This window comes from Amycolatopsis jiangsuensis (assembly GCF_014204865.1).
In the GTDB taxonomy this organism is placed as follows: domain Bacteria; phylum Actinomycetota; class Actinomycetes; order Mycobacteriales; family Pseudonocardiaceae; genus Amycolatopsis; species Amycolatopsis jiangsuensis.
This window is the reverse complement of sequence record NZ_JACHMG010000001.1, coordinates 3,403,341-3,461,011: the sequence shown is the minus strand read 5'-3', so window position 1 is coordinate 3,461,011 and position 57,671 is coordinate 3,403,341. Positions and strand designations below refer to the sequence as shown.

Sequence of the window (57,671 nt, the reverse complement as noted above, 5' to 3'; positions counted from 1 at the left end):
GGTCTCCTGGCCGAACATCGTGGTGACGGAGCCGACCCAGTCCTCGGGGCCGAACTTCGAATCGGAGCCGGACACGCCACGCAGCCGCGCGATCGCGTCACCACCGCGGTAGAACTGCGGTGGCTGGTTGGCCGGGAGCCGGATCGGCTCGAGGGGCTCGGTCACGGGGCGACCTCACCGGAACCGCGGGGAACGAGACGCACAGGAAGAATCACCTTTCTTGGCGGGGATTGCTCACCCTGGATCCGGGCGAACAGCAGTTCGGCCGCCGCGTGCCCGAGGGCGCTGACGTCGTGTGCGACCACGGTGACCGGCGGATCCAGCAGGTCCGCCAGCTCGAAGTCGTCGAAACTCACCAGCGCAGGGCGCTGCTCGGCGTGGGCGAGCGCGCGCAGCAGATGCACTGCCACGCGGTTGTTGCCGGCGATCACCGCGGTCGCGGCGTCCGGCCCGGACACCAGCGTGCGCACGGCGTGGCCGATGGTGTCCGGCGTCGGCGTGTGCATCGAGACGAGGCTCTCGTCGTAGGAGATCCCGTTGCGGACACAGCCTTCCCGGAAGCCGCGCAGGCGTTCGGCGGCGGTGAAGATGTCCGGGCTGTCGCCGAGGAAGGCGATCCTCCGGTGTCCCTGCCCGGCGAGGTGGGTGACCGCCTCGACGGTGCCGCCGATGTTGTCCACCAGCACTGTGTCGGCCACGATGTCGCCGGCCGGGCGGTCGAGGAACACCACCGGCGTGCCCGCGCGCATCTCCGGCACCAGGTACCCGTGCTGCAGACCGGCCGGAACGACCAGGATGCCGTCCACCCGCCGCGCGCAGAACTCCAGCGCCAGCTCCCGCTCCCGGTCGGAGTTCTCCTCCGAGGACCCGGTGAGCACGTGCCTGCCGAACGAGGTGGCGATGCGCTCGACCGCGCGGTTCAGCTCCGAGTAGAACGGGTTGCCGACGTCCTCCACGATCAGCCCGATGGTGCCCGTGGTCGAACCGCGGCGCAGGTTGCGGGCACCGAGGTTGCGCCGGAAGCCGAGCTGCTCGATCGCGGCCACCACGCGCTCGGCGGTGTCCGGATGCACCGCGGGCTCGTCGTTGACCACCCGCGACACCGTCTTGATGCTGACGCCGGCCAGCCGGGCCACGTCGCTCATCGTGGCCCGCCGGCTTGCCGGGCGGGGGAGCCCATCGGCTTCCCGGCCGTGCGGAGACAACGTTGTCATAGTGTGCGGAATTGGACACCACGGCGGTATCCGCTGTCAATGCCCTGGTACCCGGCGCCCGGATTCAGCCTGCGAAAGTCGTGCGTCGGATGGCTGAACCCGTTGTCCGGAACGAGACAGGTACCGCTCGCACTCTTGACGGCCGTTCGCCCGGCCGCACAAGGTGACCGGCATCTGGAGGAGCGCGACAAGGTTGTCATCCATGCGGTGATCCGGTGGCCGGCGGCGGGTTCGCGCCGACAACTGGAGAGGCGATGGCGATGGCGCGAGCGCGCTGGCGAGCCGGACTGGTCCTACTGGCCACCGCGGTGGTGGCGGCGGTGGCGCCTGCCGCCCCGGCGGTGGCCGCGGGCACGACTGTCGGCAAGGCTGCGGACCCCGACCCGGCGAAGTGGGTGAACCCGTTCATCGGCACCCGCCCCGGCGGTGAGGACCACGGCACCGGCGGTGGGGCCGGCAACACCTTCCCCGGCGCGGTGGCGCCGTTCGGCATGGTGCAGTGGAGCCCGGACACGCAGAAATCCCAGCCCGGCGGGTACTTCTACGACGACGACACGCTGACCGGCTTCAGTCTCACGCACCTTTCCGGCGCGGGCTGCACCACGTACCAGGACCTTCCGTTCATGCCCTACGTCGGCGAGGTCTCCACGTCACCGGCGACCGATCCGGGGCACTACACCTCGAAGTTCTCCCACGACAACGAGCACGCCACGGCCGGCGCGTACGACGTCACGCTGGACAGCGGCGCGAAGGTCGAGCTGAGCGCGACCCAGCGCACCGGCTCCGCGCGGCTGAGCTACCCGGCCGGCGCTGCCTCCACGCTGCTGGTCAACACGTCCGGTTCGATCAACGGAACGGACGACGCGTCGATCACCATCGGCAAGGACAGCATCAGCGGGTGGGCCAGCAGCGGCCGGTTCTGCGGCGCGAAGAACAGCTACCGGGTCTATTTCTCGGCGAAGTTCGACCAGCCCTTCGCCTCCGTCGGCACGTGGAAGAACGGCGCCGTCACGCCGGGCAAGACCGCGGAAAGCGGTGGTGCCAAGGCGAAGATCGCGCAGCCGAACGGGACCGAAGCCTCGCTGGCGCGCCCGGCGAAGGCCAAGACCCAGAACACCACCGTCAGCGGCCCTGGCAGCGGCGGATACGTCACCTTCCCGAACCTCAACGGCGCACAGGTCAACGTCCGGGTAGGACTGTCCTTTGTGTCCGAGGACGGCGCGAAGGCCAACCTCAAGGCCGAGAACAACGGCAAGAAGTCGTTCGACCAGGTCGCCGCGGCAGCCCGCGGAGCGTGGAACGAGCAGCTCGGCAAGATCGCGGTGACCGGTGGTCCGGACGCCGACCGCACGACGTTCTACTCCTCGCTCTACCACTCGCTGGTGCAGCCCAACGTGTTCTCCGATGTCGACGGCAGCTACCCCGGCTTCGACGGGCGCGTGCACAAGGCCGACAAGGGCCACGCCATGTACACGAACTTCTCCGGCTGGGACATCTACCGTTCGGAGATCCCGTTGCTGGCCACGATCGATCCGAAGCAGACCTCGGACATCGTGCGCTCGATGATGGCCTACGCCGAACAAGGTGGTTCGTGGGACCGCTGGACCGTGGCCAACGACTACACCGGCGTGATGAACGGCGATCCCTACCACATCATCGTCTCCAGCGCGTACGCCTTCGGCGCCCGTGATTTCGACGCGCGGAAGGCGTTGCTGCTGATGATCAAGGGTGCGACCCAGCCGACGCAGGGCTACACCGAGCGGCCGGGCCTTGCGGACTACCAGAAGCTGGGTTACGTGCCCGGCGCCGGTGCGGACACCCTGGAGTACAGCAGCGCCGACTTCGCCATCGCCGAATTCGCCAAGCGGCTCGGCGACGGCGCCACCTACACCACGTTCATGAAGCGGGCGCAGTACTGGCAGAACCTCTACAACCCGGGCACCGGACACCTGCAGCCGCGCAACGCGGACGGTTCGTTCTCCGGCACCTACGACCCGGCGAGCTCGCAGGGCTGGGTCGAGGGCAACGGCGCGCAGTACGACTGGATGGTGCCCTACAACCTCGGCGGGCTGGTGTCCGCGTTCGGCGGCAACGACGCCGTGCAGTCGCGGCTGGACGAGTTCTTCAGCAAGCTGAACGCGGGCACGCAGGAGCCGTACGCGTTCATGGGCAACGAGCCGAACTCCAACGCTCCGTTCGTCTACTCCTACGCCGGTGCTCCGGCGAAGACGCAGGCGATCGTGCACCGGTCGATGGACGAGCTGTACAACCCGCGTCCGGAAGGCCTGATCGGCAACGACGACCTCGGGCAGATGTCCTCCTGGTACGTCTGGTCCGCGCTCGGCATCTACCCGGAGATCCCGGGCCGCGCCGAGACGCTGCTGACCACGCCGCGGTTCGAGAGCGCCACGCTGAGCACCGGTGCGGGCAAGAAGATCACCATCAACGCACCCGGAACCGGTGACTACGTCGGCGGCCTGAAGGTCAACGGCACCGCGGCGACCAAGGCGTGGCTGCCCGAGGCGCTGATCTCGAACGGCGGCACGCTCGACTTCACCCGTTCCTCGGAGGCCACTCAGTGGGGCTCGGCGGCGGCCGACGTGCCGCCCTCGTTCCGCGAGCAGGAAAAGCCGAGTCTGTCCTTTGCGGACCCGGCGCGAGTGGTGACCCCGGCCGGTTCCACGGCGACCGCGACGGTCGGCGTGCAGGACCTGTCCGGCAAGGCGACGACCTGGTCCTACACCGGGGGCAGCGCGGACGGCGTCACGCTTTCCCCGCAGACCGGCGAGGTGGCTGTCCCGGCCTCGGGCAAGGCACAGGCCACGGTGAAGGTGACCGTGCCGGCCGGCACGTCCGACGGTCCGCGACGGATCCCGGTGACCTTCTCCGCGCCGGGCCTGCCGGACACCGAGGCCGTGCTCACCGTGCTGGTGGCGGAGCCGAACAGCTGGCTGGCCACTGTGGACAACGCGGGCATCTCGCCGGATTCCGATCCGTCGGCCGGCAACTTCGACGGCGGCGGCTGGAGCTACTCGGCGGACGCGTTGGCCGAGGCCGGCGCGAAGCCGGGTGGCACGGTGACCAGTGACGGCATCGACTTCACCTGGCCGTCCTATCCGGCCGGCGATCCGGACAACGTGGTGGCCGCCGGGCAGACGGTGAACGTGACCGGCTCCGGCAAGCTCGCGTTGCTCGGCTCGTCGAGCAACGGCAACGCGGAGGGCACGCTCACCGTCACCTACACCGACGGCAGCACGTCCACCGCCACCGTGGGCCTTTCCGACTGGACGCTCGGCGGAGGCGACGCAGAACCCGCGTACGGCAACAAGAGCGTACTGTCCACTTCGTACCGCAACTCCTCCGGCGGGGATCCGCAGGAGATCAGCACCGTCGTGTTCGCCACCACGCCGATCACGCTCGATGCAGGCAAGACCGTGGCGAGCGTGACGCTGCCGGACGACGTCGACGGCGGTGCGATGCACGTGTTCGCCCTCGGCCTCGGCTGACCCCATCCACACCGTGCAGGCCCCCTTGAGGAACCTCTCGAGGGGGCCTGCACGGACTCGACCCCTCGGAGAAGCTCGATGAGAAGCAGATCCCTGGCGGGCGCGGTCGCGCTCGCCGTCGCCGCGGCCGGGCTGACCCCGGTGGCCGCACAGGCCCGTCCTGCCGATCCGCTGGACTCGGTGAACACGTTCATCGGCACGCAGGACGAGGGCAACACCTTCCCCGGCGCCTCGGCACCGTTCGGCATGACCCAGGTCAGCCCGATCACCACGCACTACGCGGGCTACCTCTACACCGACACCGCGATCCGCGGCTTCGGCCACTTCTTCCTCTCCGGGGCAGGCTGCTGGGAGCAGGGCGGGCTCGTCTCGACCCTGCCGACCACCGGCGAGGTCGGCCCGGGCGCGGCGTTCGACACGACCAAGCCCGCGACGTTCGACCAGGCCGCCTACGCCGCGCCCTACACCCACGACGGCGAGGTCGGAAAACCCGGCTACTACAAGGTGCACCTGACCGGGTATGGCGGGGTCGACGTGGAGACGACCGCCAGTACGCGAGCCGGGGTGGAGCGGTACCGCTTCGACAAATCCGGCCCTGCCAACGTGTTCGTGAACGTCGGCCAAGCCGACGCGAAGGAACCGGTGACCGGCAGCAGCGTCCGGATCGTCGACGACCACACCATCGCCGGCACGGTCGAATCGCAGGCCTTCTGCGGGGGCAAGGCCTACACCACCTACTTCACCACGAAGTTCGACAAGCCGTTCGGCACCTACGGCACCTGGTCGCCTGACGGCGGTACGCCCGGGAGCCGTTCCTCCTCTGGTGGGGCCGGCCTGCGCGGTGCGTGGCTGACCTTCCCGGAGGGTGGCGAAGTCTCTGCCACCACGTCGATTTCCCAAGTGGACGCCCGTGGTGCGGACATCAACCTCGCCGCGTCCGGAAGGCTGCCCTTCGACCTGGTCAAGGCACAGGCCCAGCGCAGCTGGCGACATGAACTGTCCAGTGTGGACATATCGGGTGGCGCACCGGACGACCGGACGGTGTTCTACACCTCGCTCTACCACGCCTTCCTCCAGCCGCTGACCGCCAACGACGCGGACGGCCGGTACTTCGGCTTCGACAAGAAGATCCACCGGGCGATCGGCTGGACCTACTACGACTTCTTCTCGCTCTGGGACACCTACCGTTCGCAGAACCAGTTGCTCGCCCTGCTGAAACCGGACCGCGCGCGGGACATCGCGAAGAGCATCCTCGCCATCCACGACCAGGGCGGCTGGCTGCCGCGGTGGGCGTACGCGAGCCAGGAGACGAACACGATGTCCGGCGATCCGGTCACGCCGTTCCTGGTCGACCTCTGGCGTTTCGGTGCGCTGCGCGGTGATGAGGTGCGCGCTTACCAGGCGCTGCTGCAGAATTCCCGGGAGATCCCGCCGGAGTCCTCACCGTTCCAGGGGCGTTCGGGCAACGCGAGCTACCAGGCCGACGGATATGTGGCCTACGACCCGGACTTCCCGGTGAAGGGGCAGGACAGCGACCCGAGGCACGGCGCGTCCGCGACGCTCGAGTACGCACTGGCGGACTGTTCGCTGTCGGTGATGGCGTCCGCGCTGGGGCACAAGAAGGACGCGAAGGACCTGGCGGCCAAGGGCCGTACGTATTCCACGTTGTGGGACCCGTCGGTGAGCGACCGCGGGTTCAGCGGCTTCTTCCGGCCGAAGGTGGGCGGCGGTGACTGGTTCACCCCGGCCGACGGTCCGTACACGCCGCAGAGCCAGGACGGTTTCCAGGAGGGCACGGCCTGGCAGTACCAGTGGCTGGTGCAGCAGGACGTGCCAGGACTCGTGCAGCGGATGGGCGGCCCGGCCGGGACGGGCAAGCGGCTCGACGACTTCTTCGCCTACGACGACCTGGTCCGGGACCCGGCGGCGACGGTCCGCGACAAGTGGGTGATCGGCCCGTACGACTACGACAACCAGTACCGCTACAACCCCAACAACGAGCCCGATCTGCACGCGCCGTGGATGTACACGCTCGCCGGGCAGCCGTGGAAGACCTCCGCGGTGGTCCGGGCCGCGCACACGCTGTTCACCGACGCTCCGAACGGCGTGACCGGCAACGACGACCTCGGCACCATGTCCGCCTGGTACGTGTTCAGCGCGCTGGGCCTGTACCCGGCGGTGCCGGGCACCGGGAACTTCGTGCTCAACGCGCCGCGGTTCGCCAAGTCCGTGCTGCACCTGCCGGGCGGGCGTGACGTGACCATCAAGGCACCCGGTGCGGACGGTTCGAAGCTCCAGTACGTGTCCGGGCTCACCGTCGGCCACGGGCAGCCTTCGGACCGGACGTACGTGAGCGTGGAGCAATTGCGCCGCGGCACGACTCTCGGTTTCTCGCTGACGAGTGACGCGAAGAAGGCCACGTGGGGAACGTCACCCGCGTCCGTGCCGGCTTCGCCGTGTGCCGGTTAGTGCCCGGCTGAAAGCAGTTGGTGAGGGTTTCCTCCCGGATCGTGGGATCGGGGAGGAAACCCTCTTCCGTTTCGGGCGTTTCCGCGGATTTCCGCCGGTGGTTCAGACCAATCGCCGTCGCCGCCCGTGATGGTGGTCACCAGGCCCCGGTGTTCCGGTGAGCGCGCTCACGTCGCACACTGTTCTCATACGTCCGACAGTGCTGTTGAGGCCAAGCGGTTCCGTCCGCCTTGGACAGTGCGCCGGACGTCTTTTCGTGTGTGCAGGCAGCACGCACCGGGTGACGCACAGGAGGATGTCGTGTCCAGCAAGGCCGCTATCGTGTTCCGCGTGGCCGCAGTCGCCGAGGCCCTGTCCTGGCTCGGTTTGCTGATCGGGATGTTTCTCAAGTACGTCGTCGGCTCCACCGGCGAGGGCGGCGTTCCCGTCCTCGGCATGGTGCACGGCGTCGTCTTCGTCCTGTACGTGATCACCTCCCTGTCCGTGGCGAAGCCGCTCGGCTGGCGCCCGAAGACCCTGGTGCTCGCGCTGCTGGCCAGCATCCCGCCGCTGTTCACCTGGCTGTTCGAGAAGTGGGCGCTGCGCAACGGCCGGCTCGACGGCCCGCAACGGCTCACGCACGGCGGCGTCAGCCTCTTCGAGCGCGTGGCGGAGCCGGTGAACGCCTGACCCCCAGCACAGCTACAGCCGCAGCGGGCCCGCGCGAAGTCCTTTCGCGCGGGCCCGCCTGCATGCTGCCGGGACTATTCGGTGAAGTCGCCCGCGGACTTGCGGACCTTGGTGAGCAGGTCGGTCAGCTGCCCGACCTGCCGTTCGGTGAGGCCGGTGAGACCGAAGTCGATACCGGTCACCGCCGCGGTGGCCGATTCCCGGCGGCTGCGGCCGTCGTCGGTGATCTCCACCAGCGTGGTGCGCCGGTCGGTCGGATGCGGCACGCGCTTGACGAGACCGTCGCGTTCGAGCCGGTCGACTATGTTGGTGACACTGGTGGGGTGCAGCTGCAGCCGTTCACCCATCACCCGCATCGGCAGCCGTGCGTTGCGGGCGAAGGTGAGCAGCACGAGCGCCTCGTAGCGGGCGAAGGTGAGGCCGTGCGGCTTCAGCGCACCGTCGACCGCCGACTGGATGATCTGCTGTACGCGCATCACACCGGTGACCGCGGCCATGGTTCCGGCCGGGCCGATCCGGTCCTCCCAGAGCCCGGCCGCGCGGGCGATCGGGTCGAACGGCAGCGGACGGTTCATGACACGCGAAGCTACCAGCGGGTACCACGCACCGGGTGATCGCCCACCGCGTAATCCCTCCGGCGAAAGGACCTCAACCATGATCGTCGCCTTCAGCGTGACCCCGTCCGGCGCGGACTCCGACGGCGGGGTGAGCGAGGCCGTCGCCCGCGCCGTGCGGGTGGTGCGCGACAGCGGCCTGCCGAACTCGACCGACGCCATGTTCACCAACGTGGAAGGCGACTGGGACGAGGTGATGGACGTGGTGAAGCGGGCCGTCGAAGCCGCGGGGGAGGGCTCCTCGCGGATCGGGCTGGTGCTCAAGGCGGACATCCGCCCCGGGTACGAGGGCCAGCTGACCGTGAAAGTGGACCGGGTCGAGGCGCACCTGCGGGAGGAACGTCCGTGAAGACCCGTCCACGGCCGTAAGCCCTGCCGGTGAGGGGCACGTCACGGAAGCGGCGGCGTGAAGCTCACCGTCCACCGGCCCTTCGCGCTGGTCACGGCCAGCTGGTAGGTGAAGCGGGTGCCGGGTCCGCTGATCCCGGTCACCACCGCGGTGGCCGGGGCCCGCTCGTCCGGAGCGAGCCGCACGGTCAGGTCGCGCACCCGGTCGCCGGCGAGGACCCGGACGTAGTCGCCGGCCAGTTCGGCCGGATCGGCACCGGGCACGTCGAGCAGCCCGGCGAGCGCGTCCGCGTCGCGGCCGGAAAGTGCCGACGCGAGCTGGTCGCGCAGCTCGGGGGCGGACGGGGCGCCCGGGTCGTCCTCGTGCGCGACGAGGACCGTGACGGTCACGATCCACGCCACCGCCGCGCCGACGGCGGCCATCACCGTCACGTCGCGCCGGCTCGGCATCCGGTGCCTCCCGTGGTTGTCCCTGGGGCGTCCCGCGCAGAGCATGCCCCAGCGGGGCCGCCGGGCGCCAACGCGAAACGGCGGGCTCCTGCTGAACCGCACCGGCGCGACGTGCCAGGATGGAGGAGTGACGAACCCACGCGGATCTGCAGCGAACTCGGCGGCCCTGTCCGCCGCCATGTCCCGCGCGGTCGACCTGTCCGCGCTCAAGGCCCGGGCGGAGGCGCCGCCGAACCGTCCCGCGGCCCCGCCGGTGGACGGCGAACCGCCCGCCGGGGGTTCCGCGCCGCCGCCGGGCGCCGTGTTCGAGGTGACCGAGGAGACCTTCCAGGCCGACGTCGTCGAGCGGTCGCTGAACCAGCTCGTGATCGTGGACCTGTGGGCCGAATGGTGCGGCCCCTGCAAACAGTTGAGCCCGGTACTGGAGCGGCTGGCCGAGGAGGCAGGCGGCGCCTGGGTGCTCGCCAAGGTCGACGTGGACGCGAACCCGCGCATCGCGCAGCTGTTCGGCGCGCAGTCGATCCCCACCGTGGTGGCGATCGGCGCGGGCCAGCCGGTCGACGCGTTCTCCGGCGCACTGCCCGAACCGGAGATCCGCAAGTGGCTCGGCGCCCTGCTCGACGCCCTGCGTGACCGGCTGCCCGGCATCCAGGCCGCCGAGGAGGCCCGCGGCCCGGTGGAGGAGCCGGAGGACCCGCGCTTCACCGAGGCGGAGGAAGCCTTCGAGCAGGGTGATTTCGCCGCCGCCCAGGCCGCCTACGAGCGCATCCTGGACGCGGAGCCCGCCAACGAGCTGGCCAAGAGCGCGCTCGCGCAGGTGAAGTTCACCGCACGTGCCGAAGCGGCCGACCCGGATGCCCGGACGAAGGCCGACGCCGACCCGGCGGATCTGGACGCCCAGCTCGCCGCGGCGGACCTGGAGATCGCCGAGCAGGACCCGGAAGCCGCTTTCCGCCGCCTGATCGGCACGGTCCGCCGTACCACGGGCGAGGACCGCAACCGCGTACGCGAGCACCTGGTGGCCCTGTTCGACCTGTTCGACCCGGCCGACGAGCGGGTGGGCAAGGCCCGCCGGGAGCTGGCCAGCGCGCTGTTCTAGCCGGCCGCATCCAGCGCCGACGTACGGCGAAGGCCCTGTCCCCGGCCGAGGACAGGGCCTTCTCCGTACCCGTCAAGCGTATCGCTTCGAGCAGACCGAGGACCCCTCCAGATAGCCGCGGCGCAGGGCCTCGACCCGGTCGAAGCCGCTGTCCGGGCGATCGCCGCGGACGTCGGCCGACACCAGGCCGTCCGGCCGGAGCAGGTCGGCGATCGCTTCGTCCAGGTCTCCCGCGGACAGCCGAAGCCCGGACGTGCCCGGTTCGCCGGGACGGTTGGTGAACGCGGCCCACGCGCCGACCAGGCACGCCGTCCGGAGTCCCGCGTCGGCGTTGTCGATCGAGGCGCCCACGCCCTTCTGGATGCCGACCGCGTAGCGCGAGGCGATTTCCGAGAACGCCGCGAAGTCACCGAGCCCGGTGCCCTCGCGGCCGGCCTGTTCGGCCTCCTGGTCCACCGGCTGCGCCAGCGCCTCCAGCCGGTCGAGGTCGAGCCGCACGGTGTTGTCGTCCGGACAGTAGGAAGCGGGCGGCGTGCTCGGCCCGCCGCCCGGACAGGAGCCACTGCCGGGCGTGAACTGCGGCGCGGCCACTCCCGCGCCCCGGAACGCCTCGTCCAGGCTGCTCTTGAGCAGCTGCAGTGCCTGCTCGTCCAGCCGCGTGTCGCCCTTGCCGGTGTCCTGGCTGTCGAACGGCCGCTCGGTGAGCCGCGCGCGCACGTTCTCCGCGTTCATCCCGGCGCATTCCTTCGGGCCCTTGGCGAAGCCGGACTGGAACGCGAACGTGCGGTCGAAAGCGGTGCCGTGCGCCTGCCGGTCGGTCCCGCTCGTCCCGGCCTGGTCGCGGATGAAGAACATCGCGGCCAGCACCTGGTCGAGGCCCTCGGCGGTGGACACCTGGTAGTACTTGCTGTGGCCCGCGGCGACCCAGCGGAAGTAACCGCCCGCGAAGCAGTCCGCCTGCTGTTCCTTGACCACCGTCGGAGTGGCCTTGGTGATCCCGGCGCGGTCGCCGAGCCGGTACTGGATGGCGTGCCCGAACTCGTGCGCCAGCACTGTCACCACCGACATCGGCCCGAACCGCTGGCGCAGCATCGGCAGCAGCACGCCGCGGTCCCAGGCCACCGAATCGTCACTGGCGCAGTAGAACGCGTTCACCAGCTCCTCGACGCTGCCGCAGCCGGTCTTCTCGGTGTCGCTGCGGGCGTCGTAGGACAACAGCGACGTCACCGGCTTGAACTGCTGCCCGTCGAACTCCTCGGGAAGGGCGCCGGCCCAGTACGCCTGCACGTCGGCGATGGCCGCGGTGGCGAGCTGGTCGTCGGTACCACCGCCGGCGCCCCGCACCCGCAGGTCCGGCTCCGGCGCGTCCGGTTTGAGGCCGCTCTCGAAATGGGTCACCGGCAGCCCGGCCACGTTGCCCGCTCCCGGCCTCACCGGACCGGCGCTCGTTCCGCTGCACGCCGTGGTGCCGAGCAGCCCGGCCACCACGAGCACGGCGAGCGTGCGTCCCCCTCGGCTCATGTTCCCTCGCTCCATTCCCGAATACGGCATCCGGAGACTACCGAGCGTGCACGGCCGGGGTGCGCACAATGCCCGAAGTGGGGCACGAGCGCCGCGGGTCCTGGCCCGATATGGTCGCTGACCATGCGTGCAGTCCGCCGGTTCACCGTTCGCGCCAGCCTGCCCGAGCCGCTCGCCGGCCTCGGCGCGCTCGCCACCAATCTCCGCTGGACGTGGCATCCGCCGACGCGTGACCTGTTCGCCTCGATGGACGCCGAGCTGTTCAACCGGATCCGGGACCCGCTGCGGATGCTCACCGCGTTGCCGGCGGAGCGGCTCGAAGAGCTGGCCGTGGACGAGGATTTCCTGCAGCGCACCCACGAGGCCGCCGCCGGGCTGGAGCGTTACCTCACCGAACCGCGGTGGTACCAGCGGCGCAGCGACGAGGGCCTGCCCGAGGCGGTCGCGTACTTCTCCATGGAGTTCGGGGTGACCGAGGCGCTGCCGAACTACTCCGGCGGACTGGGCGTGCTCGCCGGCGACCACCTCAAGGCCGCCTCCGATCTGGGCGTGCCGATGGTCGGCGTCGGCCTGCTCTACCGGTCCGGCTACTTCCGCCAGGGCCTGTCCCTGGACGGCTGGCAGGTCGAGCACTATCCGGTGATCGACCCGAACGCCTTCCCACTGGAGCTGGTGACCGACCGGGGCCGCCCGGTGCTCGTGGAGGTCGCCATGCCGGGCGGGCGCGACCTGTCCGCGCAGATCTGGCGGGCCCGGGTCGGCCGGATCCCGTTGCTGTTGCTGGACACCGACATCGAGGCCAACGCCGAGGACCTGCGCCCGGTGACCGACCGGCTCTACGGCGGCGACGCCGACCACCGCATCCGGCAGGAGATCCTGGCCGGGATCGGCGGGTTCCGGGCGGTGCGGAAGTTCTGCGAGCTGACCGGGCATCCGCAGCCGAAGGTGTTCCACACCAACGAGGGGCACGCCGGGTTCCTCGGACTGGAGCGCGCGCGGGAGATCGTGCAGGCCGACGGGCTGGGTTTCGACGAGGCCCTGCCCGCGGTGCGCGCGGGCACGGTCTTCACCACGCACACGCCGGTGAGCGCGGGCATCGACCGGTTCCCGGTGGATCTCGTGCAGCGCTACTTCGCCGACGGCAGGCTTGTGCCGGATGTGGACGTGCGCCGCGTGCTCCAGCTCGGCGCGGAGGACAACCCCGGCCTGTTCAACATGGCGCACATGGGTTTGCGGCTGGCCCAGCGCGCCAACGGCGTCTCCGAACTGCACGGCCGGGTCACCCGCCGGATGTTCTCCCGGCTGTGGCCCGGATTCGACGACGACGAGGTGCCGATCTCGTCCATCACCAACGGCGTGCACGGGCCCACCTGGGTCGCGCGGGAGCTGAGCGCGCTGCTGGGCGGCAACCATGACGAGTTCGGCCACGAGGGCCGCGCGCCGGGCAGTTCGCTGCGGGACGGCGTCAGCGACGAGCAGCTGTGGGCGTTGCGCCGGGAACTGCGTGAGAAGCTCGTGGCCGAGGTCCGCCGCCGGGTGCGGGCCGCCTGGATGCAGCGCGGCGCCTCGGCGCTGGAACTCGGCTGGACCGACCGGGTCTTCGACCCCGACGTGCTCACCGTCGGATTCGCGCGCCGGGTTCCGACGTACAAGCGCCTGACGCTGATGCTGCGTGACCCGGAGCGGCTGCGCGCGCTGCTGCTGGACGACCGGCGGCCGATCCAGATCGTCGTCGGCGGCAAATCGCATCCGGCGGACGAGAATGGCAAGCAGCTCATCCAGCAGATCGTGCGGTTCGTCGACGATCCGGCGGTGCGCCACCGCATCGTGTTCCTGCCCGACTACGACATGTCCATGGCCCGCTACCTCTACCGGGGCTGCGACGTGTGGCTGAACAACCCGGTGCGGCCGCTGGAGGCGTGCGGCACGTCGGGGATGAAGTCGGCGCTCAACGGCGGGCTCAACCTGTCCATCCGGGACGGCTGGTGGGACGAGTGCTACGACGGTTCCAACGGCTGGGCCATCCCGAACGCGGACGGCATCACCGATCCGCTGCGCCGGGACGATCTGGAGGCCGCGGCGCTGTACGACCTGCTCGGCCAGCAGATCGCGCCGCTGTTCTACGACTCCGGGGAAGCCGGCGTGCCCACCGGATGGCTGTCCATGGTGTGGCACACGCTGGAAACGCTCGGCCCGCGCGTGCAGGCGTCCCGGATGGTGCGCGAGTACGTGGATTCGGGCTACCTGCCCGCCTCGCGGATGGTCGCCGAGGCCACCGGGGACGCCTACCGCGGCGCGCTGTCGCTGGCGGACTACCGGACCAAGCTCGAGGTCGCGTGGCCGCGCGTGCGCGTCTTCGACGCCGAACTCCGGTACGACCACACCGAACGTTTCGTGGTGGGCACCGAGGTGACCGTGCGCGCCCGGATCGACCTCGCCGGGCTGGATCCGTCCGAGGTGGATATCCAGGCCGTGGTCGGCCAGGTCGGCGACGGCGACGAGCTCACCGACACGGTCCTGGTCCCGATGCGGGACGACGGGATCGGCGCGTTCGCGGCGACGCTGCGGCTGCCGCGTGCCGGTTCGATCGGCTACACCGTGCGCGTGCTGCCGAAGCATCCGCTGCTGGCCAGCCCCGCCGAGCTCGCCCGCGTGGTGCACGCCTGAGCAGCGGTGCGCCCGGGTCCTCCCCGTGGGGGCTATGGAACGGCGGGAGTCCCGCCCGGCCGCACCGGCAGCCCCGCCGCCGCCCAGGCCCGGAAGCCGCCGGCCAGGTCGGTGGCTCCCGGCAGGCCGAGCCGCTGCAGATCGGCGGCCGCGAGGCTGGACGAGTAGCCCTCGTTGCACACCACGACGGCCACCGTGTCCTTGCTCACTCCCGGCAGCCGCCATTCGCTGTCCGGCGCGAGCCGCCATTCCAGGTGGATCCGCTCGACCACGACGGCGCCGGGGATCTCGCCCTCGGCCAGCCGGTTCGCGTACGGGCGGATGTCGACGATCAGCGCCCCCTCGGCCTGCAGCGCGGCGGTCCGCGCCGGGGACGCCCGGTCCAGCGTGGACCGGGCGTCGGCGAGGAGTGCGTCGATCGCGGTCATCAGTGGATTATCGCGGGCAGCGCCGGGATCTCGTTCGGCAGGTCGGCCAGCGTCCGGTACTCGCGGGTGGGCACGAGCGGCGGCGAGTACGCGTGCACGCTGGCGGCAGGCTGGTCGCCGATGCCGGTGACCTGGTGTGCCCGTCCGGCGCCGAATCCGATGCCCTGCCCGGCCACGTGCGTGCGGCGGCGCACCGGACCGCCCGGGTAGCGGTACTCCTCGCCGAGTTCGCCCTGCAGCACGGTGAACGAGCCGGCCGCGCCGCCGTGGTCGTGCGGTTTGGTGTGTTGGCCGGGCAGCCAGGACAGCAGCCAGAGCTCGACGCCGTCGGTCAGGGCCAGCCGTGCCCACCAGCGCCGGTCCTCGTCGAAGCGCAGGATGTCGCGCAGGCCGGAGGTCAGTTCGGTGGTCACGGTGCGGGTCAGGTCGGCCAGCTCCCGCGGCGTCCACAGCAGCCGTGCCGGATGCACCAGCTCGGACAGCAGCGGATCGGTCACCCGGGGGTGGATTTCGACGGACGTGGGCGTGATCGAAGTGGTCATGAGTGCTCCTGGTTCTCCGGGTACGGCTGGACACGGCAGCGCGCGGCACGCGGCACGCGGAGAAGATCAGCGTGCGTACCGCGCCCGCGTACACCCGCAGGAGGCGACGAGGAGCAGGTCGATCGCACGACGGCGCCAGAACGAACCCCGGCTGACGGGGCGGGCGGCGGACGTGGACTCGATCACGTTCCGCATGCTGCCACAGCGACGCCGTCCACGCCCGGATGTCCCATGCGCTGGACCGCCGCCACCGCACAAAGCCCGGGTGCACGCGTGCGCGCGAGAGCGGCCACAATGGGCTCGTGAGCGAGCCGACCCTGCCCAGTGACCCTGACGATCTGGTGGTGCGGATGGCCGGTGTCGGCGTCCGCCGTACCGGCAACGACCTCCTCGCGGACCTCGACTGGTCGGTCGAGCTGGACGAACGCTGGGTGGTGCTCGGGCCCAACGGCGCGGGCAAGACCACGCTGCTGCGGCTGGCCGCGGCCGAACTGCACCCCACCTCCGGCGAGGTCGACCTGCTCGGCGACCGGATCGGCCGGGTGAACATCTTCGACCTGCGCCCGCGCATCGGCTTCACCTCCGCGGCGATCGCCCAGCGCGTGCCGGGCGACGAGCAGGTCGCCGACGTGGTGGTGAGCGCCGGCTACGCGGTACTGGGCCGCTGGCGCGAGCGTTACGACCGGCTCGACCTGGACCGGGCGGCCGAGCTGCTGGGCACCCTCGGCATCGCGCACCTGGCCGAGCGCACCTTCGGCACGCTCAGCGAGGGGGAGCGCAAACGGGTGCTGATCGCCCGGTCGCTGATGACCGATCCGGAGCTGCTGCTGCTCGACGAGCCTGCGGCCGGTCTCGACCTCGGCGGACGGGAGGACCTGGTGGCCCGGCTGTCCACGCTCGCGATGGATCCGGACGCGCCGGCCACCGTGCTGGTCACCCACCACGTCGAGGAGATCCCGCCCGGCTTCACCCACGCGCTGCTGCTGCGCGAGGGCCGTGCGGTGGTGTCCGGCCTGGTGGACGACGTGATCACGAGCGAGAACCTGTCCAAGACCTTCGACCAGGACCTGGTGCTGCAGCGTTCGGGCGAGCGGTTCTTCGCCCGGCGCAGGTAGATTCGGCTGTACTGGCGGGTAACGTGCCGGCCGTCCGCCGGTGTCGTCGATGAGGAGGAAGCAGCGTGGGAGAGTTCGCACACCTGGAGGTCGAGGGCGGGATCGGCACGATCCGGCTGGACCGGCCGCCGGTCAACGCGCTGAACAACCAGGTACAGGCCGAGCTCGCCGAGGCCGCCCGCGAGGCGTCCGACCGTGACGACGTGCGCGCGGTCATCCTCTACGGCGGGGAGAAGACGTTCGCCGGCGGCGCCGACATCAAGGAGATGGCCGCCCGCAGCTACCCGGAGATCGCGAAGTTCGGCGCCGAGCTGACCGCCTCGCTGGCGCGGATCGCGAGCATCCCGAAGCCGGTCGTCGCCGCGATCACCGGCTACGCCCTCGGCGGCGGCCTGGAGCTGGCGCTCACCGCGGACTACCGCGTGGCCGGCGACAACGTGAAGGTCGGCCAGCCGGAGATCCAGCTCGGCATCATCCCCGGTGCCGGTGGCACGCAGCGGCTGTCGCGGCTGATCGGCCCGAGCAAGGCCAAGGACCTCATCTTCACCGGCCGGTTCGTGAAGGCCGAAGAGGCGCTGAAGCTGGGCATCGTGGACGAGGTCGTGGCGCCGGACGACGTGTACGCGGCCGCGCACAAGTGGGCCGCGCAGTTCGCGAACGGTCCGGCGATCGCGTTGCGTGCCGCGAAGACCGCCATCGATTCGGGCCTCGACGTGGACCTCGCCACCGGGCTGAAGATCGAGACCCAGCTGTTCACCGCCCTGTGGGCCACCGAAGACCAGCGCAACGGCATGCAGTCGTTCATCGACAACGGCCCCGGCAAGGCCACCTTCGAAGGGAAGTGACCGCCGTGTCCGATCCGGCGCCGCACCCGCACGCCACCGCCGACGAGGTCAAGGCCGCCTACGACGACCCGAAGCTGGCCAACGTCCTCTACCACGACTGGGAAGCCGGCACCTACGACCAGAAGTGGTCGATCTCCTACGACGAGCGCTGCATCTCCTACGCCACCGACGTGTTCACCGCGGTGGCCGGGGAGGACGGCCAGCCCTACTCACACGCGATGGAACTGGGCAGCGGCACCGGGTTCTTCCTGCTCAACCTGATGCAGGGCGGCGTCGCCAAGAAGGGCTCGGTCACCGACCTGTCACCGGGCATGGTCCAGGTCGCGTTGCGCAATGCCGAGGGGCTCGGCCTCGACGTCGACGGCCGGGTCGCCGATGCGGAGCGGATCCCGTACGACGACAACACTTTCGACCTCGTGGTCGGGCACGCGGTGCTGCACCACATCCCGGACGTGCGGCAGGCGTTCGGCGAGGTGCTGCGGGTGCTCAAGCCCGGCGGCCGGTTCGTGTTCGCCGGTGAGCCCACGAAGGTCGGCGACCGCTATGCCCGCAGGCTCGGCCAGCTCACCTGGTACCTGACCACGAACATCACCAAGCTGCCCGTGCTCAGCGGCTGGCGGCGCCCGCAGTCCGAACTGGACGAATCCTCGCGGGCGGCGGCGCTGGAGGCGGTGGTCGACATCCACACCTTCGATCCCTCGGAGCTGGAGGCCATGGCCCGCGGTGCCGGGGCGCAGGACGTGCACGCGGTCACCGAGGAGTTCTCCGCCGCGCTGGCCGGATGGCCGATCCGCACGTTCGAAGCCGCTGTACCGCAGGAAAAGCTGACTGTGCGCTGGCGGCTGTTCGCCTACCGGCTGTGGCTGCGGCTGTCCGCCGTGGACAAGAAGGTGCTGTCGAAGATGCTGCCGCGAGAGCTGTTCTACAACGTGATGATCACCGGCACCAAACGGCCCTCCTGAGTTGGCCTACGGTTTCACTCTCGACGACGTCGCCTTCCTGCGCTCCGCCGCGGGAAAGGCGGCGCTCGCCGCGTGCGCCGAGCTTCCGCTGACTGATTCTTCGCGGATCGCGGACGTGACGGCGATGCGCCGTGCGGTAGGGGATCGTGCCGCGGCGGTGCTGGAAACCGTCGCTTTGCGGCGGAAATCAGCTTCGAAGATCGCGGACGCGGAGGAGTGGCTGTTCACCGGCGACGCGCTCCAGCAGGCGAGCGCCACGCCGGTCGCCCGGCATCGCGCGGCGAGGCTGGCCGGCCTGGCGGTGCACGACGTCACCTGCTCGGTCGGAGCCGACCTGGTCGAGCTGTCGCGGGTCGCCCGGGTGGCGCTGGGGTCCGATGTGGACCCGGTCCGGCTGGAAATGGCGCGCCACAACGCTTCCGTAGCCTCGGTTTCCCCGGGAGTCGTGCAAGCGGATGCGTTGCGTCCGGTGTCGCGGGACGCCGCGGTCGTCGCCGACCCGGCCCGGCGCGACTCCGCGGGCCGCCGGGTGTGGCGGCCGTCGGATTTCCTGCCACCGCTGGACGAACTGGTCGAGGCATATCCCGGACGTGTCCTGTCGGTGAAGTGTGCGCCGGGAATGGATTTCTCCATCGCGCCGTGGGCCGACGAAGTCGAGCTGGTCTCGCTCGACGGCCAGGTCCGTGAAGCCTGCCTGTGGCGTGGCTTGTCTTCCGAAGTCACCCGGCGTGCCACAGTGCTGCGTTCGGACGGTACACATTGGACTCTTACGGATGCGGAGCCGGACGACCTCCCGGTGCGTTCGCCGGGGCAGTGGCTGGTGGACCCGGACGGCGCGGTGGTCCGGGCCGGTCTCGTCCGGCATTACGCCGCGCGGCACGGGTTGTGGCAGCTGGATGAGCGGATCGCCTACCTGACCGGGGACACGCCGCCGCCCGGCCGGGCCTTCCGGGTGCTGGAACAGTTGCCGTACCGGGAGAAGACGCTGGCCGCCGCGCTGCGGAAGCTCGACGTCGGCCGGCTCGAAATCCTGGTACGCGGTCTCGACGTGGACCCGGATGCGTTGCGTCGCAGACTGAAACCGCGCGGCTGCGGAGAGTCCACTGTGGTGCTGACGCGGATCGGCCGGGCACCGGTCGCGTTCGTGTGCCGGGCGGAACGGATCCCTTCGGGGGGTTTACCGGCGAACGCGCCCGGCGTAGGTTCTGCGGGTTCGCCGTAAACCAGCCAGAGGGGTTGCCGTGTCCCGTTTCTCCGCTCTCGTCAAGCTCGCCGCCGCGGCGGCCGTCGGCGCCACCGTGGCGGGCGGCGCGACCGCGCTCGCCGGATCGGACGACGTGACCGCCGCCCACGGCCGGGAACCGGCCAACATCGGCCAGGTGAAGAACGACGTCGAAGCTTACTACGGCGACTACCTCGACGCCTCGGGCAAACACCAGTACTCCGACACGAGCCGGTTCACCGCGGACACCAAGCGGGTGGTCGCCGACGCGAAGCGGAAGCTCACCCACCAGCTGGGCCGGGTGGACGACCCGGCGATCGTGCTCGACGTCGACGACACGTCCGAGGTGACCTACGGCTGGGAGGCCGACAACGACTTCGGCTTCGATCCGGTGAAGCAGCAGCAGGCGATCGACGACGGGACGTTCACCGCGAACAAACCGGTGCTGGAGCTGACGAACTGGGCCGCGCAGCACGGGGTGAAGGTCTACTTCCTCACCGGCCGCACCGAACCGCAGGGCCCGCAGTCGCTGAAGAACCTGGCGAACGAGGGCTACCCCACGCCGGCCGGCGCGTACTTCAAGCCGGCCACGACCGCGCCGGACTACCTGCCCTGCGGTCTGGACTGCGACACCGTGCAGTACAAGTCCGGAACCCGCGCCCACATCGAGTCGACCGGCGCGACGATCGTGCTCAACGTGGGTGACCAGTTCAGCGACCTCGAGGGCGGCCACGCGACGTACCCGGTGAAGTTGCCGAACCCGATGTACTACCTGCCCTGATCTCGGCGGCCGCCCGGGTCCCTCCGTCCACTTCGGACCCGGGCAGCGTTCGTCTCCGTCAGCCGCGGTACCCGGCGAAGATCTTCGCGAACTCGTAGGGCTGCTGGGAAATGTTGGTGCAGCGGTAAAGCGCGCCGGTGCAGGCGTTGGCGTCCCGTCCGCCTTCCCAGAACGACAGCATGCCCAGGTGCACGGTGCCGGCGAAGTCCACGAGCGCTGTCGCGTCCTTCTGGTAGAAGATCTCGTTCTGGGAGTCGTTCACGCCCAGCATCGGGGTGACACCCAGCTTCTTCCAGGCGTCCGCATCAGACAGTCCGAGCGTGGACTTGAGTTGCGCCTGAGTGGCCTTCGCCGCGGAGATCGCGTTGGCGCCCTGATCGCCGGCACCCTGGTAGTAGTCCATCGCCATCACGTTGACCAGGTCGAGGTTCACCCCCGCCGCCTTGGCCGCGTTCACGACCCCGAGCCCGTCGGAGGTCAGCCCGTCCGGCAGCACCGGCAGGGTCAGCGAGATCTTGAGCTCCGGATCGGTGTCCTGCACCAGTTTGAGTGCCTGCGAGCGCCGCTGGATCGAGGCGGTGTCGGCCACCGCCGCCCCCTCGATGTCGATGTCGATGTACTTGAGCCCGTAAGCCTCGACGACCGCCGTGTACTCGGCCGCGAGCGCCGAGACGTCCGTGCAGGCCTGGGCGAGCTCGATCCCGGAGGCGCCGCCGAAGGACACCTTGACGTCCCCGCCCGCGTCGCGGATCTTGGCGATCTCGTCGGCCTGCCACCCGGCGCGCGGGTCGTAGGCGTTGAACCAGCTGGCCTTGCACCCGGCCGAGGTGACGAATCCGAGAGTGAACCCCTTGACCCCGCCCTGCGCGGACATGCCGGACAGGACCGGCGTAGGCCAAGCCCCCATGTCGACGTAGGGCGCCACCACCACCGGCGCCCCTTCTGCCTCCGGCGCCACTGACGCTGCCACCCCATCCACCTCAGCCACGGGCGCTCTCTCCGCTGGAGCCGCCACTGGCCCCTGCGGCACTCCCTCCGCCGAGGCCGCCACCGTCCCCTGCGACACCACGCCTCCAGTCGAGGCGATCAGCAACCCACCCAGCACACCGACCATCATCCGAAAAGAAGTGATCTTCATCCGGAAACCTCCACAGCGCGAACGAGGAGAACGGGAGAACCTTGTCCAAGTGGTATAGACCAATATGACCGGAGAGGTCATCGTCCATTCGGATGCCAAACCGGTCAGCGTCCCGCTCACCGGGAGGTACCCGCCCATGCACACCGAGCCCATGCACACCGAGCCCATGCACGCCGAGCCCATGCACGCCGAGCCCATGCACGCCGAGCCCATGCACGCCGAGCCCATGCACGCCGAGCCCATGTACACCGAGCCCATGCACACCGAGCCCAAGCCGCGCGCCGAGGTCCGTAGCGAGACTTTTCGACAGTTTCGACGTCTCTTGCCCAGTTCAACTCCGGTGCGCGCTCGCCACAAGCGGTCATTCTGCCGCCGTCACGCACGCACTGTCTTCGTCCGTTCCGATCCGGTCTCGGCGATTTCCGGGCATGTTCGCTGCCTGCTCGATGACGTTCCGTCCGCTGCGGCCGTCAGACGCCTGTTGTCGTCGGTACCGCTTCCGTGTCGCTTGCTTCCCCGCGCATTCGCGCGACCCGCCAGAAGTTGCCGTCGCGGCGATCCGTCACCTGTTGCTGTCGCGTGGTTGCTGCCTCCGACGCCGCCTGGCTCTACCCGAGGTCTACCTGCGCCGCCCGACGACCCGGTCAGCGGTTGCAGTCGCGCACTCGCTGCCACCCACTGGCTTTCCGCCTAGCCGAGGTTCTCCGCGCACGCCTGAAGCAGCCCGGCCAGCTGTCGCCGTTGCGGATCGGAAATGCCGGTCAGCATCCGTTCCTCGACTTCCGCGACGAGCCGGTGCGCCCCTTCGAGATGAGCCTCCCCGGAGGGTGTCAGCGTCACTGGCCGCGCTCGCCCACCGGACGCCTCCGCGGCCACTGTGACGAGTCCGGCCTCCTTCAAGCCCTTGAGCACGTCGCGCAACGACTGCCGCGTGACGAAACAGCGTCGCGCGAGCTCCGCCGACGACACCCCGGGGTGCTCGGCCAGCGCCTGCAACACCGCGTACTGCGACATCGACAGCCCGATCGGCCGCAACTGCTCGTCGCACGCCTGCCGTAGCGCCTGCTGTGCCCGCTTGAGCAGATACCCGGCCCGATCGAGCGTCCCGACTTGAGTCATGACAGGAACCTTACAATATTCGACTAAGTAAGGAACCTGTCGCGAGGAGGACGTCGTGCCCACCACCATCGAGCCGCAAGCCGAACTGACCACCTTGGTGAACGTCTTCACCGTCGCCCCGGAGCGTCAACGCGAACTGGTGGACACCCTGACCGTCGCCACGGAAAAGCTGATCCGCCACCGCGAGGGATTCATCTCCGCGAACATCCACGCCAGCACCGACGGAACCCGCGTCCTCAACTACGCCCAGTGGTCCGACCCCGCCGCCCACCAGGCCATGCTCGACGATCCGGAGTGCCTGGACCACCTGGCCGCGGCCGCCGCACTGGCAACGTTCGACCCGCACGTGTACACCGTCGATTCCGTCCACCACGCCTGATCGCACCTGTCGATCGTCACGCCGTCCACCAAAAGACACATTCCCCGGCGCGTTGAAGAGCCGTGGACATAGATTTCGAAGACCTGCTCGCGATTGGCCGATGGTCCGTCGAGACTGCCGCAACGTCAGCTGATCTGTGCGGCCGAGAGCCGCTGAACGGATGCGCCTCCTGCCGAAGCCCTACCCCTGAGGTTTCCGTGACGAGGGCGTCTTTGTGGCTTGCCGGGCTGCTCGCCTCGACGACTCGCTGTCGGCCCCACACCTACCGCCAGGCACCAGCAGCCTGCTGACCCGTAGGAAACCGTTGCCCGACTTACCTGCGTCCCACCTCGGCAACCACTGCAGTAGCCACCCAGACGACACCCGCTGCGATCCCCGCCCGACCGAACACGGACCGTCGGATCCCGTTCGCCCGGCCACGGACCGTCGAACCCCGCTCGCCCGAACACAGTTGTCGAACTGGACGCGCTGGGTCACGGATCGTCGAATCCCGCTCGCCCGGTTACGGATCGGCGTAGCCGCTCGCCCGGCCACGGGGTCGTCAAAATCCGCCGCTCGGTCGCGAACCGTAGAAGCCCGCGACCGAGCGGCAGTCACCTCCGGCGAGCCACCAGCACACTGTCGCTGAGGGAGACTTCCTCGCCCTCCGGGCCGGTCGCCGTCCGCGCGCGCGTGTCGACGGTTACGGAATCCCACGAACCGTCGAGTGTTTCGGCCACTTCCTCGGCGGTGAAGAGCATGTCCGGGCGGCCGAGGGTGGCGTGCAGGCCCGAGGGATGGTGGCCGACCACGAGCAGTGTGCCTCCCGGGGCCACGGCGTCCGCCAGCCGTGTGAACGCCGGTACCCGAGCGGCGGGCGGAATGTGCAGAAAGTGCGTGGTGGCGAGCTCGAACTTCCGGTCGGGCTGCCAGGTCGCCAGGTCGGCGACGACCCATTCGATGCGGTCGGCCACGCCCAGCTTCTCCGCGCGCGCCCGGCCCCGTTCGACGGCTGTCGATGAGAAGTCGACCGCGGTGACCTGCCAGCCTTGCTGCGCAAGCCATACCGCGTCGCCGCCCTCGCCGCAGCCGGCGTCCAGCGCATGCCCGGGCATCAGGCCGGCAGCCTCGGTGACCAGCTGCTCGTTCGGCTGCCCGCTCCAGATCCCGGGCTGCGTGCGGTAACGCGCTTCCCACGATTCCTGGTCGTCCGGCGGCGCCGCATGTCCTTGACGCGCACCGACGGCAGCGGCGACCGCACGCTCAGTCCGGTGGGAAAACGGTTCGCCGCTCCGTCGTACCGCATCGGCGACCTCCTCCTTGATGAGGTCCGCGTTGATCGCCGCGCCGGCCGCGAGTCCGGAGCTCGCCGAGGCCGACACCTGCGCCATCATGGTGGCGACGTTGCCGGCGAGCCACACGCCCGGCACGGAAGTGGCACCCGACGCATCGGCGGGTACGGAATCGCCGACCACGTAGCCGTTGATCTCCACCGGCTCCGGTCGCAGCCCGAGGGGAGCCAGCAACTCGGCGCGGGCGGTGAACCGCGGCGCGATCGCCAGCGCGTCCCGCGCCACCACCTCGCCCGACTCCATCCGGACGCCGGTGAGGTGGTCGTCCGATACTTCGAGTCCGGTCACGAGCCCGTCCACGACGTGAATACCGCGTGCGGCGAGTTCCGCCAGCGCCGTCGCGTCGAACGCGGGCGCCGTGTGCCGGAAAACGACGACGTCATCGCTCAGCTGCCGCCACATTTGCGCCTGGTGCAGGCTCATCGGGCCGGTCGCGAGAATGCCGATGGCCTGGTCGCGCGCCTCCCAGCCGTGACAGTACGGGCAGTGCAGCACGTCGCGGCCCCACCGACGCTGGAGCCCGGCCACCTCGGGCAGCTCGTCCTTCAGCCCGGTCGCCACCAAAAGGCGACGCGCGCGAACCGTCCGGCCGTCGGCCAGGCCGACCGCGAAGTCACCGTTGTCGCGCCGGTCGAGCGACGTGACGGTCCCGTTCACCACTTCGCCGCCGTAGCCGGCCAGCTCGGACCGTCCGATGGCGAGCAGCTCGCCCGGCGGCGTGCTTTCGCGCCCCAAGTAGTTGTGCACGTGCCCGGCCGGCGCATTGCGCGGTTCGCCGGAGTCGACCACCAGCACCGACCGCCGCGACCGGGCGAGTGCGACCGCCCCGCTGAGCCCCGCCGCGCCGCCACCGACCACCACGACGTCGTACTTCTCGTCCACTGGTTCCTCCTGTTGCCGTCGTCTCCTGCGGACTATCCGGGGAAACCAGAAAACTGGCAAAGAGGTTTGCGCAAACCGCAAAATTTCGCCGCTACGCCGACCCCAGGGCCGCCGGGCGCCGTTGCCTGCGGGACGCGACGAAGCGTCAACCGCTGACCACGTCTGCGACGCACGCCGGTTTCAGAAGGCGCACCCACCGCTGGCGCTTCCCCAACTGCGGCGACTGGCGCAGCACGGGAAGCCGACAACGCAGGCGGTCCGCTCTACGCGAACAGGCCCAGCTACCACGGGAAACTCCGCACCTGACGCGGTCGCGGACCCAGCCGACCCGTCACAGTCACCTGCCGCAGCCGCAGCCGCAGGCCATCGCCGCAGCCGCCGCCTCCACCTCGTCGCCACAGAACGGCGACGGCTGCCCCGGCCAGGGCATTGCCGCTGGATGGCGATGGCTGTGCCGGCCAGAGCGTTGCCGCTGGATGGCGACGGACGCTCTTCCGCCACTACTGAACAGAAACGCTGCCGGTGATCACGGCCAGTAGAGCAACCCTCTCTCGCGACTGGCGACAACCGCAGGCAACCCACCCGAGTACGCATGTACTTGCCGGGCAGCAGCGGCCGCGGAATTCCAAGTACCCGCGGTTGTGCCGGATGGGTGCCGTGTACGGCAACCCCACCGACCGGAAACCACCTTTTCGTGGCTCGACGTCGATACCCAGCGTGAGCTGTCCACAGGTCATTGCCTGCGCGATGAGCGGTCCGGGCGGCCAGCACCGTCGGGCGCCGAGATAAGTCGGCAAGACGGATGTGCCCAGCTCAGCGGGACCGTCGCCGAAAAACGGCACCATCGTGAGCCGGTCCAGCCCGGCCTGTCACCGGTAGGTGCAGAGCGCTGTCGAAACCGTGCGCGGTGCCCCCGCCGTCTCGGCGCGAAAGTCTTCGAGACTGGTCACTCCGGCTGACATGAAGCGAACCCGATCCACACGTCACCACTGCACAGACGCACGAGTCCACGGACCGAGACGCACTCCGCTTCCGTAGCAATCACGTATTCTGATCGTCGCAGGTCAAGGAGGGATTCATGGAACTGCGGGCGCTGCGGTATTTCGTCACGGTCGCGGAGGAGTTGCACTTCGGCCGTGCCGCTGAGCGGTTGCACATCGTTCAGCCGGCGGTCAGCCAGCAGGTCGCTCGGCTCGAGCGTGAACTGGGCGTGCGGCTGCTGGACCGCTCACCTCGCACGGTCCGGCTCACCGACGCCGGCAACCGTGTGCTGGCCGCGGCGCGCGAAGCCCTTCAGGCCGTCGATCGAGTGCGCGCTGCTGCCGGGCCGCCCACCGGCACAATCCGGATCGGCACTGTTCCCGGACTCGCCGCCCGTTTGCAACGTGGAATCGACACGTTGCGGCGGCTGGGCCCGTCGTTCGAGACGGTGTTGGTCGACCTTCCACTCCCCGAACGGCTGGCCGCCCTACGGCGCGGCGACCTCGACCTGGCATTGGCCCGCGGCGTCACGCAAGCGGAGGGCCTGCGGGTCTCGCTGGCGTGGACCGAACCGCTGCACGCCGTGGTTTCGGTTCGCCACCCAGCGGCGAACCGCAGGTCAGTGCGCCTGACGGACCTGACAGAGGAGGTCCTGCGCCTCCCCTCGCCACGATCGGATCCCGCGCTGCACGAAGCTGTGAAGACGGCTCTGCGCGAGGTGGGCTTCACCCCGCGCGAAGGCCGCCCGCTGGGAACCGTCGAGGACACCATGGTCGAGCTGGGCGTGAACTGGTGCAGCTGGGCACTGTTGCCCGCCGGTCAGGTGAGCAGCATGACCGGCACCGTGCGTGCGCTGCCTCTCGATCCGCCCCTGGAAATCCGAGGCACCGTGCTCGTCCTCGACGACGGGCTCACGGACCAATGCTTGTCGCCAGTCGTAGACGCCTTCCGCGACCCAGCCGCTCTCGCACATCCGGCTCCCGAGACAGCCGACTTGGCGTAACCCCCGCTGTGGCCGAAGTCTTTCATCGGATTCGGCGCCCATCGGCCACGGTCACGTCCGCGCGTGCCACAACGCGCCGCCCGTCACACCCCGGCCGCCACGACCGGTAGCGACAGTCGCCCGCAATCGTTGTTAGCGCGCAACTGTCGCCGAGTTCACCGCGGAGAAGTCAACGACCACAAGTAGCTGCGGTCGAATTCGCAACTTTCGCCAGTACGCCGCCGACACAGCAACTGCCAGGACAACGACCGAACCCACGGCCTTCAGCCTTGGGGACCCGTAGCCGGACCCGGGCAAGCCTCCCTGGCGCACCCACATGGATTCGCAGAGGTGGCGGCCACCCGTGAACACTCGCGGGAAGATCGAGCCCGGCCTGAACACCTGACGCGCCCTGTCGAGATGACATCGTCCCCCGCGCGACCGTCCGGGACCCCGGACGGTCGCGCGTCGGAACGGCACCCAAGCCAGCGCGCCCCGATTCGAGGCGCGCGACCCAGCTCGAGGTCCCGCTCGAGACCCGCCCGAATCGAAAACCCGCCCGGATCGAGACCCGGCCCGGATCGAGACCCGGCCCGGATTGTGAGCTGGCCAGGATTGTGATGTGGCCCGGATCGAGACCGGCCGGATTGTGACCCGGCCCGGTCCCCGCCTCCAGCCGCAGGAAGTCAGCTAACCTCCAGATGCCGCTGCAGTACAGCCGCTTCCGCGCGTAGCTGTTCGGCCTGCTCGGCGCGGCCCAGCCGTTCGTACTGTTCGGCCGCTTCGGTGCGCTCGCGTACCTCGTTCTCCACGATCGATCGCACGTCGGCGTCGGTGAGGTCGCGGCGTGGGACCTCGGCCGCGCCCAGTCCGACTGCCACGCCCGCCACCCGTTCGTTTCCGACGGTCGTGTCCACGGTCGGACCGACCGGCACCGCCTCCGCGTTGTCGATCGCCGCGAGGGCGGAACGCAGTGCGGTGACGGCGGCCCGGTCGCGGCTTTTGAGGGCGACTTTCAGGTCGTCACGCAGGTCGGCGCGCATCGCTGGACTTTCCCATCCGGGTGAAGAAACTCTGAACTCTGCTGATCCCGAAAGCCTAACAGGACGACCGGCCCGCGAGCGCGCGATTTTTCCGTGCCACATACCGGCTCCGACCGCGATCGAAGCCACGAACAGGACCGCGAATCCCCACGGCGGCAGCTGGCTTTTGCCATCCGGATGGCTGCCTATCACCAGCCAGGCCGAAACTCCCGCGACGACGGGAAGGACAGCGCGGGAACTCGGCCATCTGACTGCCGCGCCGAGCGTCAACGGCCAGCTGAAGTACCACGGCAACGTCACCGGCGAGAGGAGCACGGTGGCCAGCATTGCCCCTGCCGCCCCGCGGATCGCGGTCGCGCCACCGCGGCGCGACCGCCACCACAGCACGACGACCACCGCGGCGAGCACGAACCATCCGGCCGTCCGGAACCCGGAGACCATCTGCTCGGTGTCCACACCGGACACCATCATGGCGGCGACCTTCCCGAGTGAAGTCGGCACGGACAGCAGTGGCTCCAGCACCATGTTGCCGTCCAGCGCGGAAAGCCACCCGAGGCTGACACCAGCGACCGCGCTGCACAGTCCGAAGGAGACGACCACTGTGGACACGGCAGCGGTTCCGACGCGCAGGAAATGCCTCCACGTCAGCCTCCCTTCGGAACGATGCGACACCCAGACCCAGACGAGGAACGGCAACGCCACCGCGGCTGTTACTTTGACCGCGGCCGCCATCGCCACGAGGGCGAAGCCACGCACCGGAAAACGGGCGAGCACGAGTGCGGTGCCCGAGGCCAGCAGACCGACCATCAGCAGGTCGTTGTGCCCACCGGAAACCAAATGCAGCAGCACCAACGGGTTCGCTGCGGAAATCCACAGTGCACTCGCCGGCCGCCCGCCGAGGTGTCGGCACAGCTTCGGCATCGCGAGACACAGCAACCACAGCCCGGCTGTCAGTACCAGCCTGGTCAGGAACGCGCCGAGGAGCGGATTGTCTCCCGCCAGTCCCAGCACGCTCTTGATGATCAGGATGAACAACGGTCCGTAGGGTGAAGGAACCGACAGCCAGTGCCCCGCGGCGTTGTCGATGACCGCGCCGGACAGCTCGGCCGGCACGTGTGAGTACGGATCGAGACCGGCCTGCGCGACCGCGCCCTGCGCCAGGTACGTGTACAGATCAGTGCTGAACAACGGCGGCGCGACAAGGAGCGGTGCGGCCCACAGCCAGACAGTCCGGCGCATCTCCTGCATGGTCGACATACCCGCTTGGACGAGGTGTCCCAATCGGACCCAAGCCGCGAACAGCAGTCCCATACCGACGTAAACCACCGCGGTGGCGGGGGTTTTGGCCGAGCCGGTCGCGTCGGGAAGCAGCCGCGTGAGCACGGGGTTGTTCAGCAGCGTCGCGCCCGCGCCGAGCGCGCCCAGCGCGATCAGGCCCATTCCGGCGAGCCCGAGCCGAGTGGCGAACCGGTGCGGTGTGCATCTTCCGGCGAAGATCATGAGACAGGTCTAGCCAGCAGCCGGTGCGCGGCCGTTAAGATCGGCGCTTATCCGATCTTTATCCGGACGGCGGTGTAGTGGTTCTCGTGGGGACAACCTGATGCGGATACTCGTGGCGGAGGACGAGCAGCTGCTGGCCGACTCGCTCACCGAAGGTCTGCGGCATCTGGGCATGGCGGTGGACGTCTGCTACGACGGCGACGCCGCGCTCGAGCGGGTGATGGTGCACCGGTACGACGTGGTCGTGCTGGATCGCGACCTGCCGCTGGTGCACGGCGACGAGGTCTGCCGCAAGATCGCGGAGAGCGAACGCGAAACCCGGGTGCTGATGCTCACCGCCGCGGCCGGTATCCGGGACCGGGTGGACGGGCTGGGGCTCGGCGCGGACGACTACCTCACCAAGCCGTTCGCTTTCGCCGAACTCGTGGCGCGGGTGCACGCGCTGGCCCGGCGGGCGCTGGCGGCGCTGCCGCCGGTGCTCGAGTGTGCCGGCGTGCAGCTCGACCCGGCGAAACGGTTCGCGTCCCGCGACGGGCGGCCACTGTCGTTGTCCCCCAAGGAGTTCGCCGTCCTCGAGGTGCTGTTGCGGGCGCAGGGGCGGGTGGTCAGCCCGGAAGAGCTGCTGGAGAAGGCATGGGACGAGCACGCGGATCCGTTCACGAACACGGTGCGGGTCACGGTGATGACGCTGCGGAGGAAACTCGGCGAACCGGCGGTGGTCCGGACGGTGTCCGGCGCCGGCTACCAGCTTGGCGAGTGAGCCGGGCCGGTGCGTCGCTGCGCGGACGGATCGAGCTGGCGTGCGCGGGCGCGGTGCTGAGTGGTCTGCTGCTGGCCTACGCGTTGCCCGAGGCGGTCCGGGTGCCGCTCGGGACCTTCGTGAGCAGCGACATGTGCCCGAAGACGACCCGCTGCCGCAATACCTGGGGTGCGCTTGCCTGGCTCGCGCTGCTGATCGTGATCGTCGTGGTGCTGGTCGTACTCGGCCGCCGGGTCGCCCGCTGGGTGCTGCGGTTGCTGCCGGATCTCGTCTCCACCATCGAGCAGCTGGGCCCGCAGAACCTCGGCCAGCGCGTGCAGCTGGACCGGCTCGAAGGCGAGATCCGTGAGCTCGCCGCCGCCGTGAACGCCCTGCTCGACCGGGTGACAGTCGGCTTCGAGGGGCAACGGCGGTTCGCCGCCAACGCCTCGCACGAGCTCCGAACGCCGCTCGCGGTGCAGCGGACGTTGGTCGAGGTGGCCATGGTCACCGGAGGCGGTGGTGCGGACGTCAGCCGGCTGGCTTCACAGCTGTTGCTGGTGAACGAGCGCAACGAGCAGTTGATCGAGGGCCTGCTCGTGCTCGCCGAGGCCGACCGCGGACTGCCGGGCACGGTGCCGGTGCGGCTGGACGAACTCGTCGGCTCGGTCCTCACCTCGTACGCCGACCGGTTCGCCGAACGCGAACTCACGGTGACCCGGACGCTGGCCGAACGGACGGTTCCCGGCGATCCGGTGCTGCTGGAGCGGCTGATCGGCAACCTCGTGCAGAACGCGATCAAGTACAACGACCAGGGAGGACGGGTCGAGGTGGTGGTCGGCGTGACGCCCGCGTTGACGGTGCGCAACACCGGCGAACGGGTGCCCGCCGAGGCGGTCCCGTCGCTGTTCGCCCCGTTCCGGCGACTGTCGGCCGACCGGATGAACCACCGCGCCGGCTCCGGCCTCGGGCTGTCCATAGTGCACTCGATCGCCGCCGCGCATCACGGCACGGTCAGTGCGGTGCCCGGCGCGGACGGCGGGCTCGACGTCGAGGTGAAACTGCCCTGATCGGGTTCGGCGGGCAAGGGGCACGGATTCGAGCGGGCCACCCTGCGCGGCATCGCCGACCCCGACCCGGGCCGGGCCGACCTGGCTCGACCCGGGCCGCGGAGCCCCGACCGGGCAGGCGACGAGCTTCCAGCGGCCGGCGTCCGGGTTCGCGCGGCCGTCACCACCGCGACCGCGGTGTCCAGCACCCCCGCTGCACAAGCACAAGCACGACGACGAACTTCAGCGTGCCAGCCGAGCGCGTGCCTCGTCGGTGACCGGCGTGAAGAAGTTCACCAGGTTGCCGTCGGGATCGCGAAACAGCAGCGAACGGTTCCCCCACGGCATCGTGGTCGGCGGCTGCACGACCTCGGGAGCGGGCGCGAAACCGGACAGCCTCTCGTGCTCCCGGTCGACGTCGTCCACCAGGAACTCGAGCAGCACGGTCCGGTTCGATCCGGGCACTGCCGCGCCGGGGCCGAACAACGCCATCGTCTCGGCGCTGCCGATCGCGAGCGTGCAGGACGCTCCCACGAGCTCCGCGAACTGCGGGGCGGGCCGGCGCGGGACGATGCCGATCGCCTGTTCGTAGAACCCGGCAAGCCGGTCGACGTCGTCGGTGATGATGCGGACCGAGGTGAACTGCACGGTGGATCCTTCCGGTACGAGAGGGGCCTTCCGATGACGCCCTCCGGGAACACCGGTCACGCTAGAACCGATAGTGGACAGATTCCGCCCGGTATTGCGATGATTGCATGGTGACCCGGCCCATTTCCCGCGTACTGGCCCTGCTGGAGATTCTCCAGGGCGGGGGCACCCGGACCGTCGCCGAACTCGCCGGCCGGCTCGACGTGGACGAGCGCACGGTCCGTCGGTACGTCGAGCACCTCGTCGACCTGGACGTGCCGGTCCGCTCGGTGCGCGGCCGCTACGGCGGATACCGGCTGGCTCCGGGTTACCGGATGCCCCCGTTGATGCTCACCGGCGAAGAGGCTCTCGCGGTGGTGCTCGGTCTCGTCGCCGGCCGGCGGGCGGGGCTGATCGCCACGTCGGTCGCGGCCGCCGAGAGCGCGGCCGCGAAGGTGCGGCGGGTGCTGCCCGAACCGCTCGGCCGGCGGCTCGACGCGCTGCTGGACGTCGCCGGCTTCACCACGCCCGTACGACCGGCGCGCACCACCGAAGCCGAGGTGCTGCTGACGGTCGCGGAAGCCGCACGGGATCGGCGTCCGGTGGAACTCGGCTACGTCGCTGGTCACGGGCGTGCCAGCGAACGGGTCGTGCACCCTTACGGCGTCGTCGCGCACTCCGGACGCTGGTACTTGACCGGCCACGATTCCGGAAGCGGCGAGGTGCGCACGTTCCGCGTCGACCGCATCACGACGGTCCGGAAGTGCGCCGGGGAGTTCACCGCGCCGGCCGGTTTCGATCCGGCCCGGCAGGTGCTCACCGCGATCGCCGAGGCGCCGCACCGGCACGAGGTGTCAGTACGGGTCCGGACGACGGCCGGGCAGATCCGCCACGTCCTCCCGCCGGCCATCGCCACTCTCACGGAACTCGACAGCAGTTGGGTGCGGATCCGCATCCGGGCGCAGCGCCTCGACTGGATTCCGTCGTCGCTCGCCACGCTGGACTGCCCTTTCGTCATCGAAAAGCCGGACGCCCTTCGTGACGAGGTGCGGGAGCTGGCCGGGCGGCTGGCCCGCCACGCCGAGGCGCGCCCGGAGAGCTGAATACGTCAGCGTCGGCGGCTCCACAGGGCACGCTCGTCGGCGCGGTCGTCGACGGTGATGGCCGAGGCGGTGTCGAACCGCATGGCGACCCGATGTTCAGCGGTGTAGGCAGGCCAGCCGGGATCGCCGCTGGTGGCGAAGTCGATCCACGCTTTGTGCATGGCATCGGCGACCTGCTGCGGCGGGTTTTCGCCGATGAACGGCGAGAACGCGCGATCGTCGAGGTTGTCGAAGACGAACGGCAGCTCGAGCGCGTGGCAGGCGCCGAGCTTGTCGCCGAACGCGGGGGAGCGCCAGGCGAACTCGTAGACGTGTGTGCCGGGATGGGCTTCCGCGAGCCGTAACGCAGGGATCCAGTAGTACCAGTCGGTCGCGATCGCCGAAAGCAGGTCGCCAGGTGTGGCACCGGGACGATTCGCGCGGTACCGCGCGGCACCGCGCAACGGCGGCAATCCGTAACGCACAGCTGCGGCCTGCACGACCAGTCCGGTGATCTTGTCGACGGCACCGGTCGGGATCAGGAACAGCCGGGCTTCCTCGCTGTTGGTGCCGATGAGCACCTCGACCTGCGCGCCCACCCCCGCGGCAATGCGCTCGATCGGTGGCCCCGGCAGCAACTCACCGTCCACAATGGGCTCGAAAGGCATCAGGTTGCGAGCGACGTCGCCCCACAGCCTGGTCTTCGGCTTGGCGGTGATCTCCTGTGCGAGCTGCGTCTGGGCCGCGATCAGCCGCGGGACCGCGACCTCGGCGATCGCCTCGCGGGTCGGCTCGACCCCCAGGAGGGCGGCGAGCCGGTTTCCGACCAGTCGCGCGGTGGCCGGGGAGATGGTGCTGTGCCCGGCACCCGATTCGGCGATGGCGCGGTGGAACAGCCCTTCCGCGGTGGGCATCGTGAGCAGGCTGCACACGCTCATCGCGCCGGCGGACTCACCGAAAACGGTGACGTTGCCCGGATCCCCGCCGAATCCGCTGATGTTGTCACGCACCCAGGTCAGCGCGGCGATCTGGTCGAGCAGGCCGAGATTCGGGATGCCGTCGCCGAACCAGAGGAACCCGTCCGCGCCGAGCCGGTAGTTGATGGTCACCAGCACGACGCCGTCGCGGGCGAAACGGGTGCCGTCGTAGCCGGAGATGGAGCCGGAACCGCTGGTGAACGAGCCGCCGTGCACGAAAACCATGACCGGCGAACGGCCGCCGAGGTCCGCGGTCCACACGTTGAGGTTGAGGTAGTCGTCACCGGAAACGACCGACCGGGGAGACAGGTCGGCGAACGGCCCGTCCTCGGGCACCTCGGCCTGCGGGGCGGTGGGACCGTATTCGGTGGCGTCGCGGGGAGCCGACCACGATTCCGGCGGCTGCGGCGGCTGGAACCGGTTCGGCCCCACCGGCGCGGCGGCGTACGGGATCCCTTGGAACGTGAGCACTCCCGAGCCGGAAACCCGGCCGCGGACGTCGCCGTACTTGGTGGTGACGATGGGCTCGCTGGTCAACAGTCCTCCGTCGGATAGGTCGAGTGGCGTCGCCGCCGGTTCGTGTCCAGTATCGGCTGTCCGGCCTCGGTACGGCCAGCCGGGCACTTCGTCAGCACGAGACTCGCGACCCGACTCCCGCACCGTCCACTCCGGACTCCGACTCCTGACGAGTGGCTGGTCTCCGGTATGGAGGTATGTCGCCCGGTCGGGTCGGTAACGGTAGATCTATTTCGGTCATTCTCTCAAGGCATATGTCGCGGTGATATGCAGTGCTTTTTTCTTGTCAGGAATTGCGACAGTGATGATCCGGAGAAGCTGTAACACATTCACGCCACGCTGTGCAGCGACTAGATCTCGGCGGGTTGCACGCTGTGATTCGTACGGGCGGTCGCTTGCCTGCGTATCCGATGCTGATCGTCACCGCCGGCCCCTGGTACCACGCATCGGCGCGGTCCGGCAAGCCGTCCAGGACTGTCCACACCAGACTGAGAGGCTTCGCGGGCACCAGGAATGCACTAAGAGCGTGTCTCATTTGGCGAGTTTCTTGTAACAGGTGATGGTGGCGGCGAGGGTGAGGAAGGCGAGGTAGTGGCTGGGTTTGCGTTCGTAGCGGATGGTCAGGCGCCGGTAGCTGGTCAGCCAGGCGATGGACCGTTCGATCACCCACCGGTGTCTTCCGAGTTTCTCGGTGGATTCGATGCCCTTGCGGGCGATGCGCGGGATGATCCCGCGCCGGCGAAGCCAGTCGCGCAGGGCTGGGATGTCGTAGGCCTTGTCGGCGTGGAGCTTGGCCGGTTTCCGGCGGCGCGGTCCGCGGCGAGACCGGATCGGCGGCAGCGCGTTGACCAAGGGTCTGAGCGCGTGACTGTCGTGAGTGTTGGCCGCGGAGATCCCAACGGTTAACGGAAGTCCGGCCCGGTCGGACAGCACATGGATCTTCGAGCCGGGCTTGCCGCGATCGACCGGGCTCCGACCGGTCAGACCGCCCCCCTTTTGGCCCTGACGGATGCTCCGTCCAGGACCGCACGCGACCAGTCGATCATGCCCTTGCCGCCAAGTTCGTCCAGCACCGCCCGGTGCACATCGCGCCACAGGCCGACCTTGGTCCACTCGGTGAACCGCCGATGCGCTGTCGGCACGGTGACCCCGAAGCTGGGCGGCAGATGTCGCCAGGCGCAGCCGCTGGTCAGCACGAACACGATCGCGGTGAACACCGCCCGGTCGCCCACTCGTGACATGCCGCCACCCTGCGGGCGCGTCTTTCCCGGCGGGATCAACGGTTCGACCAGCGCCCACAACTCGTCGGGCACCAGCCGTCGCGACAACTCGTCCATCACAGCTCATGATCATGCCCACACCTCAACCAACAACCAAGTGAGACACGCTCTAACTGACCGACTCGCGTTCCGCGGCGACTTCCGATACGGGCAGCGCGGTTAGTGTCCGCAGTGACCGGTGACGGAAAACGAATACCGGTACCGCACAACCACGTTGAGTCAGCGTCGGATACTCGCCTGGAGTCATCTTGCCCGAGCTACCGGTCAGCGATGTCGATCTCTACACCGCGCAAGCACGAATCGACCCGTACCCGATCTACGACGAACTCCGTGCGCTGGGCCCGGTCGTGTATCTCTCCCGTTACGACCTCTACGCCCTCCCTCGCTACGAGCACGTGCGTGCCGCACTGATGGACTGGCGAACGTTCAGTTCCGCGCGCGGCGTTTTCGTCGACGCCGCGACGAATGCCGAACTGGAAGGCATCACGCTGTGCAGTGATCCGCCTGAACACACGATGATGCGCGGGGTACTCGGCCGGCCGCTGCGGCAGGACCGGATGCGTGACATCACGCCCAGAATCGAGAACGTGGCCGACCGTGTCGTCACGAGGCTGGTCGAACGGGGCCGCTTCGACGCCGCCACCGAACTCGCCGAGCACCTGCCGATGGCCGTCGTGTCCGACCTGGTCGGGCTGCCGGACCGGGGCCGCGCCAAGATGCTGAGGTGGGCGGCTGCCATCTGGAACACCCAGGGCCCTGCCGACGAGCGGTTCGCCGAGGCGAAGCCACTGGTCGACGAGTTCATCGGTTTCGCCGTCAACGATGCGGTACCGGGGAACATCGATCCGGACGGATGGGCCGCTCAGCTGTACCAGGCCGCGGACCGCGGAGAGCTGCCCCGTGCGAAGTGCCCGGTGATGATGCTGGACTACGTAACCCCCAGCCTGGACACGACCATTCTCGCGATCACCAACACGATCGCGCTCTTCGCCCGGCATCCCGGACAATGGGAGCTGCTGCAGTCCGACAGGTCGCTGATCCCGCACGCGATCAACGAGTCGCTACGGCTGGAAACCCCGGTCCCGCAGTTCAGCAGGGTGCTCACCGAGGACCACGAAATCGGCGGGACGGCGCTGCCGGCCGGCAGCCGCGTCGCGCTGCTGTACGGCTCGGCCAATCGCGACGATCGGCACTACCCGAACCCCGCCCGGTTCGACATCACCCGGCGTCCCTCCGACCACCTGGCGTTCGGCCGCGGCGAGCACGTGTGCGTCGGCATGCACTTGGCCCGGTTGGAGATGACGGCCCTCCTGGAGCGGCTCGCCGACCAGGTCGAGCGGTTCGACATCGTGTCCGAGACACCCCTGATCAACAACGGCCTGCGTGGGCTGCAGCATCTCGAAATCACCGTGCAGGCCGCCTGATGCGCGCAGCGGGTCGACCGTCGTGCTTCGTGGACTGTCGGCTCGGGGTGGAGGTTGTACTGAGCACGCTTCCCGCTGCCGCCCTTCGCCTTGCCTGTGGGATGGGCGTCGCTCTCGTCTTGCCCACGGGATTGGCGTTGCCCTTGTCTTGCCTACGGGTTTGGCGTTGCCATCGTCTTCCCTACGGGATCGGCGTCCTCCTCGCCTTCCCTGCGGGGATGGGCGTCCTCCTTGTCCGATCGCGGACTCGGTCGCATGGTGCCCCGCCACTGTTTCCGCACCTCGGCGACGTGCGCCGACCCGCTGCGCGAACAGCGGGGTACATGCCGACGTGTTCTCCCGCGCCCCGACGCAGGAGGCCGGACGCACCTGTCCTACGCACGCCTTGTCGCCACATTTCGGCAAGGCGCGGACCTGCGCCGGCACGGCATACGACCTGCTGTCCTCGGCCGGATACGGTGACTGAACGCTACTGAGCCGGCCGCCCGGCCCCGGCGTAGTCGTCGCCCGGCTGGCGATACGAGTGAACCTGCACCGCCTGCCCGGTCTGCGGAGCGTCGATCATCTGCTGGTTGCCGATGTAGAGCCCGACGTGGTGAATTTTCGTCGCGGGTTCACCGTAGAAGATCAGGTCGCCCAGCGCGGGCTCTTCCACATGGGAGACACTGCGGAACTGCGTGTCGGCTGTACGCATCAGCTGCACGCCCGCGCTCTCGTATGCCGCGGTCGTGAGGCCGGAACAGTCGAACCCCGGGTCGGCGTCGCCGCTGCCGTTGCCTCCCCAGACATACGGGAGGCCGATCTGGTCGATCGCGAAGTCGACCGCGCTCAACACCGCCGGGTTCGGCGCCTCGTCACGTTGCCCCACGGTGCCGTAGACGTTCACCGTCGCCAATACGCGATGCATCAGCAAGGTCGCCGGTTCCAACGCGGCGACACCGTTCCACCAGTCCGTCGCCAAATCGCGGCCACCGGAACAGAGCGCACGCCCGGCAGTGAGTGCGGCGTCGTCGATGTTCTGCACGTCCGCCTTGCCGCCGGACGCACTTCGCTGCCACTTCGCCCACACCGCCGGCGCGAGCTGCAGCGGCCCGGCCGCATCCGGCGTCGAGACCACCCGCTTGTAGAAGTCACGCACCTCGACCGCACCGAGCGGATTCGCGAGAGTGCCGTTGCTGCCGAAATGGTCACCCTGCGCACGTCCGTGGTCGCTGGCCACCTTTCCGATCGCGGCAAGGGTGACCCACGATAGGTGACATCCAGGCTGTTCTTTGCCGAGCGTGACAGTCGCCTGCGCATAACCCGTCATCGCTCGCAGCGGAATATCGAGCCATTGACTGGTCCGCGACGCCCACACCTCGAACTCACTGGCCCGCGGCACCTCCGCCCGCGCAGAAGCCGACGCCTGAGGCGACCGGGGCCCTTCTCCAGGCCCCGGCCCCCCGGCAGCGGACGGCGACGTCGCCACCGAAGTCACCGACGCCTCCGACGCAGCCGACGAGGAACCGGCAACGTCCCCGCCTCCGACCCCACCCGAAGCAAACCGCACCGCGACGATCACCGCCCCCACCACCACGACCACCGCAGCCAGAGCGACGACCACCCGCCGCCGACGACCACCCGAAACCTTCGCTGCCGTACCGACACCGATGTTTGCCGCCACTTCGTCAGCCCCCGCATCGGGCCGATTCTCGTCAGCAGGTGCCCTCATCGACGTCTCGACGCCCCCGACCAGCTCGCCGCCAAGAGACGCCGCAACCGGGTTCCCGTCGCCAGGAGTCGGCGTGCGCGCCATGTCGTCGTTGGATGGCGGTGTGCTGTTTGGCGGTTGGTCCCCAGACTGTGCCGTGTCGACCGACGTCTCGCCGCGCACCGACGAGGGCCCGGACTGGCCCTCTCGGTCCGCCGACATGCCACTCTGGCCCTCGCCGCCCGGCGGCGACACTTCCACGCCGGATCGGCCATCCGGACGAGTACCGAGATGAGTACCGAGCGCTGCGTCGCCCTTGAGCGGCGACGCGCCACTCGCTGTCCCCTCGTACCTGAACTGCGTGCCAGCGGCCCCGGCCTCACGCGTTGATGACCGGTCGTCTTGGCCGTCGCCGTCCAATGGCGCCACCCCAGTAGGCCCATTGCCGTTGAACGGCGACAGCCCGGTAGCCGCATCGCCGTTCAACGGGGACGCCCCGGTTGCCCTGTCGCCGTTCGACGGGGACGACCCAGTAGCCCTGTCGTCGTTCGACGGCGACAGCCCGGTTGCCCTGTCGCCGTTCGACGGGGACGACCCAGTAGCCCTGTCGCCGTTCAACGGGGACACCCCGGCTGCCCCGTCGCCGCTAGCTGACGACTCGCCCGGTGGCGCACCTGAGCCGGCCCCACCTTGCGCGGTGTCGGTCACGTCGGCGCTGTCCGCAGCGTCCGGTCCATCTGCAGAAAAGTCCGCGTCCACCTGCTCGTCGCCGTTCAGCGGCGACTTCTCCGGACGCTCTGGCCCGGCCATCAGCAGCCGCCGGCCAGTCTCGACAGGACGAGGTTCCGCAGTTCATCCACATCGGTATCCACAGCTACGTCCACCGGCCGCCCGACTGCCTCGATCGGCACGGCACGCCTGTCCACGAGCGTCATGCCGCGCGCCGGGCCCGAGCTTGTGTCGACATGGACCGGGTAGGTCTCGGTGCGCAAGAGGCCCGGCCGGATCGCCTCGGCGACCGCGACCGCGTCGTGCACCACCATGCCGTCGTACCCGAGTACCTGCTGATAATGCGCGCGATACTCCGGGGTGAAAGCTTCGAGAGTCCGGCCCAGCGGCCCGGACGAGGCCAGCTCCGACAACCACACACTGTCAACGGCGCACTGGTGCGTCAGGTCCAGAGGAACCAGTACACACGGAACATCGTCCTCGGCGATCACTCTCCGTGCAGCCTCGGGATCGGCCCAGATGTTGAACTCGGCGACGGCCGTGCTGTTGCCGCGGGCGACGCCTCCGCCCATCAGAACGATGCGGCTGATCTTCGAGCGCACACCCGGATGGGCGGCGAGCAGCGCGGCGATGTTCGTGAGCGGCCCGATCGGCACGATGGTCACTGGTTCGTCCGCGGCCTCGAGCAGGGAGACCAGCAGGCTCACCGCGTCGCCTTCGTGGAGGGGGCGGGTGGCCTCGGGCAGCGAACCTGCCTGGCCGGAAAGACCGTCGGAGCCGTGGATACCGCTCAGCCGTCGCGAGGCCTGGTGCACGAACGGCCGTGAGGCGCCGGCCGCGACCGGCACGTCAGTACGGTCGCACAGTTGGAGCAGCCGACGGGCGTTGGCGGTGGTCGTGACGAGCGGAACGTTTCCGAAGACCGTTGTCACGCCCAGTAACTCGACGTCCGTCGATGTCGCCGCGAGTGCGATCGCGAAAGCGTCGTCGACACCCGGATCGGTGTCGATGATGAGCTTGGTCCCCATCGTGCTCCCTTGCCTGTACCGAGCCGTCTGCCACAGGTTACGGTCAACGGCATGACGTCGATGTGGGGTGCGCCCGCGCTGTCGCGAGTGCGCGCCTGGCGCCGGGCCCGGCGAGACCCGCACCAGGTCAGGTTCCTGACAATCGATTCACTGCGGTGGGTGCTGCGCAACCGCGCGTACACGCCGTGGTACCTCGTGCGTTATTACCGGCTGTTGAAATTCCGGCTGGCGAACCCGCACATCATCCTGCGCGGCATGCTGTTCCTGGGCAAGAACGTGGAGATCCACTGCCGCCCCGGCTACGGGCGGATGGAGATCGGCCGATGGGTGCACGTCGGCGACGGCAACGCCATCCGTTGTCACGAGGGGTCCCTTCGCATCGGTGACAAGTCGGTGTTCGGGCGCCAGAACGTCATCAACTGCTACCTCGACATCGAGCTCGGCGCAGCCACGCTCGTCGCCGACTGGGTGTACATCTGCGATTTCGACCACGTGACCGCGGACATCCACGTGCCGATCAAGGACCAGGGCATCGTCAAGTCGCCGGTACGCGTCGGGCCGGACACCTGGCTCGGCACGAAAGTCAGTGTCCTGAAGGGCACGCGGATCGGCCGCGGCTGTGTGCTCGGCGCGCATGCGGTGGTGCGCGGAGACATCCCGGACTACTCGATCGCGGTCGGTTCACCCGCCCGGGTAGTGCGCAATCGGGAAGACGACTACGCCGCGGATGCCGCCCGACGCGAAGCGGTCGCCGACATGGCGCGCAAGGCGAACAAGGCTCTGCAGAAGACACTGGGCGACACCTGAGCGTCGGCTCTGGCAAAAAGCTGACCGCGCCTCATTCGTCGAACGTCATTTCCGGTGGCGGCCGGCGGAACCCACGCGTCAGCACTGCCAGGCAGCCGACGCCGATCGCCAGCCACGCCAAGCCCAGCACCAGTGCGATGCCGTCCAGGTGGACGAGCAGCCAGAGGTCGACCGCCGCGCCGATGACCGGGCAGGCGAGCCACGTCAGCGGATTTCGCCGCGCTGTTCGCCGTTCGCGTAGCCAGGTGGCGACCACGCAGACGTTGACCATCGTGAACGCGGTGAACGCGCCGAAGTTGATGAACGAGGTCGACGTCGTGACGTCCAGCGTCAGCGCGACCAGCCCCACGCACCCGGTCAGGCCGATCGCGAACGTCGGCGTGCGCAGCGTCGGCTGCAACCGGCCGAAAATTCTCGGCAGCACGCCGTCGCGGCCCATCGCGAACATCAGCCGCGACGCGCTGGCCTGCGCGGCGATCCCGGACGCGAACTGCGCGACGACGAGTCCGGCCAGGAAGAACGAAGCGAACAGATTGCCGCCGATGCGGGTCGCGATCTCGAAGGCGGCGGAGGATTCGTCGGTGAACTGACTGCCCGGGTGCACCAGCTGCGTGAAATACGCCAGTACGACGAACACGCCACCGCCGACCAGCGCCGTCAGCAGGATCGCCCGCGGAATCGTTCGCTGGGGTTCCACTGCTTCTTCGGTCAGCGTGGTGACAGCGTCGAAACCGAGGAACGAGTACGTCGCCAGTGCTGCTCCGCCGGAAATCGTGCCGAACGTGCTGCCGGGATGGAAAAATGGAGTACCGCTGGCGAGCGAACCGCCATCGGTGACCACCTGCCTGATCGAGAGGACCACGAAGAACGCGATCACCAGGATCTGGAACGTCATCAGGAGGAAGTTCGCCTTCTCGGCGATCTTGATGCCCAGCACGTTGAGCACCGTCGTGATCAGGATGAAAGCGATCAGCCACAGCCAGCTCGGCACACCGGGGAACTGGGCCGACAGGTAGGCGCCACCGATCAGCCAGATCACCATCGGCAGGAAGAAGTAGTCGAGCAACACCGCCCAGCCGACGAGAAAACCGAGCCGCGAGTCGATTGCCTTGCGCACGTAGGTGTAGGCCGAACCGGCAACTGGATATGCAGTCGCCATCTTACCGTAACTGGCCGCGGTGAAGAGCATCGCGACCAAAGCCACCAGATAGGCTGACGCCACAGTGCCATCGGTGGTAGTTGCCACGACGCCGAAAGTGCCGAGCACGATCAGCGGTGCCATGTAGGCGAGTCCGAAAAGGACGACTCCGGGCAGGCCGAGCCGCCGCTCGAGCTTCGCCGCCGGGATTCGCCGCGTGTCGCTCATCGGGTTCCTCCTGCCTGCGGCCGCCAGCGACCGGGTTCGATACGCCCTTGGTAAAGAGGGAGTTCCAGCGGTGCGTCGTCCGGTGCAAACTGGTCCCACACGCGGGCGAAGCCGGCGGTCCCTTCCCTCCGGACGCGTGCTACGTCATCGAGATCGATGGTCTGGGCGAGCACCCCCGGCGTGCCGCCGGGCAGGTGTCCGAGCACCGCACCCTCGGGGTCGACGAGGATGCTGTCGCCCATGCCGACCGGCCCAGCAGTGTTCACGCTCGCGACGAACAGCTGGTTCGTGATCGCGTTGGCGCGTGCGAGAACCAGCTCCTGTGCCCGATCCGGGGTCGTCGTTTGAACGGGGTTGAGCACGAGCTCCGCGCCAAGCCAAGCCAGGTGTCGGGTGACCTCGGGAAACCAGGTGTCATAGCAGATGGAGAAGCCGATTCGCCCGAATTCGGCGAGATCGGCCACGACGAAGCGGTCACCAGGATGGTATGGCTCGTATGGTCGCCAAGGGAAAATCTTGCGGTAGCTGCCTGCGAGCTGCCCTTCAGGCGAGAAGACGAGCGCAGTGTTGAAGAGCTGGCCTTCGTCGCCGCGTTCGCAGACGCTGCCGGGGGCCAGCCACACGCCGAGGTCGCCCGCTAGCTGCGCCAGTTCCCGCGTACGTGACCCTTCCAGCGGCTGCGCGGCGGCGTTGAGCTGTCCGTTGCGCTCTGTTGCGCTTCCTTCGACACCGCACAGGTGCAGCTCCGGGAAGGCGACAAGTCTCGTATCCGGGTGCGCTGACAGCAGAGTCTCTACTTCGCGGGCGTACGACGCCACAGTGTGCGTGTACGGGCGCGGGGGCAATTGCGCGAGCGCGATCGGCAGGGGGCGCGGCATGGCCGAAAAATAGACCATCTTGAACACTTTAACAAGAGTGTTCACTTTGAGCAGTTTTACGAGGTAGGGTCACCGCATGGCTGCCGACCTGGGCGCGCCCGAGCTGACTGGCATCCGGCGCCTGTCCGCCCTCGACACCGTGCGGGCTCGGATCGCCTTGGCGATCGAACTCGGTCTGCTCGCGCCGGGGGAGCGGTTGCCGCCGAACGGCGAAATCGCTCGCGCACTGGGGGTCGGCGACATCACCGTGCGCCGCGCGCTCGTTTCGCTGTGCGAGGACGGGATCCTCGAGCGCCGGCGCGGTCGCAACGGAGGAACGCTCGTCGCCGCGGACGCCCCGGCCGGCCGCGTCGGTGAGGTGCGCGCGTACCGCGAAGCGTCGGATGAGGTGCACCAGTTGATCGACCATCGGCTTGTTCTCGAGTCCGGCCTGGTGCAGCTGGTCGCCCTCCGCAGGCCGAACGATGCGGTGGTCGATGAACTGCGCGCCCTTGTCCGCCAGATGGATTCGACGACAGGGTGGGCCGAATTCCACGAGCTCGACGCTCGTTTCCATGCCGCGGTCGCGAATGTCGGCGCCCCGCCCGCAGCGATTCGTCAGTACCTCAGTGTCTTGGAAGAACTCTACCGATTCTACCTGCCCTATTCGATGCCGTCGCTGCACCAGTCGAACCGCGACCACGAGGTCCTGGTCCAGGCGCTCGCCGAACACGACCCGGAGGCTGCCGCGCTCGTCACCCGTGCGCACGTGGACGACCTGCATCGCACGATGTTCGTCGGTTTCCCGCGTTGACCTGCCATTCGCCACAGAGCGGCGACGCCGGCCACGGGCATCGCCTTACCCGGCGTCGGCCTGGGCGTCGCCTCACCTGTCCGCAGACCTGGGCGTCGCCGTTGGACGGCAATGCCGGTTACGGCGCCTTTGCTGGCGTCGTCGACGGCGGATCGGCGTCGGGCGTGCCCATGCGGTGGCGAACCTGCCTCTTCCCGAGGCAAGGGATCGAACTGATCTCTGTCTGTCGAGTGAGGTGCCTCGCCGCAACAAGACGCCACAGCTTGGCACTACACGAACCATTAGGCGATAAGGCCGGCGCGCGCCAGGTTGTCGTAAGGCGAGGGCCGTCGGGAAACGGGGGAGCCGTCCGTGTCGGTGACGGCTCCGTTGGTGACGCGAGCGTCGCGACGAACCGGCCCATCGGCGGGGTTTCTCGGCCGATCGGCTGATCCATTGTCGCGCTGGGTCACGCCAGCATGGTGGTCATGCCGAACTCTCGTTCTCTGGCAGCACTTCTCGCTGCCGTTGTGGTGGTCCCTTTCGTGCCCGCTACTGCTTCCGCGGAAGGGCTTTCCTGGCGGCCGTGTGCGTCGATCGCGAGGGGATGGGATCCGGACGACCAGCGGACCGAGTGTGCAATGGTTCCGGTTCCCGTCGACTACGCCGATCCTGGTGGCCGGACGATCGAGATCGCGGTCAGCAGGATCCCGGCGACAGGTACTCGGACAGGAACAGTCGTCTTCAATCCCGGCGGTCCCGGTCAGTCCGGTATGACCACGCCACGCACGATCGCAGCCAGCAAAGCCGCCGGGTTGCTGGAACATCACGACCTGATCGGGTTCGATCCGCGTGGGGTCGACTACAGCGCGGGGTTGACCTGTCCCGAGGACGACACGTCGCCGCCACCGAACCTGTCCGAAGAGGAACAGGCCAGGTTCGTCGCCGAACGGGACGCGGCGACCAAGCAGCGGTGCGTTGGTCAGGATCCTGCGTTGGTTCGTTCCCTGACCACGCCCACTATCGCTCGAGACCTGGATCGCATCCGCCAAGCACTCGGAGAGGACAAGATCGGCTACTACGGTATTTCCTGGGGCACGGCGCTCGGCGCGGAATACCGCACTCTCTTCGATGACCACGTCGACAAGATGCTGCTCGACTCGGTGATGATGCCGGAGCTGAACCTCACCGCAATGGATGATGGAGAGGCTACGGCGGGCGAGAATACTTTTCACGAGTTTTCCGCCTGGATCGCTCGCTACGACTCGGTCTACCACTTCGGCCAGGATGAGCCGGCGGTCGCCAAAGCCCTGCTCGAGCTGCGTGCGGAGCTGGCTGCCCATCCGCGAAAGGCGCCGGATGGCTCCGTGGTCGACGGCAAGACGGTGAACGATATGCTGGCAAATCCCCGGAACGAGTGGTCAGAACTGGCGTCCCGGCTGGCCACGATCCGTGACGGTGGAGCGCCGGCGACCGAGCGGACTGCGGTACCGGAGAACGGCTTCGGCTGGGACACTGACCGCACCGGAGGTAGCACTTTCCAGCAGAACGCCCTGCTATGCAACGAATCTCCGAGTCCCCGCGACTTCGACACGGTGTGGGAGCATCGAGCCGACCGCATTGAGCGCAACCCGGTCGCCGGCTCGTACGGCATCTGGGAGCAGAAGTGCGTCGGGTGGCCGTTGCCTGCGCGCCAGTGGAAGTTCGCGCCCGGCGAAAGTCCGTTGCAGCTCGTCGGCCATGCATTCGAACCGGTCACGCCGATCGGCTGGGCTTTCGCCATGCAGCGGCGAATCGGTGGTGACCTGATGACGATCCAGGACGATGCCCACGGCTCGCTGTCGTCGCTGCCCTGCGCGGCGGCCGCGGTGACCTTCTTCGACACCGGCCGCACCACAACGGAATCCTGTGCGGGTCCGGCCATACCGCCGCCGAATTCGTAGAGGAACGAAAACCGCGTGACGCCGCAGCTAAGCTCGATGCGTGAGTGAAGCACTGCGGCGTCACGTGAGCGCCTTCAACGCCCGCGATCTCGAAGCTCTGCTGGCCGGCTTCACCGACGACGCCGTTTGGATCACCGGCACGAGCGTCGCGCGCGGACGCGGCGAGCTCAGGCAGCTCTTCGGCGACGCGATGGAGCAGCTGCTGCCCACTCTGACTGTCGAGAACGTTATCGCCGACGGCGACCGGATCGCTGCCCAGTTGACGGAACGGATCATCCACAACGGGAGCGACCGAGCGTTCCCCATCGCCGGCTTCTATCGGCTTGCGAACGGCCGCCTCGCTTCGGCCAAGATCTACCGAGAGGGGAGCGCCGAGGTGGCTTGACGGGCGTTGCCGTTTTTTGGCGAATGCCATTTGAGCAGGGCAAACATCAGACCACGAAGTGGTAGAGCGGACTGCCCGGTTCCACTCGTTCGACCTGCGAGGGGCTCGCCGCCAGCCGGGAGAGCAGGCCCGGCAGGTCCGTTCGCCGGGCGATCTCGATGCCGATCAGTGCCGGGCCGGTCTCCCGGTTGTTGCGTTTCACGTACTCGAAGCGCGTGATGTCGTCTTCCGGGCCGAGGATCTCGTCGAGGAAGCGGCGGAGCGCGCCGGGCTCCTGGGGGAATCCGACGAGGAAGTAGTGCTTGAGGTTCTCGTGCATCAGGGAGCGTTCGAGGATTTCGCTGTATCGGCTGACGTCGTTGTTGCCGCCGGAGACGACGCACACCACCGTCTGGCCGGGTTCGATGGGCACGGTGGTCCCCAATGCGGCAGCTGCGAGCGCGCCCGCGGGTTCGGCGATCACGCCGTCCGACTGATACATCGACAACATCTCGGTGCATACCGCACCCTCGTCGATCGATGTCAACTCGGCACCGCTTTCACGAACGAGGGGGAACGTCACCCGGCCGGCTTCGCGGACCGCCGCACCGTCGACGAACGGGTCGACCGAGGCGATTCGCACGGGTTCGCCTGCTTCGAGTGCGGCCGCCATGCACATCGCTCCCGCCGGTTCCACGCCGACGACACGGACTTCCGGATGCCGCTCGCGGAGCCATGTCGCGATGCCGGCCAGCAGACCACCGCCCCCGACGGGTACCACCAGCACATCCGGGACGAAGCCCAACTGCTCGACTATCTCGAGTGCGACCGTGCCCTGGCCGGCGACGGTGCGCATGTCGTCGAAAGCCGGCACGAGTGTCGCTCCGGTCCGCTGTGCGTCTTCGTTCGCAGCGGCGAAGGCGTCTTCGTACGTCTCGCCGACCACGATGACCTCGATATGCGCGCCACCGAGAGCTGCGATGCGTTCGCGCTTCTGCCGGGGCGTGGTGCCGGGTACGTAGACGCGGCCATTCGCCCCCAAACGGCGACACGCGTACGCGACTCCTTGTGCGTGATTCCCGGCGCTCGCGCACACGACACCACGCGCGCGGGTCTCGTCGTCGAGCTGGACGATCAAGTTGTAGGCGCCGCGGATCTTGTAGGAGCGGACGGTCTGCTGGTCCTCGCGTTTCAGCCAGACGCGTGCGTCCACCCGGGACGAAAGGCGGGCGTTGGGCTCGAGGGGCGTCCGGGTGACCACACCGGCGAGCCGATCGGCAGCTTGTTCCACCATCTGGGCACTGACGGTTTCGATCCGTTGCACGGTCGCTGAATCTACTTCCCGTGTATTGCCCCGTCCGCAGGGGTGCCGGACGGCCGGATGTGGCCGTTCGACACCAGGAGTCACCGAATTGTCCTCATGCGCCCGTTCATGAACGCTGCCGACCGACTGCGCAGACGACTGCGATCATGTTCGCCACGGGCCTCTTCGCGTGCCAAAGCCTGCTGTGGCCAGGCGAGGGCGGATCACCTCACCGTGCTCGTCGTGCCGGCTCTGGCCTTCGGTTACCCAGCCGTGTCAGCCTCGGCCGAAGGAAGCCGTCCCGTGGTGCCGGCAGTGTCGTCGATTGCCGGCCGTGCGTTCGCGTGTCTGCCGACTCCGGCGCGTCTACCTGCGCCGCGCCCCGCGGAACGGGGCTTCTCACGCCTTGGGGACCGCCGGGTAAGGCACGAAGGTACTCGTGTTCTCGTCGACGGTCAGTGGTTTGCCGATCGCCGGAAACGCGCGTTGCGAGCACGCCGGCCGTTCGCAGACCTTGCATCCCATCCCGATCGGTGTCGCCGCGGCGGGCTCGTCGAGGTCCAGGCCGGTGGAGTAGACGAGCCGGCCGGCGTGGCGCAGCTCGCACCCGAGGCCGACGGTGAACGTCTTGCCCGGGCTCCCGTAGCCGCCGATGTTGCGCGACACCGTGCGCGCGACCCAGAAGTAGCGTTTGCCATCGGGCAGCGCGGCGATCTGTGTAAGGATCTTGCCAGGCGAGGTGAACGCCTCGTAGATGTTCCACAGCGGACAGGCACCGCCCACCCGCGAGAAGTGGAAGCCGGCCGCGGACTGGCGTTTCGACATGTTCCCGGCCCGGTCCACCCGCACGAAGGAGAACGGCACCCCACGCTGCTTCGGGCGCTGCAACGTCGACAGCCGGTGACAGGTCGTTTCGAATCCGACGCCGTAGTGGTCGCAGAGTCGCTCGATGTCGTAGCGGAACCGCTCCGCCGCGTCCAGGAACGAGCCGTACGGCAGGATCAGCGCGCCGGCGAAGTAGTTCGCCAGTCCGACGCGTGCGAGCGTGCGCGCGGCGGGGCCGGAGAACGCCCACGAATCGGCGAGTTCGGTGATCAAGTCGTCGTACTCGAGCAGCGCGATCTGCGACGCCATCCGGAACGCCTGCTGTCCGACCCGCAGGCTCGGCGCGAGCCGCAGCACACGGGTCGCCGGCTCGTACTGGTGCTGTTGACCAGCGGATTCGTCGATGCCCTGGGTGGTCACCTCGACGCCGTAGCGCTGCCAGAGACGTTCCTTCAGCGAGCCGAGCACCGAACCGCGGCGCAGCGGGATCGCCGCGGCCATCCGCTCGGCGCGCTCGTCGAGTTCGGCGACGTAGTTCTCCCGTTCGTAGAAGAAGTCGCGGACCTCCTCGTGGGGCAACGGCGCGGCCGCGCTGCCATGCAGGCCGAGGCCGTTCTCCGTGGTCAGCGCGGCGGTGCTCTCCACCGCGTTGCGGTAGCTGCGGTGCAGCTTCACCAGCGCCTGGGCGACCGACGGCAGGTTCGTGGCGAGGTCGTTCAGCTCGCCGCTGGTCACGTCGACGCCCACGACCTCGTCGAGCAGCGCTTCCTTGACGTCCGCGACCAGCCGGGAGGTGTCGTTGTTGGCGAAGAACTCGGTGTCGACGCCGAACGCCTGGGTGATTCGCAGCAGCACGGGGACCGTCAACGGCCGGGAGTTGTGCTCGATCTGGTTGAGGTAGCTGGGTGAGATCTCGAGCACACGCGCGAGGTCCGCCTGGCTCATCGAGCGGCTTTCCCGCAGATGCCGCAGCCGCGGTCCGGCGAAAGTTTTGTCCATGGCTCCTCCATCCGGCCGGAAGGTTTCCGGGCCTGAACGATTACGTGAACGATCAAGCCCGCGAATTCTCCCCGTCGTTGCGAACCGTCGATTCACAACCTTTGCAAGATGCTAGGCATCCTTCGCACAAATTGGCAAATTGGAGCTCTGGACCGACTTTTACCGCTCGTGTCAGGGTCGTGACCAGGCAAGGCGAGCAATCGCAAACTTCGCAACACGGGAGATTCCCATGACCGAGCAGGCCAAGCAGCTCGAGCAGGCGGCGGCCGAGCTGGCCGAGCAGTGGAAGACCGACCCCCGCTGGGCGGGCGTTCAGCGGACCTACTCCGCCGCCGACGTGGTCAAGCTGCGTGGCTCCGTCGTGGAAGAGCAGACGCTCGCTCGTCGCGGTGCGGAGAAGCTCTGGCAGCTGCTGCACAGCGAGGACTACATCAACGCCCTCGGCGCGCTCACCGGAAACCAGGCGGTGCAGCAGGTCCGCGCCGGCCTGAAGGCGATCTACCTGTCCGGCTGGCAGGTCGCCGCCGACGCCAACCTGGCCGGCCAGACCTACCCGGACCAGAGCCTGTACCCGGCCAACTCCGTGCCGGCCGTCGTCCGCCGCATCAACAACGCGCTCGGCCGCGCCGACCAGATCAACTGGGCCGAGGGCAACACCGACATCGACTGGTACGCGCCGATCGTCGCCGACGCCGAGGCCGGCTTCGGCGGTCCGCTCAACGCGTTCGAGCTGATGAAGGGCATGATCGCGGCCGGCGCCGCGGGTGTGCACTGGGAGGACCAGCTCGCCTCCGAGAAGAAGTGCGGCCACCTCGGTGGCAAGGTCCTGATCCCGACCAAGCAGCACGAGCGCACGCTCAACGCCGCGCGTCTCGCCGCGGACGTGCTGAACGTGCCGTCGCTGATCGTCGCCCGCACCGACGCACAGGCCGCCACGCTGCTGACCAGCGACGTGGACGAGCGGGACCAGAAGTACCTGACCGGCGGCCGCACCGCCGAGGGCTTCTACGAGGTGTCCAACGGCATCGAGCCGTGCATCGACCGCGGCCTGGCCTACGCGCAGTACGCCGACCTGCTGTGGATGGAGACCTCGACGCCGGACCTGGAAGTGGCGCGCAAGTACGCCGAGGCGATCAAGGCGCAGTACCCGGACCAGATGCTGGCCTACAACTGCTCGCCGTCGTTCAACTGGAAGAAGCACCTGGACGACGACACGATCGCGCGGTTCCAGCGTGAGCTGGGCGCGATGGGCTACAAGTTCCAGTTCATCACGCTGGCCGGCTTCCACGCGCTGAACTACTCGATGTTCGACCTGGCGCACGGCTACGCCCGCGAGGGCATGTCGGCCTACGTCGAGCTGCAGGAGCGCGAGTTCGCTTCGGAGGAGCGCGGCTACACCGCCACCAAGCACCAGCGTGAGGTCGGCACCGGCTGGTTCGACCAGGTGTCCACGGCCCTGAACCCGGAGAGCTCGACCACGGCGCTCAAGGGTTCCACCGAGGAAGCCCAGTTCTGAGCCTGCCCCCTTCGCGGTCCGGCGGCGACCCCCACCGCCGCCGGACCGCCCCCTTCCTTCCCTTTCGCGGAGGTACGAGATGGCCGACAAGCTGAACTACCGCATCGAGGTCACCGGGCCGACCGGTGGCCGGTTCGCCGAGATTCTGACCCCGGCCGCACTGGACTTCGTGGCCAAGCTCGACAACACCTTCGCCGGACGCCGCCGCGAGTTGCTCGACGAACGCCGCCGGCGCTGCGAGCGGGTGCGCTCGGGGGAGGAGCGGCTCGACTTCCTGCCGGAAACGCGCCGGATCCGCAGCGACGACAGCTGGCGGATCGCTCCGCCCGCGCCCGGTCTCGAGGACCGGCGCGTGGAGATCACCGGCCCGACCGACCGCAAGATGACGGTGAACGCGCTCAACTCCGGGGCGAAGGTCTGGCTGGCGGACTTCGAGGACGCGACCTCGCCGACCTGGCACAACGTCGTCGACGGCCAGCTGAACCTCTTCGACGCCATCCGCCGCAACATCGACTTCACCACCGACGCAGGCAAGCGTTACACGATCGGCGACGAGCCGGCGACCATCGTCGCGCGGCCGCGCGGCTGGCACCTGGTGGAAAAGCACATCCGGATCGATGGTCGCCCCGTTTCGGCGAGCCTCGTGGACTTCGGACTGTACTTCTTCCACAACGCGCGCCAGCTGATCGCACGCGGCAGCGGACCGTACTTCTACCTGCCGAAGCTGGAAAGTCACCTCGAAGCACGGCTGTGGAACGACGTTTTCCTGCTGGCTCAACAGGAACTCGGCATTCCGCGAGGCACCGTCCGTGCGACCGTGCTGATCGAGACGATCACTGCGGCATTCGAGATGGACGAGATCCTCTACGAGCTGCGTGAGCACGCGTCCGGTCTGAACGCCGGACGGTGGGACTACATCTTCAGCGTCATCAAGAACTTCTCGGCACACGGCGCCGACTTCGTGCTGCCGGACCGGGCACAGGTGACGATGACGGTCCCGTTCATGCGTGCCTACACCGAGCTGCTGGTCAGTACCTGTCACCGTCGCGGTGCGCACGCGATCGGCGGGATGGCCGCGTTCATCCCGAGTAAGGATCCTGCCGCCAACGAGATCGCTCTGGAGAAGGTTCGCCAGGACAAGGACCGAGAGGCCGCCGACGGGTTCGACGGTTCGTGGGTGGCGCACCCCGGCCTGGTCCCGGTGTGCCGCGAGGTGTTCGACGGCGTGCTCGGCGGGTGGCCGAACCAGCTCGGCAAGCTACGCGAAGACGTCTCGGTGGCTGCCGAGGACCTGCTCGACGTCGCGAGCGCCGGCGGCGAGGTGACCGAGGCAGGCGTGCGGGCGAACATCAACGTCGCCTTGCGCTACGTCGACTCCTGGCTGCGGGGCACCGGCGCCGCCGCGATCCACAACCTGATGGAAGACGCTGCGACGGCCGAGATCGCCCGGTGCCAGATCTGGCAGTGGATCCACAACGGCACGAAGCTCGAGGACGGCACTGCCGTCACCCACGAGCTGGCGGCCGAGTTCCTGGACGACGAACTCGCCAAGGTCCGCGCGGACCTCGGCGCGGAGGCCCGCCTCGGGGACGCCCGGGAGATCTTCACCGAGACCGCCCTGGGCGAGAAGCTCCCGAGCTTCCTCACGACCGGCGCCTACGCCCGCTACCTCACCGACACCATCCGGTGAACCTGCTCCGGTCGCCCGTGACCTGACCACGAGCGACCGGCTCCCCGCCCGGTTTTGGGACCGTGCGGGAACGGGTCCGGTGGCGGAGGCTCCCCGCCACCGGACCCGGGGGCTTTTCCAGGCCCGCGCGGTTGTCGCCACTCAACGGCAACCGCGCGGGCTTCGGCCGTTCCGGAGCGTTTCGTACTGTTGCCGATGAGTGGCGATTGCCCTTTCGGCGGCTGGTGCCACAGGTCTTGTCCCGCCGCGGACCACACCGGAACCACCACGTTCGCCACTCAACGGCGTACGGCTCCCGAACCCATGCTCCGGTGCAGGCGACCGGCGAGTCACTGCCCTCTGGCGGGAGGTCGCCCCGCGCCGTTGCCACTCAGCGGCGACGATCTCTTCGGGGCGACGTCCGCGCAGATGCTCGGACAGACCGGACTGCTGTCGGCCTTGCGGACCGGCACCTGCCGGGCCGCAAGTGTGGTGCCGGTCTTGTGCGAGGAACGTCCGTAGGGCTGATGTACAAGGCGGCGGTCGAGGTGCTGCTCCCACCTCATACGATAGTCCAAAGCCTGATCGGCCCGAGGAGACTCAGCTGTCAGCGAAATGTCTTCGATTCCTCTCAGCCGTCGGCGAAACCGACTGGCCCCTTCCGCGCATGTCGCGACGATCTCCGTATGAACTACAGATTCGGCGGGGAGATCGCCGGCTTCTACCAGCAGTACCGCCGCGGTTACCCGCCCGCGGCAGTCGATGCGCTCTGTGCGACTTTCACCCTGACCGGTGATGACGTCGTCGTCGATCTCGGGTGCGGCACGGGACAGTTGACAGTCCCGATGGCAGAAGGTGTACGTGCGGTGGTGGGAATGGACCTGTCGCCGGACATGGTGGAGACGGGACGTCGCGTCGCCATGGCCGCTGGGGTCGCCAACGTGTCGTGGCTTCTGGGTGGCGACACCGACATCCCAGCGCTCGGTGCGTGGCGCGGCGGGTTCGGCGCGGTCACGATCGCGCAGGCCTTGCACTGGATGGACCACGAGAAACTGTTCGCCGATATTCGGCCAATGCTGCGTGCGGGCGGCGGGGTCGCCGTGGTGACGAACGGGTTGCCACTGTGGTTTCAGGAGAGTTCCTGGTCGCACGCGCTCCGGAAGTGCTCGCCGACTGGCTCGGTCATCCACTGACCGCGCCATGTGGCGCCGACGAAGACAGCCAAACCCGCTATCGCGACTCGCTCGTCGCGGCTGGGTACGAGATGGACTTTCGCGTCGTCGAGCACCGCGGAGAGCTCACGATCGATCAGATGGTCGGCGGCGTGTATTCGGCTCTCAGCGAAGAAAGTTTGCCTGCTGCCGGCGAACGCGCTGCCTTCGCAGATCGGATCCGGGTGGCCGTTGAGCCGCATTCGCCGTATGTCGAGCCGGTTCCGGTCAGGATCCTTACCGGGCGGTGCTGACGGCGAAGGCGCCGGGAAGGTTCGCTGCCGGCCGCTCAGCCGGTCACAGTTCGAAGGCGTTGCCGGTTGCGATCTTGGGCCGCCCCAGTTCCACCGGCTCACTGATTCGCGCCCGGCGGTAGACCTCGACGGTCTCTTCGGCGATCCGGCCCCAGTCGAAGTCCGCGGCGAGGCGGGACTGCGCGGTCCGCGCTCGGCGAGTTGCCGCCACGGTGTCATCCAGCACTGCGGTGACCGCCTGGGTCAAACCGGCGACGTCGCCCGGTTCGAAGGCCAGGCCGGTCTCGCCGTCCACGACGACCTCGCCCAGGCCGCCGGCTGTCGAGGCCACCAGCGGTGCTTTCGCGGCGGCCGCTTCGAGCGCGACGATGCCGAACGGTTCATAGCGGCTCGGCAGCACCACGGCGTCGGCCGCGGCGAGCAACGCGCGCAGTTCCCGGTCAGGCAGATGCCCGACGAAGTCCACCGCGCGGCGAATCCGCAGCTTGCGGGCCTGCGCCACCAGCTCGTCGTGGTGTCGCCCTTTTCCGGCAACGACCACTCGCGTCCCCGGGAACCGGCGGCGGATGCGGGGGAGCGCGGCCAGAAGATCCTGCACGCCCTTTTCCCATTCGAGCCGTCCGAAGAACAGCAGGAACGGGGCGCCGGCCGGGCTGTGACGTTCGCGCATGCTCGCCACTTCACCGGCCGTGACTCGCCAGCTGCGCTCTTCGATGCCGTTGTGGATGACCGTGACCTCGGCGGCATCAATCTCGAACAGGTGACCCACTTCCCTGCGCATGGCCTGAGAACAGGTGATCACCGCATCGGCCCGGTTGGCCAGCCACCACTCGACCGAGTGCACTTGCTGATTCAGCGGATGCGACAGCCAGCCGGAGTGCCGGCCCGCCTCGGTCGCGTGGATCGTGCCGACGAGCGGAACGTGCGCTGCCTCGGCGACGGCGATGGCGGGGTGCGTCACGAGCCAGTCGTGCGCGTGCACGACGTCGGGCTGCCAGCTGCGCAAGAGGTCGTGCGCCGCGCGCACCATGGCGTGCCCCATCGCCAGCGTCCACGCCACGAGGTCTTGCTCGAATGTGAGGTGCATGGGGTCCTCGGCGACCCGGACAATCCGCACGCCATCGACGACGCGGTCGCTGCGGGGGTGGGTCGAGGCGTCGGTACCCGCGGTATGCCGGCACAAGACGACCACCTCGTGGCCCTGTCCGGCGAGGTGCCGGGCCAACGCGTGCACGTGCCGGGCCAGCCCGCCGATGACGACCGGCGGATATTCCCACGACAACATCAGCACGCGCATGGCCAGAGGTTACTCGCCAGTCGCTTACGTGCAGCGTCCTGCCCGATCGATGCTGGTCAGCCCGGTGTCGCCAGCGAGCGGCAACAGTGGACGCGCGATGGTAACGGCAGAATCGACGCCGGCGAGCGCGCTGTTGCCGTTGCCGCTGGGAGGTGACGGTGGTGTGGGATGACGCCGGTTGAGCCCGCACGCTGGTGGGCTCGTGTCGCCGTTGCGAAGCAACGGCGACTGCGCTGACGCCGGTTGAGCCCGCAGGGTGGTGAGCTCGGGTCGCCACTGAGCGGCGACAGCGGACTGCGAGCTGGTGCTGGCTGAACTGGGCGGCCGAACACCTACTGCCCACAAGGCGGGCCGCAGGTTAGCGAGCGGCCCGCCGCGGGATCAGGTCAGGACGGCAACGCGGCTTCGACGGCCTTCACCACGGTCTCATCCTCGGGGTCGGTGCGGGGGCGGAAACGGCCGAGTACCTCCCCGGACGGGCTGATCAGGAACTTCTCGAAGTTCCACTGCACGTCGCCGGCTTCGCCGTTGCTGTCGAGACTCTCGGTGAGGGTGGCGTAGAGCGGGTGCCGGCCCTCGCCGTTGACTTCCAGCTTCTCGAACAGCGGGAAGGAGACACCGTAGGTCGTGGAGCAGAAGGTCTGGATCTCCTCCGCCGTCCCGGGTTCCTGGCCGGCGAACTGGTTGCACGGAAAGCCGACGACCGAGAAGCCCTTGTCTCCGTAGCGTTCCTGCAGACGCTCCAGTCCCGAGTACTGAGGGGTCAAGCCGCACTTCGACGCTACGTTGACCAGCAGTAGCGTCTTGCCGGCCAGCGGGCCGTCGAGGGTCGTGTCCTCGCCGGCCAGGGTCTTCAACGGCAGTTCGCGGATACCCATGTCAGGTTCCTTCCACAGTGTCAGGCGTGCGGACGCCGCAGGGCGCGAGCGTCCAGATGGCCGAACGGGCCGTCGGCCCGGCGGTATTCGTCGGCGAGGGCCAGCGCGCGGGTCCGGTCGCCGCGGTCGAGCAAGCCGGCCAGTGTGTCGAAGCGCTCGGTGTGCACGGCGGCACGCCGGCGCGCGTAGTCAGCGGCAGAATCCTTCGTGACCATGAACGCCCAGTCGCTGGACAGGGCCAGCATCGCTTCCGCGACGGCCTGGTCGGCGACGGCGTCACGAGCGGTCCCCTGGCAACGGTCGGCGAGGTTCAGGAGCCGGGTCTGCAATGCGGCGTTGTCCCGCACCATGTCCGCGACCTGCTCGCCGTCCCAGACGCGCCAGTCCTTCCCCGAACCCCACGACGACGCCGGCAGGTCCACCGGCGGACCGAGATGCCCCGCCTCCAGCGCGCCACGCAGCGTGGTCACCCGCACGCCTGCCTCAGGAAGCGCGCGCAGAATTCCTTCGAGCCATGCGGGACCTTCGTGCCACCAGTGTCCGAACAACTCCGTGTCATAGGCCGCCACGACCAGAGACGGCCGGCCGTGCTGTTCACGGAGCGAACGCAGCCGCGTGACGACTGTGTCCACGAAATCCTT

General features: G+C 68.9%; 48 protein-coding genes (2 of these 48 cut by a window edge). 25 read left to right on the top strand and 23 right to left on the bottom strand.

The window, feature by feature from the left end; genetic code table 11:
- Both BJY18_RS15195 and BJY18_RS15190 read right to left on the bottom strand, forming a co-directional pair.
- Window positions 1-165: the 5' portion of a class I mannose-6-phosphate isomerase gene (locus BJY18_RS15195; RefSeq protein ID WP_184780599.1), read on the bottom strand. It extends 873 nt beyond the left edge of the window; 165 of the gene's 1,038 nt are visible here — the first part of the coding sequence; its start codon is at window positions 163-165; its stop codon lies off the left edge, out of view.
- On the bottom strand, window positions 162-1,145 hold the full coding sequence (locus BJY18_RS15190) for a LacI family DNA-binding transcriptional regulator (protein ID WP_184780598.1): 984 nt from the start codon (window positions 1,143-1,145) through the stop codon (window positions 162-164). Before BJY18_RS15190 ends, BJY18_RS15195 begins: the two co-directional genes overlap by 4 nt.
- Window positions 1,146-1,468: 323 nt before the next feature.
- Between BJY18_RS15190 and BJY18_RS15185 the strand changes: the two genes are divergently transcribed.
- From BJY18_RS15185 to BJY18_RS36895, 3 genes are all read left to right on the top strand, one after another.
- Window positions 1,469-4,720, top strand: coding sequence for a glycoside hydrolase family 92 protein (locus BJY18_RS15185; RefSeq protein WP_246458878.1), 3,252 nt, complete (start codon window positions 1,469-1,471; stop codon window positions 4,718-4,720).
- A 78-nt stretch (window positions 4,721-4,798) separates the two neighbouring features.
- Window positions 4,799-7,189, top strand: coding sequence for a GH92 family glycosyl hydrolase (locus BJY18_RS15180; RefSeq protein WP_184780597.1), 2,391 nt, complete (start codon window positions 4,799-4,801; stop codon window positions 7,187-7,189).
- A 300-nt stretch (window positions 7,190-7,489) separates the two neighbouring features.
- Window positions 7,490-7,858 carry a DUF3817 domain-containing protein gene (locus BJY18_RS36895; RefSeq protein ID WP_184780596.1) on the top strand — a complete coding sequence of 123 codons (369 nt, stop codon included), beginning with the start codon at window positions 7,490-7,492 and terminating at the stop codon, window positions 7,856-7,858.
- Between the two features lie 74 nt (window positions 7,859-7,932).
- On the opposite strand, the gene BJY18_RS15170 is transcribed toward BJY18_RS36895, so the two are convergent.
- Window positions 7,933-8,433 (bottom strand): MarR family winged helix-turn-helix transcriptional regulator, encoded by a 501-nt coding sequence (locus BJY18_RS15170; RefSeq protein WP_184780595.1) that lies wholly within the window; start codon window positions 8,431-8,433, stop codon window positions 7,933-7,935.
- A gap of 79 nt (window positions 8,434-8,512) precedes the next feature.
- Between BJY18_RS15170 and BJY18_RS15165 the strand changes: the two genes are divergently transcribed.
- Window positions 8,513-8,821 carry a thiamine-binding protein gene (locus BJY18_RS15165; protein WP_184780594.1) on the top strand — a complete coding sequence of 103 codons (309 nt, stop codon included), beginning with the start codon at window positions 8,513-8,515 and terminating at the stop codon, window positions 8,819-8,821.
- Between the two features lie 41 nt (window positions 8,822-8,862).
- Here the strand turns inward: BJY18_RS15165 and BJY18_RS15160 are convergent, their stop codons facing one another.
- Window positions 8,863-9,270, bottom strand: coding sequence for a hypothetical protein (locus BJY18_RS15160; protein WP_184780593.1), 408 nt, complete (start codon window positions 9,268-9,270; stop codon window positions 8,863-8,865).
- A 127-nt stretch (window positions 9,271-9,397) separates the two neighbouring features.
- On the opposite strand from BJY18_RS15160, the gene BJY18_RS15155 reads away from it, so the two are divergent.
- Entirely contained in the window at window positions 9,398-10,369 is a 972-nt protein-coding gene (locus tag BJY18_RS15155; protein WP_184780592.1) for a tetratricopeptide repeat protein, read from the top strand.
- A 72-nt stretch (window positions 10,370-10,441) separates the two neighbouring features.
- Here the strand turns inward: BJY18_RS15155 and BJY18_RS15150 are convergent, their stop codons facing one another.
- Complete coding sequence (locus tag BJY18_RS15150) at window positions 10,442-11,890, bottom strand: neutral zinc metallopeptidase (protein ID WP_221457745.1); 1,449 nt, start codon at window positions 11,888-11,890, stop codon at window positions 10,442-10,444.
- A gap of 123 nt (window positions 11,891-12,013) precedes the next feature.
- Between BJY18_RS15150 and glgP the strand changes: the two genes are divergently transcribed.
- Window positions 12,014-14,557 (top strand): alpha-glucan family phosphorylase, encoded by a 2,544-nt coding sequence (glgP, locus tag BJY18_RS15145; protein WP_184780590.1) that lies wholly within the window; start codon window positions 12,014-12,016, stop codon window positions 14,555-14,557.
- A gap of 32 nt (window positions 14,558-14,589) precedes the next feature.
- On the opposite strand, the gene BJY18_RS15140 is transcribed toward glgP, so the two are convergent.
- Complete coding sequence (locus BJY18_RS15140; protein ID WP_184780589.1) at window positions 14,590-14,985, bottom strand: rhodanese-like domain-containing protein; 396 nt, start codon at window positions 14,983-14,985, stop codon at window positions 14,590-14,592.
- Window positions 14,985-15,527 (bottom strand): cysteine dioxygenase, encoded by a 543-nt coding sequence (locus BJY18_RS15135; protein WP_184780588.1) that lies wholly within the window; start codon window positions 15,525-15,527, stop codon window positions 14,985-14,987. Before BJY18_RS15135 ends, BJY18_RS15140 begins: the two co-directional genes overlap by 1 nt.
- 302 nt (window positions 15,528-15,829) lie before the next feature.
- Between BJY18_RS15135 and BJY18_RS15130 the strand changes: the two genes are divergently transcribed.
- The 5 genes from BJY18_RS15130 to BJY18_RS15110 all read left to right on the top strand — a co-directional run bounded on the left by BJY18_RS15130 (window position 15,830) and on the right by BJY18_RS15110 (window position 20,452).
- Complete coding sequence (locus tag BJY18_RS15130; RefSeq protein ID WP_184780587.1) at window positions 15,830-16,642, top strand: ABC transporter ATP-binding protein; 813 nt, start codon at window positions 15,830-15,832, stop codon at window positions 16,640-16,642.
- A gap of 65 nt (window positions 16,643-16,707) precedes the next feature.
- Entirely contained in the window at window positions 16,708-17,487 is a 780-nt protein-coding gene (locus tag BJY18_RS15125; protein WP_184780586.1) for an enoyl-CoA hydratase/isomerase family protein, read from the top strand.
- On the top strand, window positions 17,484-18,449 hold the full coding sequence (locus BJY18_RS15120) for a class I SAM-dependent methyltransferase (RefSeq protein ID WP_184780585.1): 966 nt from the start codon (window positions 17,484-17,486) through the stop codon (window positions 18,447-18,449). Before BJY18_RS15125 ends, BJY18_RS15120 begins: the two co-directional genes overlap by 4 nt.
- A 1-nt stretch (window position 18,450) precedes the next feature.
- Window positions 18,451-19,671 carry a class I SAM-dependent methyltransferase gene (locus BJY18_RS15115; RefSeq protein WP_184780584.1) on the top strand — a complete coding sequence of 407 codons (1,221 nt, stop codon included), beginning with the start codon at window positions 18,451-18,453 and terminating at the stop codon, window positions 19,669-19,671.
- Between the two features lie 19 nt (window positions 19,672-19,690).
- Window positions 19,691-20,452 carry an HAD family acid phosphatase gene (locus BJY18_RS15110; protein ID WP_184780583.1) on the top strand — a complete coding sequence of 254 codons (762 nt, stop codon included), beginning with the start codon at window positions 19,691-19,693 and terminating at the stop codon, window positions 20,450-20,452.
- Between the two features lie 58 nt (window positions 20,453-20,510).
- On the opposite strand, the gene BJY18_RS15105 is transcribed toward BJY18_RS15110, so the two are convergent.
- Both BJY18_RS15105 and BJY18_RS15100 read right to left on the bottom strand, forming a co-directional pair.
- Entirely contained in the window at window positions 20,511-21,422 is a 912-nt protein-coding gene (locus BJY18_RS15105; RefSeq protein ID WP_312873851.1) for a chitinase, read from the bottom strand.
- An 858-nt stretch (window positions 21,423-22,280) separates the two neighbouring features.
- A complete protein-coding gene (locus BJY18_RS15100; RefSeq protein WP_184780582.1) occupies window positions 22,281-22,709 on the bottom strand; it encodes a MarR family winged helix-turn-helix transcriptional regulator in 429 nt (142 codons plus the stop codon).
- Window positions 22,710-22,764: 55 nt separating this feature from the next.
- Here BJY18_RS15100 and BJY18_RS15095 point away from each other — a divergent pair, with 55 nt between their 5' ends.
- Window positions 22,765-23,088, top strand: a complete 324-nt coding sequence (locus BJY18_RS15095) for an antibiotic biosynthesis monooxygenase (RefSeq protein ID WP_184780581.1) — start codon at window positions 22,765-22,767, stop codon at window positions 23,086-23,088.
- A gap of 593 nt (window positions 23,089-23,681) precedes the next feature.
- Here BJY18_RS15095 and BJY18_RS37750 read toward each other — a convergent pair.
- The gene (locus BJY18_RS37750) at window positions 23,682-25,301 is read right to left on the bottom strand and encodes a bifunctional NAD(P)/FAD-dependent oxidoreductase/class I SAM-dependent methyltransferase (protein WP_184780580.1); all 1,620 of its coding nucleotides are present in this window, start codon (window positions 25,299-25,301) and stop codon (window positions 23,682-23,684) included.
- A gap of 1,078 nt (window positions 25,302-26,379) precedes the next feature.
- On the opposite strand from BJY18_RS37750, the gene BJY18_RS15085 reads away from it, so the two are divergent.
- Entirely contained in the window at window positions 26,380-27,285 is a 906-nt protein-coding gene (locus BJY18_RS15085; RefSeq protein WP_184780579.1) for a LysR family transcriptional regulator, read from the top strand.
- 665 nt (window positions 27,286-27,950) lie between these two features.
- Here the strand turns inward: BJY18_RS15085 and mptB are convergent.
- Window positions 27,951-29,807, bottom strand: a complete 1,857-nt coding sequence (gene mptB / locus BJY18_RS15080) for a polyprenol phosphomannose-dependent alpha 1,6 mannosyltransferase MptB (RefSeq protein WP_184780578.1) — start codon at window positions 29,805-29,807, stop codon at window positions 27,951-27,953.
- 100 nt (window positions 29,808-29,907) lie between these two features.
- Between mptB and BJY18_RS15075 the strand changes: the two genes are divergently transcribed.
- A complete protein-coding gene (locus tag BJY18_RS15075) occupies window positions 29,908-30,567 on the top strand; it encodes a response regulator transcription factor (RefSeq protein ID WP_184780577.1) in 660 nt (219 codons plus the stop codon).
- Window positions 30,564-31,616 carry a sensor histidine kinase gene (locus tag BJY18_RS15070; RefSeq protein WP_312873850.1) on the top strand — a complete coding sequence of 351 codons (1,053 nt, stop codon included), beginning with the start codon at window positions 30,564-30,566 and terminating at the stop codon, window positions 31,614-31,616. The genes BJY18_RS15075 and BJY18_RS15070 overlap by 4 nt, the downstream gene beginning before the upstream one ends.
- Window positions 31,617-31,838: 222 nt before the next feature.
- Here BJY18_RS15070 and BJY18_RS15065 read toward each other — a convergent pair whose 3' ends face one another.
- Window positions 31,839-32,243 (bottom strand): VOC family protein, encoded by a 405-nt coding sequence (locus tag BJY18_RS15065; RefSeq protein ID WP_184780576.1) that lies wholly within the window; start codon window positions 32,241-32,243, stop codon window positions 31,839-31,841.
- Window positions 32,244-32,353: 110 nt separating this feature from the next.
- Here BJY18_RS15065 and BJY18_RS15060 point away from each other — a divergent pair, with 110 nt between their 5' ends.
- The gene (locus tag BJY18_RS15060; RefSeq protein ID WP_184784627.1) at window positions 32,354-33,325 is read left to right on the top strand and encodes a helix-turn-helix transcriptional regulator; all 972 of its coding nucleotides are present in this window, start codon (window positions 32,354-32,356) and stop codon (window positions 33,323-33,325) included.
- A gap of 5 nt (window positions 33,326-33,330) precedes the next feature.
- Here BJY18_RS15060 and BJY18_RS15055 read toward each other — a convergent pair whose 3' ends face one another.
- Both BJY18_RS15055 and BJY18_RS15050 read right to left on the bottom strand, forming a co-directional pair.
- Window positions 33,331-34,818 (bottom strand): carboxylesterase/lipase family protein, encoded by a 1,488-nt coding sequence (locus BJY18_RS15055; RefSeq protein WP_184780575.1) that lies wholly within the window; start codon window positions 34,816-34,818, stop codon window positions 33,331-33,333.
- A gap of 510 nt (window positions 34,819-35,328) precedes the next feature.
- Window positions 35,329-36,134 (bottom strand): IS5 family transposase gene (locus BJY18_RS15050; RefSeq protein WP_184779869.1). Its coding sequence is split into 2 segments (ribosomal slippage): window positions 35,329-35,795 and window positions 35,795-36,134, totalling 807 coding nucleotides; the frame shifts between segments, so codons are not numbered across the junction.
- A gap of 191 nt (window positions 36,135-36,325) precedes the next feature.
- On the opposite strand from BJY18_RS15050, the gene BJY18_RS15045 reads away from it, so the two are divergent.
- On the top strand, window positions 36,326-37,501 hold the full coding sequence (locus BJY18_RS15045; protein WP_184780574.1) for a cytochrome P450: 1,176 nt from the start codon (window positions 36,326-36,328) through the stop codon (window positions 37,499-37,501).
- 469 nt (window positions 37,502-37,970) lie between these two features.
- Here BJY18_RS15045 and BJY18_RS15040 read toward each other — a convergent pair whose 3' ends face one another.
- Together BJY18_RS15040 and BJY18_RS15035 are read right to left on the bottom strand one after the other, a co-directional pair.
- Window positions 37,971-39,296 (bottom strand): C40 family peptidase, encoded by a 1,326-nt coding sequence (locus BJY18_RS15040; protein WP_246458877.1) that lies wholly within the window; start codon window positions 39,294-39,296, stop codon window positions 37,971-37,973.
- 704 nt (window positions 39,297-40,000) lie between these two features.
- Window positions 40,001-40,948 (bottom strand): nucleoside hydrolase, encoded by a 948-nt coding sequence (locus BJY18_RS15035; protein ID WP_184780573.1) that lies wholly within the window; start codon window positions 40,946-40,948, stop codon window positions 40,001-40,003.
- A 51-nt stretch (window positions 40,949-40,999) separates the two neighbouring features.
- On the opposite strand from BJY18_RS15035, the gene BJY18_RS15030 reads away from it, so the two are divergent.
- A complete protein-coding gene (locus BJY18_RS15030; RefSeq protein WP_184780572.1) occupies window positions 41,000-41,755 on the top strand; it encodes an acyltransferase in 756 nt (251 codons plus the stop codon).
- A gap of 31 nt (window positions 41,756-41,786) precedes the next feature.
- Here the strand turns inward: BJY18_RS15030 and BJY18_RS15025 are convergent, their stop codons facing one another.
- Both BJY18_RS15025 and BJY18_RS15020 read right to left on the bottom strand, forming a co-directional pair.
- Complete coding sequence (locus BJY18_RS15025; RefSeq protein ID WP_184780571.1) at window positions 41,787-43,121, bottom strand: APC family permease; 1,335 nt, start codon at window positions 43,119-43,121, stop codon at window positions 41,787-41,789.
- Window positions 43,118-44,017: a carbon-nitrogen hydrolase family protein gene (locus BJY18_RS15020; protein ID WP_246459884.1), complete on the bottom strand. Its 900-nt coding sequence runs from the start codon at window positions 44,015-44,017 to the stop codon at window positions 43,118-43,120. The genes BJY18_RS15025 and BJY18_RS15020 overlap by 4 nt, the downstream gene beginning before the upstream one ends.
- A gap of 58 nt (window positions 44,018-44,075) precedes the next feature.
- On the opposite strand from BJY18_RS15020, the gene BJY18_RS15015 reads away from it, so the two are divergent.
- The 3 genes from BJY18_RS15015 (at window position 44,076) to BJY18_RS15005 (ending at window position 47,099) form a co-directional block, all read left to right on the top strand.
- Window positions 44,076-44,792, top strand: coding sequence for a FadR/GntR family transcriptional regulator (locus BJY18_RS15015; protein WP_184780570.1), 717 nt, complete (start codon window positions 44,076-44,078; stop codon window positions 44,790-44,792).
- Window positions 44,793-45,412: 620 nt separating this feature from the next.
- Entirely contained in the window at window positions 45,413-46,714 is a 1,302-nt protein-coding gene (locus tag BJY18_RS15010; protein ID WP_246458875.1) for an alpha/beta fold hydrolase, read from the top strand.
- A 40-nt stretch (window positions 46,715-46,754) separates the two neighbouring features.
- A complete protein-coding gene (locus BJY18_RS15005) occupies window positions 46,755-47,099 on the top strand; it encodes a nuclear transport factor 2 family protein (RefSeq protein ID WP_184780568.1) in 345 nt (114 codons plus the stop codon).
- 46 nt (window positions 47,100-47,145) lie between these two features.
- Here BJY18_RS15005 and ilvA read toward each other — a convergent pair whose 3' ends face one another.
- Window positions 47,146-48,402: a threonine ammonia-lyase IlvA gene (gene ilvA, locus BJY18_RS15000; protein WP_184784624.1), complete on the bottom strand. Its 1,257-nt coding sequence runs from the start codon at window positions 48,400-48,402 to the stop codon at window positions 47,146-47,148.
- 378 nt (window positions 48,403-48,780) lie between these two features.
- Entirely contained in the window at window positions 48,781-50,205 is a 1,425-nt protein-coding gene (locus tag BJY18_RS14995; protein ID WP_184780567.1) for a short-chain fatty acyl-CoA regulator family protein, read from the bottom strand.
- Window positions 50,206-50,434: 229 nt separating this feature from the next.
- On the opposite strand from BJY18_RS14995, the gene aceA reads away from it, so the two are divergent.
- The 4 genes from aceA to BJY18_RS36875 all read left to right on the top strand — a co-directional run bounded on the left by aceA (window position 50,435) and on the right by BJY18_RS36875 (window position 54,855).
- Window positions 50,435-51,721: an isocitrate lyase gene (aceA, locus tag BJY18_RS14990; RefSeq protein WP_184780566.1), complete on the top strand. Its 1,287-nt coding sequence runs from the start codon at window positions 50,435-50,437 to the stop codon at window positions 51,719-51,721.
- A gap of 79 nt (window positions 51,722-51,800) precedes the next feature.
- The gene (aceB, locus tag BJY18_RS14985; protein WP_184780565.1) at window positions 51,801-53,411 is read left to right on the top strand and encodes a malate synthase A; all 1,611 of its coding nucleotides are present in this window, start codon (window positions 51,801-51,803) and stop codon (window positions 53,409-53,411) included.
- Between the two features lie 506 nt (window positions 53,412-53,917).
- A complete protein-coding gene (locus BJY18_RS36880; RefSeq protein ID WP_246458873.1) occupies window positions 53,918-54,583 on the top strand; it encodes a class I SAM-dependent methyltransferase in 666 nt (221 codons plus the stop codon).
- Entirely contained in the window at window positions 54,553-54,855 is a 303-nt protein-coding gene (locus tag BJY18_RS36875; RefSeq protein ID WP_246458872.1) for a hypothetical protein, read from the top strand. Before BJY18_RS36880 ends, BJY18_RS36875 begins: the two co-directional genes overlap by 31 nt.
- 43 nt (window positions 54,856-54,898) lie before the next feature.
- Here the strand turns inward: BJY18_RS36875 and BJY18_RS14975 are convergent, their stop codons facing one another.
- From BJY18_RS14975 to BJY18_RS14965, 3 genes are all read right to left on the bottom strand, one after another.
- Window positions 54,899-56,152 (bottom strand): glycosyltransferase family 4 protein, encoded by a 1,254-nt coding sequence (locus BJY18_RS14975; RefSeq protein WP_184780564.1) that lies wholly within the window; start codon window positions 56,150-56,152, stop codon window positions 54,899-54,901.
- Between the two features lie 386 nt (window positions 56,153-56,538).
- Window positions 56,539-57,030 carry a glutathione peroxidase gene (locus BJY18_RS14970; protein WP_184780563.1) on the bottom strand — a complete coding sequence of 164 codons (492 nt, stop codon included), beginning with the start codon at window positions 57,028-57,030 and terminating at the stop codon, window positions 56,539-56,541.
- A gap of 20 nt (window positions 57,031-57,050) precedes the next feature.
- On the bottom strand, window positions 57,051-57,671 hold the final stretch of the coding sequence (locus BJY18_RS14965; protein ID WP_184780562.1) for a 1,4-alpha-glucan branching protein domain-containing protein. 909 nt of this gene lie beyond the right edge of the window; 621 of the gene's 1,530 nt are visible here — the last part of the coding sequence; its start codon lies off the right edge, out of view; it ends in the stop codon at window positions 57,051-57,053.

Coding starts and splice junctions, on each gene's coding strand:
- BJY18_RS15190 (WP_184780598.1), bottom strand. CDS start 1,145: ATGAGCGACGTGGCCCGGCTGGCCGGCGTCAGCATCAAGACGGTGTCG.
- BJY18_RS15185 (WP_246458878.1), top strand. CDS start 1,469: ATGGCGATGGCGCGAGCGCGCTGGCGAGCCGGACTGGTCCTACTGGCC.
- BJY18_RS15180 (WP_184780597.1), top strand. CDS start 4,799: ATGAGAAGCAGATCCCTGGCGGGCGCGGTCGCGCTCGCCGTCGCCGCG.
- BJY18_RS15170 (WP_184780595.1), bottom strand. CDS start 8,433: ATGAACCGTCCGCTGCCGTTCGACCCGATCGCCCGCGCGGCCGGGCTC.
- BJY18_RS15165 (WP_184780594.1), top strand. CDS start 8,513: ATGATCGTCGCCTTCAGCGTGACCCCGTCCGGCGCGGACTCCGACGGC.
- BJY18_RS15160 (WP_184780593.1), bottom strand. CDS start 9,270: ATGCCGAGCCGGCGCGACGTGACGGTGATGGCCGCCGTCGGCGCGGCG.
- BJY18_RS15150 (WP_221457745.1), bottom strand. CDS start 11,890: ATGAGCCGAGGGGGACGCACGCTCGCCGTGCTCGTGGTGGCCGGGCTG.
- glgP (WP_184780590.1), top strand. CDS start 12,014: ATGCGTGCAGTCCGCCGGTTCACCGTTCGCGCCAGCCTGCCCGAGCCG.
- BJY18_RS15140 (WP_184780589.1), bottom strand. CDS start 14,985: ATGACCGCGATCGACGCACTCCTCGCCGACGCCCGGTCCACGCTGGAC.
- BJY18_RS15135 (WP_184780588.1), bottom strand. CDS start 15,527: ATGACCACTTCGATCACGCCCACGTCCGTCGAAATCCACCCCCGGGTG.
- BJY18_RS15100 (WP_184780582.1), bottom strand. CDS start 22,709: ATGACTCAAGTCGGGACGCTCGATCGGGCCGGGTATCTGCTCAAGCGG.
- BJY18_RS15085 (WP_184780579.1), top strand. CDS start 26,380: ATGGAACTGCGGGCGCTGCGGTATTTCGTCACGGTCGCGGAGGAGTTG.
- mptB (WP_184780578.1), bottom strand. CDS start 29,807: ATGATCTTCGCCGGAAGATGCACACCGCACCGGTTCGCCACTCGGCTC.
- BJY18_RS15075 (WP_184780577.1), top strand. CDS start 29,908: ATGCGGATACTCGTGGCGGAGGACGAGCAGCTGCTGGCCGACTCGCTC.
- BJY18_RS15040 (WP_246458877.1), bottom strand. CDS start 39,296: ATGGCGCGCACGCCGACTCCTGGCGACGGGAACCCGGTTGCGGCGTCT.
- BJY18_RS15035 (WP_184780573.1), bottom strand. CDS start 40,948: ATGGGGACCAAGCTCATCATCGACACCGATCCGGGTGTCGACGACGCT.
- BJY18_RS15030 (WP_184780572.1), top strand. CDS start 41,000: ATGACGTCGATGTGGGGTGCGCCCGCGCTGTCGCGAGTGCGCGCCTGG.
- BJY18_RS15025 (WP_184780571.1), bottom strand. CDS start 43,121: ATGAGCGACACGCGGCGAATCCCGGCGGCGAAGCTCGAGCGGCGGCTC.
- BJY18_RS15020 (WP_246459884.1), bottom strand. CDS start 44,017: ATGGTCTATTTTTCGGCCATGCCGCGCCCCCTGCCGATCGCGCTCGCG.
- BJY18_RS15015 (WP_184780570.1), top strand. CDS start 44,076: ATGGCTGCCGACCTGGGCGCGCCCGAGCTGACTGGCATCCGGCGCCTG.
- BJY18_RS15010 (WP_246458875.1), top strand. CDS start 45,413: ATGGTTCCGGTTCCCGTCGACTACGCCGATCCTGGTGGCCGGACGATC.
- BJY18_RS14995 (WP_184780567.1), bottom strand. CDS start 50,205: ATGGACAAAACTTTCGCCGGACCGCGGCTGCGGCATCTGCGGGAAAGC.
- aceA (WP_184780566.1), top strand. CDS start 50,435: ATGACCGAGCAGGCCAAGCAGCTCGAGCAGGCGGCGGCCGAGCTGGCC.
- aceB (WP_184780565.1), top strand. CDS start 51,801: ATGGCCGACAAGCTGAACTACCGCATCGAGGTCACCGGGCCGACCGGT.
- BJY18_RS36880 (WP_246458873.1), top strand. CDS start 53,918: ATGTACAAGGCGGCGGTCGAGGTGCTGCTCCCACCTCATACGATAGTC.
- BJY18_RS14975 (WP_184780564.1), bottom strand. CDS start 56,152: ATGCGCGTGCTGATGTTGTCGTGGGAATATCCGCCGGTCGTCATCGGC.
- BJY18_RS14970 (WP_184780563.1), bottom strand. CDS start 57,030: ATGGGTATCCGCGAACTGCCGTTGAAGACCCTGGCCGGCGAGGACACG.